The sequence below is a fragment of the Simplicispira sp. GW247-4R2A genome, assembly GCF_059424465.1.
This window is the reverse complement of record NZ_JBWKZM010000028.1, coordinates 1-57053: the sequence shown is the minus strand read 5'-3', so window position 1 is coordinate 57053 and position 57053 is coordinate 1. Positions and strand designations below refer to the sequence as shown.

Here is a 57053-nt window from a genome sequence, read left to right as displayed (position 1 = left end):
CCCGGCCGTGGCGGTGCCACTCTCGCTGATTGGCACCTTGGGCGTGATGTATTTGGCTGGGTTTTCCATCAACAACCTGACTTTGATGGCGCTGACGATTTCGACCGGATTCGTCGTGGACGATGCCATCGTGATGATCGAGAACATTGCCCGTCATCTAGAGCATCCCGAGGCAGTGCCGCTCACCCCGCTTCAAGCCGCTCTCGAAGGCTCGCGCCAGATCGGTTTCACCATCATCTCGCTGACGATTTCGCTCATCGCGGTGCTGATTCCGCTCTTGTTCATGGGCGACGTGGTGGGGCGCCTGTTCCATGAATTCGCCATCACCATGGCGGTGTCCATCGTGATCTCTGCTGGCGTGTCGCTGACGCTCACGCCCATGCTCTGCGCGCGGCTGCTGCGCGCGCCCGAGCCGGAGAAGCACGGCCGGCTGTTCCACGCCACGGGGCGCTTCTTTGACCGCACCGTTGCCGCCTATGGCCGCATGCTCGAAGTGGTGCTGGATCACAGCGTGCTGACCTGGGTGGTGTTCCTGGCCACGTTGGCACTCACGGTACTGCTCTATTTCTGGGTGCCCAAGGGCTTTTTCCCAACGCAGGACACGGGGCTTTTGCAGGCCACCACCGAGGCCGACCAATCCATCTCGTTTGCCGCCATGGCCGAGCGCCAGCAGGCCGTGGCCGAGCGCTTGCTGCAAGACCCGGCGGTGCAAAGCGTCTCCTCGTTCATCGGTGTGGATGGGCAGAACACCACGCTCAACAGCGGCCGCATGCTGATCGACCTGCGCCCACACAGCACGCGCGATGCGGCTCCCGTGGTGCAGCAGCGGTTGCTGGCGGCCGCGCAGGGCCTGCCCGGCATCCGGCTGTTCGTGCAGCCAGTGCAGGATTTGACGATTGAAGACCGCGTGGCGCGCACCCAGTACCAATTGTTGCTCTCGTCTCCCGACGCCGCGGCGCTAGAGACGGCGACCCAGGCGATGCAGGAGCGCCTGCACGCGCTGCCGGGGCTCTCGGACGTGGCCAGCGACTTGCAGGACCAGGGCTTGCAGGCCTACGTTGCCATCGACCGCGCGCAGGCCGGCCGACTGGGTGTCACCGTGGCGGCGATCGATACCGCGCTCTACAACGCCTTTGGCCAGCGCCTGATATCCACCATCTTCACCCAGTCCAACCAGTACCGCGTGGTGCTGGAAGTGGCACCGCGCTTCGCCATCGGCCCGGAGGCACTGGCCGGCATCTACGTGCCGACAACGGGGGTGGTGGGCGGCGCGCCGGTGCCGCTCTCATCCGTGGCGCATATCGAAGAGCGGCACACACCGCTGGCCGTCAACCATGTGGGCCAGTTGCCGGCTGCGACGCTGTCGTTCAACGCTGCGCCTGGGGTGGCGCTGGGCGATGCGGTCGCCCAGGTGCAAAAGGCGCTGGAGCAGGCACGCGCCGACGGCGCTGTCGGCGCCGCAGTCGACGCGAGCTTTCAAGGGGCGGCGCTGGCTTTCCAGGCGTCGCTGTCGAACACGCTGCTGCTGATCCTGGCGGCGGTGGTCACCATGTACATCGTGCTCGGCGTGCTCTACGAGAGCATGGTGCACCCGGTGACGATTCTCTCGACCCTGCCTTCGGCCACGGTGGGGGCGCTGCTGGCGCTCAAGCTGGCAGGGGCCGAGCTCGACATCGTGGCCGTGATCGGCATCGTGCTGCTCATCGGCATCGTCAAGAAGAACGCCATCATGATGATCGACTTCGCGCTCGACGCCCAGCGCGAGCGGGGCCTTACGCCCCGCGCCTCCATCACCGAGGCCTGCCTGCTGCGCTTTCGGCCCATCCTGATGACGACGCTGGCGGCGCTGTTTGGTGCGCTGCCGATGATGCTGGGCAGCGGCGTGGGCAGCGAGCTGCGCTTTCCGCTGGGGGTCACGGTGGTGGGCGGGCTGATCCTGAGCCAGTTGCTGACGCTGTTCACCACGCCGGTGATTTATCTGACGTTTGAGCATGCCGCCGAACGCTGGCGCGCGCGCCGGGCGCGCAAGGAATCGGGCCATGCACCTGCCTGATTTTCTAGGCGAAATCGGCCGCCAGCGCACGTCTTGCTTGCGTGAGGCAGTCGAAAAACATAGCAACTTGAAATTGGGGTCAGATTCCAATTCTTTGCCTGATTGGAGGGCGGAGGCCGGGGTGTGCGCCCGGCGGCGCAGTAACTTTCTTTCGCGTCGCCGAAAGAAAGTCACCAAAGAAAGGGCGACCCTGCTGTCCGTGACCCCCACGCTGCGCGCGGGGGCAACCTGCGATGCTCGTTCACGGGGCGCGCTGCGGAACTCGCTGCGCGCTTTCGCGCTTCGCTCAAACAGCCGCAGCGAGTCAGTCAACGAAGGCGTGTGTCCTTCGGCACACGCCCGCCCCGCGCCCTGCGCTTCTCGGCACGGCCAGAAGGGACCCCGGCAATACGGGCCATCGCTGCGCTCCGCCCCGCTGGGGCAGGCGCTGCGCGCCGCGAAAACAAGGCCGAGCGCAGCGATGGCCCGTGTCGTGCCCAACCCCCTTCTGGATGCGCCTGTGGCGGAGTGCTTGCGGGGTGACATGCGCGTCGGAGCGCGCATGCTTCGTCAACTGACTCGCCGCATTTGTCCGAACGAAGCGCTGCAGGCGCGCAGTGAGTTATGCGGCGCACCCCGCAAGTGCTTCGACGCAGGTTGCCCCGTAGCGCAGCGAAGGGGACGCAGACAGCAGGGTCGCCTTCTCTTTGGTGACTTTCTCTTGGCGACCAAGAGAAAGTTACTGCGCCGCCGGGCGCATACCCCGGCTCCCGCCCTCAAATTAGGCAAAGAATTGGAATCTGACCCCAATTCCACCCTACGCCGCCGGGCGCACACCCCGACCTCCGTCCTCAGCAAAAACAAAAAGTCAAAAAATATAGCTGTCAGCGCAATACCCATAAGCGCTAGCGGCCAAAGACACTATAAATCTTGCAGGAGAAGCCAGCCATGAGCCTCTCCACCCCCTTCATCCACCGCCCGGTGGGCACGCTGCTGCTGACGCTGGCGCTGGTGCTCGCGGGGGGTGTCGCCTACTTTTTGCTGCCCGTGGCGCCGCTGCCGCAGGTGGATTACCCCACCATTTCCGTGTCTGCGAGCCTGCCTGGCGCCAGCCCCGACACCATGGCCGCCACCGTGGCCACGCCGCTTGAGCGTGCGCTGGGCGCGATTGCCGGCGTGACCGAGATGACATCGCGCTCGTCCCAGGGCAGTACCCGCGTCACGCTGCAGTTTGACCTGGGCCGCACGGTCGATGGCGCGGCGCGCGACGTGCAGGCGGCCATTAACGCCTCGCGCAGGCTGCTGCCCAGCGGCATGCCCAGCAACCCGAGTTACCGCAAGGTCAACCCGGCGGATTCGCCCATCCTGATCCTGGCGCTGACATCCGCCACGCTGACACGCGGGCAGATGTACGACGCCGCCTCCACCGTGCTGGCGCAAAAGCTCTCGCAGGTCGAGGGCGTGGGCCAGGCCACGGTGAGCGGCGGCGCGCTGCCGGCCGTGCGCGTCGAGCTCGATCCGACACGCCTGTCCGCCAACGGTATTTCGCTGGAGCAGGTGCGCAGCGCCATCACCAGCAGCAACGGCCGGCGGCCCTTGGGCGTGGTGGAGCGTGAAGACCATTACTGGCAAATTGGTGCCAACGACCAGGCCAGCGTGGCCGCTGACTACGCCCCGCTGGTGCTGCGCTGGAACGCCAACGGCAGCGCCGTGCTGCTGCGCGACGTGGCCGACGTGGTCAACGGCGTGCAGGACGTGCGCAATTACGGCGTGGCCAATGGCAAGCCGGCCATCCTGCTGCAGGTGTACAAGCAGCCGGGGGCGAACATCCTGGACGCGGTGGACCGCGTGCGGGCCTTGTTGCCGCAGCTCGAAGCCTCCATCCCGGCGGCCATCAATGTGCAGATCGTCTCCGACCGCACGCCCACGCTGCGCGCCTCGGTGCGCGAAGTGCAGCGTGCGCTGTTGCTTGCCGTGGCGCTGGTGGTGATGGTGGTGTTCCTGTTTCTGCGCAGTTTTCGCGCCGCACTGGTGCCCAGCGTGGCCGTGCCGGCGTCGCTCATGGGCGCGTTTGGCGTCATGTACCTGGCAGGCTATACGCTGGACAACCTCTCGCTCATGGCACTCACCATTGCCACGGGTTTCGTGGTGGACGACGCCATTGCCGTGCTGGAGAACATCGCCCGCCACATGGAGGGCGGCAAGAGCGCGCTGCAGGCGGCGCTTGCGGGTTCGCGCGAGATGGCCTTCACCGTGCTCTCGATGAGCATTTCGCTGGTGGCGGTGTTCGTGCCCATCATGTTCATGGGCGACGTGGTGGGCCGGTTCTTCCGCGAGTTTGCCGTCGTCATGTCGGCCGCCATTTTGATTTCGATGCTGGTCTCGCTCACCACCACGCCCACCTTGTGCGCTTTGCTGCTGCGCCCGCGGCCCGTGCGCGCTCCTTCGCGCATGGGCCAGGTCATGGACCGGTTTGGGGCGCGCAGCCAGCGCCTGTACCGCCGCAGCCTCGCGTGGTGCCTGCGCCACCCGGCGCTGGTGCTCGGCGCGCTGGTGGGGGTGATTGGGCTCAACGTATTTCTGTACGCCACGATTGAGAAGGGCTTCCTGCCCGAGCAGGACACGGGCCGCATCATGGGGTTTATCCGCGCCGACCAGGCCAGTTCCTACCAGGCGATGGAGCGGCGCATCAAGCGGTTTCTCGCCATTGTGGAGGCCGATCCGGCGGTGGAAAACGTCACAGGCTTCACCGGGGGCGGCCAGAGCAACGCGGGCGCCATGTTCATGACGCTCAAGCGGGGGCAGTCGTCCGACGCGGTGATCGCCCGCCTGCGCAACCAGCTCAAGGACGAGCCCGGCGCGCGCCTGTTCATGGTGCCCCAGCGCGATATCCGCATTGGTGGGCGCCAGAGCAGCGGCTCGTACGACTACACGCTGCAGGCCGACGACGTGGCCGATCTGCGCACCTGGGAGCCACGCATCCGCGAGGCCCTGGCCGCGCTGCCGCAGCTCGAAGACGTCAACAGCGACGTGCAGGACCACGGCGAGCAGACCACGCTGGATATCGACCGCGATGCCCTCGCGCGCCTGGGCCTCACGGTGGCGCAGGTGGACGCGACGCTCAACGACGCCTTCGGCCAGCGCCAGGTCGGCGTCATCTACAACCCGCTCAACCAGTACCGCGTGGTGATGGAGGCGGCGCCGCGTTTCCTGCAAGATCCCAAGGCCCTGGACGGCTTCTTTTTCATCTCGAAAACCGGCCAGCAGGTGCCACTGTCGGCCTTTGCCAAACTGCGCAGCACCATTACGCCGCTGGCCGTGAGCCACGAGGGCGGCACGCCCGCCAGCACCATCAGCTTTGGCCTGGCGCAAAACATGTCGCTGTCGGACGCCACCGACGCCATCGAGCAGGCCGTGGCCAGCCTGGGCGTTCCGGTGTCGGTGCGCGGCAGCTTTGGCGGCAACGCGGGGGCGTTCCAGAAGGCGCTGGCAAGCCAGCCGCTGCTGATTCTTGCGGCCCTGGTGACCATTTACCTGGTACTGGGGGTGTTGTACGAGAGCCTGGTGCACCCGCTCACCATCCTTTCGACCCTGCCGTCGGCCGGGGTCGGCGCGCTGCTGGCGCTGATGCTGTTTCACACCGAGTTTTCCCTCATCGCGCTGATTGGGGTGTTCCTCTTGATCGGCATCGTCAAGAAAAACGCCATCCTGATGATCGACTTCGCCCTGGCGCACCAGCGCGGTGGCCATGCCAGCGCTGCCCAGTCCATCTACCGCGCCGCCTCGCTGCGTCTGCGCCCCATTTTGATGACCACCATGGCCGCCATATTCGGTGCGCTGCCACTGGCGCTCGGCCGGGGCGACGGCGCCGAGCTGCGCCAGCCGCTGGGCATCGCCGTGGTCGGCGGCCTGCTGGTGAGCCAGTTGCTCACGCTGTACACCACGCCTGTGGTGTACATGGTGCTTGAGCGCCTGCGCCAGCGGGTGCAGCGCACGCCGCCCCGCCCTGCAGCCGTACCCCGCCTGGAGACCGTTTGATGTTGGCTTTGCCTCGCCTGTTCCTGTTTGTGCCGTCGCGAATCCCACTGGCTCAGATCGCCCTGGTCTGCCTGCTTGTTGGCTGCGCCGCACCCCCCAGACAGGCATTGCCCGCCGCGCCGGTGCCCGCCGCGTGGAAAGAGGGCGCTGCGGCCCAGGCCGGTTTCTGGCACCTGGCGCAGCCGGGGGAGGGCGTGCAGGCCCAGTGGTGGACGCGCTATGGCGACCCGGTGCTCAACACCCTGCAAGACCAGGCGCAGCGCGGCAACCCGGGCCTGGCGCAAAGTGCTGCGCGTCTGCGCGGCGCGCAGGCCGCCGTGGCCGGTGCGCGTGCGCCGCTGTTGCCGCAACTGGGCCTGGCCGCCAGCAGCCAGCGCGCGCAGGCGACGCCAGGCAGCAGCCCCGCCAACAGCCAGTCGCTGGGCCTGAACGCCAGTTGGGAAGTGGACCTGTGGGGGCGCGTGGCAGGCAGCGTCGATGCCGCCCAGGCCAGTGCCCAGGCCAGCAGCGCCGATCTGGCAGCGGCCCGCTTGTCGCTGCAGGCGCTGGTGGCGCAAAGCTATTTCGCCCTGCGCGCTGCCGAAGCGCAGGAGCAATTGCTGGCCTCCACGCTCGCCGCCTACGACGAAAGCCGCACGCTTACCCGCAACCGTGTGCAGGCCGGGGTGGCCCCGCCGTCCGACGCTGACCAAGCCGAGTCTCAGTACCAGAGCACACGCGCCCAGTGGCTGGACGCGCAGGCCACCCGCGCCCAATGGGGGCACGCCCTGGCCGCGCTGGTGGGCGAGGCGCCCGCCAACTTTGCGCTGGCGCCGTCGGCGCAGCTCCCCCACCCGCCGGCCGTGCCGCTGGCGCTGCCCGCCGAGCTGCTGCAGCGCCGCCCCGATATCGCTGCCGCCCAGTTCAACGTGGCCGCCGCCAATGCCCAGCTCGGCGTGGCGCACAGCGCCTTTTTCCCGGCGCTCACGCTCTCGGCCAGTGCGGGCTACCGTGCCAGCAGCCTGGCATCGCTCATTTCGGCCCCCAACTTGGTGTGGTCGCTGGGGCCGCAAATGGCGCTGGCGTTGTTCGACGGTGGTGCGCGCACGGCGGCGGTGGAGGGCGCCATGGCCAATGTGGACCTGGCGGCAGCCACGTACCGGGGGGCGGTCATTGCCGCGCTGCAAGAGGTGGAAGATGCGCTCAGTACCGGCGCCTCCCTGCAACAGCAGGCACAGGCGCAGCAGCTTGCCATAGCGGCCGCCCAGCGAGCGTTCGCGGTGGCGCAAAACCAGTACCGCGCGGGCACCGTCGGCTACCTGAACGTGCTGTCGGCCCAGGCCACGCTGCTCGCGGGCCAGCGCAGCCTGATCGAGCTGCAGCGCCAGCAACTGGTGGCGGTCAACACCTTGTTGAAAAACCTGGGGGGCGGCTGGCCCGAGCAGGCTTTAACCGATTGAGAACCGTTCCTGCAGGGCCTCGCCAAAGGCTGGGGTGGCGCTCAACGTCAGCGTGAGCGTGCAGCGCCCGCCGCCCAGGGCCGGTGGGCGGTGCTGCAGGCTGGCTGTCTCGATGTCGAAGCGCGCGCTCAGGTCGCCCGCACCCTCCTGCTGGCATTGCAGGTCGAAGTCCCAGTCGGCCGCGGCGTCCCCTTCAACGGGCGCTCCCCATTCGGCGCATGCCCAGGTGAGCACGGCCTGCACCTCGCGCAGCGCCGCGTCCAGGCGCTCGGGCAGCACGCAGGCCATGGCGTCCCAGCTAGCGCTGCCGTGGCCGTCTTCGCTGTAGTCAAAATCGAGGTAGTTCAACACCATGGGGGCATTGTCCCCTCCGCCCGCCATGACCCGCATCGAACCCGCTCTCGTCCTTGAACAGATAGAGGTGCACTGGCCGCACGGTACGCCGTTTCCTGCGCTCGACTGGCGCGTGCCCGCTGGCGCCGCCCTGGTGCAGGGTGGGCCGGGCAGCGGCAAGACCACCGTCTTGCGCCTGCTGGCGGGGGCCTTGCCGGAAGCGCGGGGGCGCATTCTGCTGCACGGCGCCCCCGTGCAGCCTGCCCAGGTGTTCTGGTCCGAGCGCGAAGCCGAGGGCTGCGAAAAGCTGCTGGTGCGCGACTGGTGGCGTGCGCTGGCGGGGCGCTACCCGGCTTGGGACGCTGCGGCACTGGCGCGGCATGTGGATGGCTTTGCACTGGCGCCGCACCAGGACAAAGCCTTCTTCATGCTCTCGACCGGCACGCGCCGCAAGGCCTGGCTGGCGGCCGCGCTGGCCAGTGGCGCGCCGCTGACGCTGATCGACGAGCCGCTGGCCGGGCTGGATCTTGCTTCGGCACGCTACCTGGCAGCCGCCATTGCCGAAGCGGCGCAGCAGCCGAATCGCGTGATCGTGGTGGCGCACGATGCTCCTCTGGCGGATGTGCCCTGGGCGGCCCAGCTGGCGCTGCCGGATGCGGCATAGAGTGCTTCAGAAATAATAGCTGCTCGCGCTTGCTGCTATTGCGCTAGAGGCCAAAAATTCTTGAAATTCTGGCTACATCGCCCGGAACTGCGCCGCATACAAGCGGCTGACGGCAAACGCTTCTGGCCGGCCATGCAGCTGCAGGGTGAGCTTGCCGCTCTCGCTGCGCACCGCGCTGGCGATGGCGCTGGCGCGCACCAGCGTGCCACGGTGGATCTGCCAGAACTGCTGGGTGTCGAGCTGGGCCAGCAGTTCGCGCAGCGGCGTGCGGATCAGGTGCTCGCGCGTGGCGGTGAGCACGCGCACGTATTTGTCGGCCGCCTCGAACACCAGCACCTCATCGACCGGCACCATCTCGATGCGGCTGCCGTGTCCGGCCTGGATGAAGCGCAGCAGGCCGCCTGCGGGGGCGGCGCCCGTCGCAGGGCTGGGCCCGGCCCCCAGCAGGCTGCGCAACTGGGCGAGCGTGGTCTCTGGCAGCGGCACGGCGCTGCTGCGTGCGGCCAGCAGTTGCTGCACGCGCGCCACGGTTTTCTGCAAGCGCCCGGCCTGCAGGGGTTTGAGCAAATAGTCCACCGCCTGTGCCTCGAAAGCCTGTACGGCGTACTGGTCGTAGGCGGTGAGGAAGACCAGTGCCGGGAAGGGGTTGCCGTCCGGCCAGGCGTCCACCAGTTCAACGGCGGCGTCCAGCCCACTCTGGCCCGGCATGCGGATGTCGAAGAACAGCACTTCAGGCTGCAGCGCCAGCGCTTCGCGCACGGCAGACAGGCCGTCGCCCACGCTGGCCAGAATCTGTAGTTCGGGCCAGGCCTGGGCCAGCGCGTGCTGCAGGTCGGCGGCCAGCAGGGGTTCGTCCTCGGCAATCAGGGCGCGGGGTGCAGGGAGGCTCATGGGGTGGGTGAGTTCAAAGGAAAAGTGACTCTAGCGCTTGTTCCGCTTGCGCCACAAGCTATCAATTCGAGAGTTCCGTGCTCGCCGTACAAGGTGCTGAGCCGCTCGCGCACCTGCACCAGCCCAAAGTGGCTGCCGGGGCGGTCCGTGGCGTGCTCGGGCGACGCACGAAGGCCGACGCCGGTATCCGCCACTTCGAGCCGCAGCAGCGTGCCCGCAGGGCCGGGCAGGGTGCTGGCGCGCAGAGCGATGTGGCCACCGCCGACCTGCGGCTCCAGCCCGTGGCGAATGGCGTTCTCCACCAGTGGCTGCAGCAGCAGCGGCGGCACCGGCACATCCCGCAGCGCGTCGGGCAACTCCAGCGTGAAGGCCAGGCGCGGCCCCATGCGCACGGCCATGATTTCCAGGTAGTCGGCCAGGCGCGCAAACTCATCGGCGAGCGGGTGCAGCGCGGAGCGGGCACCGCCCAGGGTGGCGCGCAGGTAGGCGATCAGGTGGTCCAGCATGGCCTGGGCGCGCGGCGGGTCGGTGGCGATCAGCACGCGCAGGTTGGCCAGGGTGTTGAACACCATGTGAGGCTCCAACTGGGCTTCCAGGAGTTTGAGCCGTGTTTCGGTGGCCTGGGCACGGACTTCGCTCATCTGTGCGCGCAGCGTGGCGCGGTGTCCCCGGCTGTAGAAGAAATACGTGCCCACAAGCCCGGCCACCAGCGTGATGGCCACCGAAATACGCAGTTGCGCCCGACCACCCGTATCCCACGATGAAAACCCAAACCACGCGTCGGCCAGCGCCGTGCCGCCCAGGTAGCCCAGCACCATGCCGCACGCAGGCAGCGCAATGCCTGGCACACCGGCGGGCCAGCCCGTCGCGGCACTGGAGGGGAACAGATGGCGCCCGAAATCGATGCAGGCCCAGGTCAGGCTGCCGATGGCCAGCGAATAGACCAGGGGGAATTCGTAGGGCCGCTCGGGCTGGACGGCATATTGAAGGGCCGCGATGGCCAGGCAGAAGGCCAGGGTCTGCAGCAGATGCCGCAGCTTGTCGATCCAGTCGATCCTTTGGGCTTGGGCCGCTTGGGTCGCGGTGTCAGTGTCCATCGCGCTGGCGCTGCAACCGCTCGCGCTCCTTTTGCACCATGCGCTCGCGCAGGCTGCTGCCCGTGCCCAGCACAAACACCGAGATACCGTGCAGCGCCAGCCCCAAACCCCAGCCCAGCAGCGGGAAGACCGACCAGGGCCGGCTGCCGAATCCATGGCGCGACAGGGCGAAGAGCCCCAGATTCACCAGGGTGAACACCAGCGCGTGCAGGTACCAACCGAGCTTGGCGCCGGCACGCCTGCGGGCCAGCTGTTCGATCGTGTCGGGGGAGAGGGGTGTGGGCATGGGGAATTTTAGGCAAGGGCGGGTGCTCGGTCTTGGCGCACCGGGTGCAAAGTCCGCCTTCATTGCGCGCGCTGTTGCAAGGGCTGCAGGTGCGCGGCAAAGAAGGCCACGATGCGTGCATCCACCTGGGGCAATACGCTGCGGTCGAAATCGGGCGGGTCGCCCAGCAGTTCGCGCTCCACGCCATTGAGCAGGCGCAATGGGGGCATCGGCGAGAGCATGGCGCCATGGCCCGCGTTCGGCAGGTGGGCGATGTGCGTGCAGCGATCCTGGCAGGCGGCCAGCACGGCGCTGCTGTGAAAGCGCGGCACCTGGTTGGTGTCTTTCCCGGCGGTGACCAGGCCCAAGGGAATGCGTGGGGTGGCCAGGCTGTCCATGTCGAAGTCGGCGGCAAAGGGCACGCTGGCCACGGCCGCCTGCACGCGCGGGTCGTGGTAGGCGTACAGAGTGTCGTCGCCAAAGCGGTAGCGGATCACGGCCAGCGCCACGGCCTTCTTCAGCCCGTCCAGCAGGTCGCCGTGCAAGCGCGTAATGAAGCCCACGCAGGAAGAGAAGTCCTCTGCGATGTGGGCTTCGCAATGCTGCGCAAAGCGCGCGGGGGACCAGCGGCCCCCGGCGAACACCAGGGCCGTATGGCCGCCGGCCGAGCCGCCGAAAATGCCCACCTTGTCCAGGGCCAGAAGGGGCGCCAGCCGGGCATCCCGTGCCACGGTATCCACCGCGCGGGAGACCTCGGCGGGGCGCCGTTTCCAGCTCTCTGGGCCGGGGCTGGACGGGTCTTTGTAGTTGTCGCCCGCATGTTCGGGCAGCGCCACCACGAATCCGGCCGTGACCAGCGCGCGGGCCAGATCGGTGTGCACCCAGGGGCTGCCGCCGGAGCCATGCGAGATGACAACCAGCCGGCCATTGCCTTGCACGGGGGTGCCTTGCCAGGCCAGTTGCAGCGAGAAGGGGCCGCGCTGAACGGGTTCGTCTGCTTCGCTGGCTGGGTAGAACACGGTGACCGGGCCGTCACCTTGGGCGCCGGGCAGTTCCATCAAACCCACGCCCGCGTGGCCTGCCATGGTGGCAAAGGCCAGGCAAGATGCCATCAGTAGCTGCTTCATGACGGTGTCTCTCAGGAGCGGCGGTCTTGCGCAAAAATGCGATTGCGCTCGGCCTGCACCAGGCGCTCGTGCAGATCGCTGCCGCTGGCCAACAGAAACACGGACACACCATGCACCAGCAGGCCCAGACCCCAGCCGAGCGCCGGGAACACCGCCCAGTGGCGGCCGCTGCTCGCCGACAGCGTGACCAGCAGCAGATTGACCAGGAGGTACACCGAGGCGTGCGCGTACCAGCCCATTTTGGCCCGGGCGCGGCGCTGCGCCAAGCGTTCAAGTGCTTCGGCGCTCAGGGGGGATGTGGTGCGGGCCATGGTGTAGTCTTTCAGGCGATGGCGATGGTTTGTGCGGGGGTGCCGGTTCTTGCCAGGCGCAGCAGCTGCCCGGCGCGGGCCGCAAACACGCCGTTGAAAGCCCCATACAGCATGGCAACCTGGAAGGCAAAGTGGTTGTCGTGTGCCAGTGGCGGCTGTAAGGCCAGCTCCACGCCCACCCCATATTTCACCAAGAAAATCCCCACGATGAGCAGCAGGGGCCAGGCGCTGCCCGGCAGATGAAAGCGCTGGCGCGCGGCGTCGTAGCGTGCGCCCGCGGGTGGCGCGCGGTGCAGCCACAGCGAGACCGCCGCCACGGCGCAGGCGGTGGCCAGCCAGGCGGCCAGAATGCCGGCGATCTGCGATGCGCCGCCAAAGGCCGAAGCCATGCCCCAGGCCGAGAACACCGCCATGGCCATTGGCATCAATAGCACCCGGCGCAGGCCGGCGCTGCGCGCAAAGAGCTGGCTGGCGCCCAGCCAGATCAGGGCGGCAAGCAGCATCCACACCCAGGTGGGAGTGTGCTGGACGATGGCTAGCAGCATGCGGGGCTGCTGGGTGGCGAGGGTCAGAAGCATGGTGAACCTTTGAATATTGGCGAGGAGGCCGTACTCTCGCTGCCACGGCCTTTCCTGGTTACACGATTGCGACAGAATGCGAAATTCCCGCCGCCAAGTGCTTTATCGGTGCGTGAAATGCGCTGCTCTTGTGGGTGTTCCCCCGGTTCCGGCAGCGCACGTGCCTGTGCAAAAGCTGATAAGCTGGTTTCAACAAATGGTTACATCGCTCTAACGAATCTTCATTCGAGAAGGGCTGTCTTGATGCCACGTGCCGCCGCTTGCAGACGGCTCACCGATTTGGACGCCGCTTTCGTCTTCGCATGACAACCGACTGCCCACCACCGCCCCATTCCGCCAGTTCACTTGCACTGGGGCTGCCAGACAGCGCCATCCTGGACGTGATCACGCGCGGCACTGGCGCAACGGTGGCGCTGATCAATCGCGAGTTGCAGGTGGTCTATTGCAACGACGAATACGCACGCTGGTTCGAAACCACGAGCGATCAAATTGTGGGCAAGACCCTCATTGACCTCTATGGCGCTGCAGACAGCCTGCGCTTCATGCCTTTTGTCGAACGGGTGTTGGCTGGTGAGCGCATGGAATACCAGCGCCTGCTGCGCAACCCCTATGGCGCGGAGGATTGGCGCACCATCTGCCTGACGCCGGCGCGCAATGCCAGCGGCGAGATTGCCGGTTTCATCACCTCGGCGCTCGATGTGCACGAGCTGCAGGTGACCATGAGCGCCCTGCGGGCTGCAAACCAGCGCCTCTCCTCGCACATGGACAACAGCCCGTTGGCGGTGCTGGAGATGGACCAGGAGCTGCGCCTGCTGCATTGCTCGGAACGTGCCGTTCAGCTCATGGGCTGGGAGCAGGAGGAGACGCTTGAGGGGCGCTATTTGCCGGATTTGCTTCAGTCGGTGGACGAGCGTCTGAACCAGGCGCTGCAGCGTCTGCAACAAGGGCACGAAGGGCAAAACCGTGCAGAAACCTGTTTGGTGCGCCAAGACGGCACCGAAATCCACGCCGAGTGGTTCAACTCGGCGTTGACGGACACGCATGGCAGTGTCACGTCCATCATGGCGCTGGTGCAGGATGTATCGGACCGGGTGCAGATCGCGCGCCAACAGCAGTATGTGGCGAACCACGATGCGCTCACGGGTTTGTACAACCGCGCCGCGTTTCATGAGCAACTCGGCATCTCGTTGGCGCTGGCCAAGTGCGGTGGCAGCGGCGTGGCGCTGCTGTTCATTGACCTCGATGGTTTCAAGCGCGTCAATGATGAGCAGGGCCACCAGGCGGGCGACGAAGTCCTGCGCATCGTCGCGCAGCGGCTGATGGGTGCGGTGCGCGAGGGCGATACCGTGGCGCGTCTGGGGGGAGATGAGTTCCTCGTCATGCTCGACAGCGACCTCACGCTCCACGAACCCCATGTCATAGGGCACCGCATCATCGAAGCGCTGAATCAGCCCATGGTGGTGGACGGAAACAGCCTGTGCGTGGGCGCCAGCATTGGCGTGGCGGTGCACCCACCCATGGCGGGCGAGATCGACGTGCTAATGGGGGCTGCCGACCAGGCGATGTATGCCGCCAAGCGCGAAGGCAAAGGATGCCTGCGCTACGCCGATATGCCTGCCTGAGCGTTGCCCCCTTGGCCGCCTGGCAGGGCAATGCTTTGTTCGAAGCAAAAGAAATTGCCTGGGTCGTACGCTGCCTTGGCGCGCTGCAGGGTCGGGTAGGCTGGCCCCCAATAGGCGTCGCTGAAATTTTGCAGACGGCTGTCGGGGTAGTTCTGGTACACGTGCCCGTTCAGAAATGGGCGTACCAGTTGCATGAAACGATCGAGCCAGGCCTCCATCTGTACGCGCTCCTGCGGGTTGCGCCAGAACACATCGACCACCAAGTCGGCGTCCACATTGCGGTGAATGAAGGCGCTGTCCTGCACCGGGTAGCGGTTGATGGCGCCACCGTATGGCTCCAGGTAGGCAAGCGACCACGGGTTGGGCGAGGTGGCAAAGAAGTCGACGATGCTTTGCCACTGCGCTTGTGTGAGGGGTTGGCTGATGTAACCGCAGGCTTTGGTTTCGCAAATGCCCTCTGGCAGGGCGTCGGGCAGCGTGTAAGGGTGGTCTTCGAGCCAAACGTTCATGTCCGGATAGGTCCCGGTTTTGCTGACCAGCAACTGCGCGCCGGGGATGGCGAGCAAGGGCGCAATGGCCTGCATGCCCGCCTCGGCCGTGCCGCAGAACATGCCCTGTGCCATGTACACCGGTTGCCCGTTCAGGATGCCCAGGTTCATCATGTAGCCCAGTGCATCCGGCGCTCCTGTGCGCATGTAGTGACGCTGCAGCAGTTCAAGCACCTGCGCAGCGCTGGCAGCATCCCAGCCAATGGACCAGGCCCAGACCTGGTCGAGCGGCAGCATGCGGTAGGTCACCTGCAGCAGCACGCCGAAGTTGCCGCCCGTGCCTCCGCGCATGGCCCACCACAGCAGAGGGTTTTCGCGCTCGCTGGCGGTGACGATACGGCCATCGGCAAGCGCCACGCGCATGGATTCGACCAGATCGCTCTGGATGCCAAACGCGCGTGAGGTGTAGCCATAGCCGCCACCCTGCACAAAGCCGCCGACACACACGCTGCCGCAGGCCCCGGTCGGCACATGCCAGCCGGTGTGGTTCATGGCAGCGTTGAAATGGTCGAAATCAGTGCCGGGCAGCACATGCACCCGGTGGGCCGGGCGGTCGAGCACCACGCCGCGCATTTCGCTCAGATCCACCACCATGCCGTCGTTCACCGAGTAGCCGGCGGTGCTGTGGCCGCCGCAGCGCACGGCCACCCAGAGGTTGTATCGCTGTGCGACGGCCAGGCATTCGAGCACATCGTTCTCACAGATGCAGTACACGATGAGCTGCGGGAATGCCTGGAACGCGGGATTCGACTCTTGCCGGGCGGCGTTGTAGTCGGGGCTCGAAGGCAGCACGATGCGCCCCGCCAGTGCCGCCTCCAGCCGTGCCGCAGCATCCCATGGCAGGGTGGGGGGTGCCGCCTGACTGGCCCCCAACGCTTGAAAATATGCTACGCGGGCGTCTTTGGCGAGGCGGGCGGGACTCTTGCGATGGGCCATGGAAATCTGCTCCAGAGAGAAAAGTCCTCGTGTGTAGCGCAACCTGCCTCACTTGCGCAAGCGAATCAGAAGCATTCTGTTCACAGCCGGTGCCGCCATGCGCTTGGCGGGGCGGGATAATCCACCGCTTTCAGCACGCCCCGAGGGGCCAAAGGACGCACGCGTGGACACTGTTTTGCTGCTCAAGGCGGCCATCATGGGGGTGGTCGAGGGCCTGACCGAGTTTCTGCCCATTTCTTCCACCGGCCACCTCATCCTGGCAGGCGCGCTGCTGGGCTTTGACGACGACAAGGCCAAGGTGTTCGACATTGCCATCCAGACCGGCGCCATCTTTGCTGTCATCCTGGTGTACTGGCAAAAGATCCGCGAAACCGTGGTCGCACTGCCCAGCTCGCGGCAGGCGCAGCGTTTTGCCCTCAACGTGTTCGTTGGCTTCCTGCCTGCGGTCGTGCTCGGCCTGGCGTTTGGCAAGGTGATCAAGGAGCATCTGTTCACGCCGCTGGTGGTGGCCAGCACCTTCATCCTGGGCGGTTTCATCATCCTGTGGGCCGAGCGGCGCGCGCCAGTGGCCACGCGGGTGGCCACGGTGGACGATATGACGCCGCTCGACGCCTTCAAGGTCGGGCTGGCGCAGTGCCTGGCGCTGGTGCCGGGCACCAGCCGCAGCGGTGCCACCATCATTGGCGGCATGCTCATGGGGCTCTCGCGCAAGGCGGCCACCGATTACTCGTTCTTTCTTGCCATGCCCACCTTGATTGGCGCGGGTGTCTACAGCCTGTACAAAGAGCGTGCGCTGCTGTCTGTGGGCGATGTGCCCCTGTTTGTGGTCGGGCTGGTGTTTTCCTTCGTCAGCGCCTGGATCTGTGTGCGCTGGCTGCTGCGCTACATCAGCAGCCACAGCTTCGTGCCCTTTGCCTGGTACCGCATTGCCTTTGGGTGTGTGGTAATGGCCACCTCTTTGGCTGGATGGGTGCGCTGGGACGCGGCATGATGCAGGCCATGCGCCCATTCCTCTTTCCCCATGCCACAGCACTCGCTTTCGTCGCGACGCTTCTGGTTCCTTGCGCAGCATGGGCTGCGCCGGCTGATGCGGCCCAGGCATCGCCCGCCGCAAAAGACCCAGGCTATACTTGGGCGTTGGGGCTGGCGGCGTCCAATGGACCCGACTACGCAGGGAGTAGCAAGCGCGGCAATAGCCTGCGCCCGGTCATCGGCGTGGACATTGGGCGCTACACCCTCAGCAGCGGTGGCGGCGGCTCGCTGCTCGATTTCGACTTGGAGCCGCGCTTCACTGGCTTGAGCGCGCGGCTGTTCGATGCCGAGCGCTTTCACCTGAGTGCAGGCTTGCGCATCGGCGGTGGCCGTACCCCTGACGCCGATTCGCCGATCTACGGCCTGCCCGATGTGCGCCGCACGCTGCTGGCGCGCCTGTCAGCAGCCTGGATGCTGACGCCAGAGTTCAGTCTGCGCAGCTCGCTTAACCAGGACTTGCTGGGTCGCAGGGGTGGAACCACGGTGCAGACGACGCTGCAGTATGGGTGGCAGGTGACGCCGCGCACCGAAATTGGCCTGGCCGCCGGTTTCACCCTGGCCGACGCGATTTACCTGCGCAGCTACTTTGGCGTACCCGCCGACGTGGCCTTGGTGCGTACGCCGTTCCCTGCCTATTCGCCCGGCGCAGGCGTGATGAGCACCGACTTGGGGCTAGAAGTCAAGAGCGCGATTACCGACCGGTGGATCGTGTTTGGCGGCGTGCGCCTGAGCCAACTGCGCAGCGATGCGCGCAACAGCCCGATCGTGGTCAAGCCGAACAACTATGGGGTGACGGTGGGACTTGCCTACCGCTGCTGCCATTAGCGGACCGATCCTGCAGCCACGCTCTCCAGATTGAGCAGCGCCGCTTCCACCGCAGCCGCCGTGATGAGCGGCTGCTCCATGGGAAAGAGGTGGGTGCCGTCCAGCATCGAGATGCGCCCCTCGGTCACGCGCGCCGTCAGCGCCATGCCTACCTGCTGCATTTCGACCGAGGCAAGGCCGCCAACGAAGGCCGCCGGGCAGCGCAGCGGGTGCTTGCGCAAGAGCGCAACCAGGTTGTGCGGCAGTGTGTTGTAGATGGCGGTCTCCACGTCCCGGTCGAAGCGCAGCGCGCGCTGGCCGTCTTCGTCCTGCAGCCCGTGGGTGATGTAGTCGGCGAGCACCTGAGGGTGCCAGCGGGCAAATGCCTTCTTGCGGGCGAAGTGCTGCAGAGCTTCCTCATCGCTGGCCCAGTGCTTGCGGCGGCGGCTGCTGACCCGTCCGGGCGAAACCGTTCCCACCATCTGCGTGCGCTTGGCGACGTTGACCGCGTTGGCGCGCCAGCCGCTGATGAGAGGGGAGTCAAGCATGAGCACTCCGCGCGCGATTTGCGGGTGCAGGGCGGCGGTCATCGCGCTGACGATGCCACCAAGCGAATGCCCGACCAGAAACACCGGCCCGCCGTGCTTGGCCACCGCATCGGCTGCGAAATCCGCCAGCTGCTGCACCAGGTGCGGCCAGTTGCTGGTGACGGGGTAGCGCGGGTCGTGGCCAAAGCGGTCGATGGCGCTCAGCGTGAAGCCGCGCTCACGCAGATGCTGAAAAAGCAGGCTGTAGGTGCCGCCTGGGAAGCTGTTGCCGTGCGAGAAAACGATAGGGGTCATGAGAGGAGGCGCGTTGCGTGGGCGAGCGGGTGCAGTGCGCCATGAGAGCGTGAGGGGCGCAAGTGTAGTGGCCTGTACTTGCGGGTGATGCCTCTATCATGAAGCGGTGTCTGCTCGTTTTCTGGGGTCCACCATGCCTGATGTGAATCCATGCGCACTGCGCGACCGTAGGCCGTACGGCATCCACCACCGCTGGCGCGCAGTCGTCTGCGGCGCAGCGCTCACCGCACTGGTGGCCTGTGGCGGTGGCCACGATGATGGGCCCGTGGCCGTGCAGCCGCCGATCCCGGCCAACCCGGCGGGGCGGGGTGAGCTCAAGGCCAGCAGTCCCTTGGGCAGTATTGCCCCGGCCGCAATCGCCGACGCGCTCGCCCTTGACAAGACGCAGGTGCAGGGTGTCGTGCCGCGCTATGCCGTGGCCTCCTGGCGGCTGGAATACACGACACTGGACGCCGACGGCCACGAGGTGCGTGCCTCCGGCCTCATCAGCGTGCCGCAAAAGCCTGCCGGCAGCACCAGTCCCGTGCTCAGCTACCAGCACGGCACCATTTTTCATGACGCCGAGGCGCCCAGCAACCATGCCGCGCCGAACGAGGTGGCGGTGGTGCTGGCCTCTCTGGGCTACGTGGTGGTGGCGCCCGACTACGTGGGGTTTGGTGTTTCGCGCGGCACGCCGCACCCCTATTTGCTGGCGGCGCCCACGGCAGCGGCGGTCAACGATTTCCTCACGGCGGCAACCTACTGGCGTGCCGCCAATGGGGTGCAGGACAACGGCCAGCTCTTCCTCACCGGCTATTCGGAGGGCGGCTACGCCACCATGGCAGCGCACCGCGACCTGCAGGCCAGCGGCTCGCCGCAGCTGGCCCAGTTGCGTATGGCAGTGCTCGGCGCCGGGCCCTACGACGTGCAGACCACGCTCGATAGCCTGATTGCTGTGGTGAGTGCCAAGCAGCCGCTTCTGGGGGCCCTGATCAACCCGGGTTTTCTGCGCTACCTGGGCAGCAGCGTGCAGAGCGAAGTGCGCCGCGCCGTGCTGAGCCAGCTGATCCCGGGCGATGCCGACGTGGTCTACGACACGCGCTTCCTCGACAGCTTTTTTGCTGACGACTCACGTGCCATTGCCCAGGACAGCAGCGTCTACGACTGGCGCCCGCAGGTGCCGGTGGCGCTGTTCCATGGCCGGGACGACCAGACCGTGCCCTATGCCAGCTCAGTGAACACCCTGCAAGCCATGCAAAAGAGGGGCGCGGGCGATCTGGTGTCGCTGACCGATTGCCAAGCCACTCCGGCTGGCCACATTCCCTGCGTGCCGCCGTTTGTGGAATTCATGCTGGGGCGCGTTGGGGCTGTGGCGCAGGGCCTGTAGCTTTCAGAACGTGTTTACGATCTCCCAGAGGCCGCGCAGCGGTCTTTGCGGGATGGGATGCAAGGCGCGGTGGGCGGCCAATAGCCCCGCTATTGGCAAGCGCCGCAACGCAGCAGACCGCCCGCAAAGACCACTGCCCAAAGGGTTGGAGCGAAATCGGGCGATTGGACGCCCCGGCTGCTTGCATGGGCATGAGCCCATGCGGCGCATCCGAAGCATCCACTCATCCCGATTTCGCTCCAACGCGGCTCCTGCGAGATCGTGAACACGTTCTCAGTTGCTGGCTGCCTGCAAGGCGGCGTCCACCGTCTTTTGTGCCTCGGCCAGAATCTGCGCCAGGTGCTGGGCCCCGCGAAAACTCTCGCCGTAGATTTTGTAGATGTCTTCGGTGCCCGAGGGCCGTGCGGCATACCAGCCGCTAGGGGCACTCACCTTGATGCCGCCGATGGCGGCGCCGTTGCCGGGGGCCTGGGTGCACACGGAGGTGATGGGTTCCCCCGCCAGCGTGGTGGTGGTGATCTGGCTTGCCGAAAGTGCGGCCAGCGCCTGCTTCTGCTGCGCGTTTGCCGGTGCTTCCACGCGGTCTGCGGCAGGCTCACCCAAGTCTTTGGTCAAGGCACCGTACAAGCGGCCAGGGTCGCTGCCGGTGACGGCGGTGATCTCGGCGGCCAGCAGGGCGGCGGCAATGCCGTCCTTGTCTGTCGTCCACGCCGTCCCGTCGCGGCGCAAAAAGGCCGCGCCGGCGCTCTCTTCGCCGGCAAACCCCAGGCGGCCGTCCAGTAAACCTTGCGAGAACCACTTGAAGCCCACGGGCACGTCGAAGACCGCGCGCTTGAGCCGGGCGGCCACGCGCTCGATCAGCGCGGTGGTCACCACCGTCTTGCCCACCGCCGCGTGTGCGCCCCATTTCGGACGGTGGCGAAAGAGGTAGTCGACCACTACGGAGAGGTAATGGTTGGGCGCCAGCAAGCCCGCGCCGGGCGTGACGATGCCGTGCCGGTCGTGGTCGGTGTCGCAGGCAAAACCGACGTCGAACCGGTCTTTGGCGGCAATGAGCCGTTGCATGGCGAAACGCGACGACGGGTCCATGCGGATCTGCCCGTCCCAGTCCAGCGCCATGAAAGCGAACTGTGGGTCCACCACCTCGCTCAGCACGGTGAGATCGAGCCGCCAGCGCTCGGCAATCGCCGGCCAGTAGTGCACGCCGGCACCGCCCAGCGGGTCCACCCCCAAACGCAGCCCCGAGCCGCGAATGGCCTCCATGTCGATGGCGTGGTCGAGGTCGTCCACGTAGTGGCGCAGAAAATCGTGGCGGCGCGTGGTACTGGCCCGCAGCGCCTGTGCAAGCGGCATGCGACGTACGCCTTGCAGGCCTTGCTCCAGATAGCGGTTCGCAGCCGCGCCGATAGCCTGGGTGATGTCCGAACCGGCCGGGCCGCCATGCGGTGGGTTGTACTTGAAGCCCCCGTCCCTTGGCGGGTTGTGCGAGGGTGTAACGACGATGCCATCAGCTTGCCCTGCGCTGGTGTTGGAGTGAGTATTGCGGTTGTGCACAAGGATGGCGTGCGAAACGGCCGGGGTCGGGGTGAACTCTCCACCCGGCGCCAGCATCACGTCCACGCTATTGGCGGCAAGCACTTCGAGCGCGCTGTCGCAGGCGGGCTTGGAGAGCGCGTGGGTGTCGATACCCAGGAACAGCGGCCCGGCAATGCCCTGCGCGCGGCGGTGGTCGCAAATGGCCTGGGTGATGGCCAGAACATGCCATTCGTTGAACGACACGTCGAACGCCGAGCCACGGTGGCCCGAAGTGCCAAACGCCACGCGCTGTGCGGCCACGCTGGGGTCGGGGCGCTCGGAAAAATAGGCCGCCAGCAGCTGGTCCACGTCGATCAGCACGGACGTCGGTGCGCTCTGGCCGGCAAAAGGGCTTTGGTGCGGGTTCATGGCTCAGGCCTTCGCTTGGTGGCGGCGCAGTTGCTCTTGCGCAGCGCGCACCACGTGGGCGGCGTCGAAACCAAAATGGGCCAGTACGTCCTTGCCGGGTGCCGACGTGCCAAACGAGTGCATGGCCAAAATGGCGCCATGGCGGCCCACATAACGCTCCCAGCCCAAGCCGGAGGCAGCTTCTACCGAGACGCGCGCCTGCACCGCGTCGGGCAGCACGCGCTCCTGGTAGGCCGCGTCCTGGCGATCGAACAACTCCCACGACGGCATGCTGACCACCCTGGCGCGAACGCCATCTTTTTTAAGTTGCTCGTACGCAGCGATGCACAGCGCCACTTCGCTGCCGGTGGCCAGCAGCAGCACCTCGGGCGATCCCCCCTCGCAATCGGCCAGCACGTAGGCGCCATGGGCCACGCCTGCTGCGCTGGCGTACTGCGTGCGGTCCAGTGTGGGCAAGGCTTGGCGCGTGAGCACCAGGCTAGTGGGGCCATCGGTGCTCTGCATGGCAATCCGCCAGGCCTCCACCGTCTCGTTGGCGTCGGCCGGGCGCAGCACGCGCATGCCGGGCATCGCGCGCAGCGAGGCGAGCTGCTCGATGGGCTGGTGGGTGGGGCCGTCTTCGCCCAGCGCAATGGAGTCGTGCGTCCAGACGTAGGTGACGGGCAGGCCCATCATGGCGGCCAGACGCATCGCACCGCGTGCGTAGTCGGTGAAAATCAGAAAACCCGCCCCAAACGGCCGCAGCCCGGCGAGCGCCATGCCGCTCACGGCGGCGCACATGGCGTGCTCGCGGATGCCGAAATGGAAGTTGCGTCCGGCAAAACTGCGAGCGTCGGCTTTCGCGCGTTCGCCGTCGTCTGCCAGCGGACCAGGCTCGAAGACACCCGCAAAATCGAAGGTCAGCACGGTTTTGGTGGACGGCGCCAGGTCGGCCGCGCCGCCCAGCACCCAGGGTACCTGCCTGGCGATGGCGTTCTGCACCTTGCCTGCCGCGTCGCGGGTGGAGACCCCCTTGGCACTGGCTTCAAAGCTGGGCAATGGCGCGTCCCAGCCTTCGGGCAGCGTGCCCGCCTGCATGTGGGCAATTTGCTGCGCCAAGTCTGGGTATTGCACCTGGTATTTTTGGTAAAGCGATTCCCAGGTGGCATGCGCCTTTGCTCCACGCTGGCCGAAGTGCGCCTTGAAGTGCTGGGGCACAACGCTGGGCACCAGAAATTTTGCGTCCGGATCCCAACCATAAAACTCCTTGGTCAGCCGCACTTCGTCTTCGCCCAGCGGCTCGCCGTGGGCCTCTTTCTCGTCCTGCTTGTGCGGCGCGCCATAGCCGATGTGGCTTTGCACGACGATCAGCGTCGGCAGGCTCGGCTGCAAGGCAAAGGTCTGGAGATGGGCAGACAGCTGCTCAATGGCGTTGGCATCTGCTACGTGCAGCACGCGCCAGCCATAGGCCTCGAAGCGCGCGCCCACGTCTTCGGTGAACGTGATGCCCGTCGCGCCTTCGATGCTGATGTGGTTGCTGTCGTAGATCCAGCACAGGTTGGCGAGCTGCAGATGGCCGGCCAGCGAAGCCGCCTCGGCGCTGACGCCTTCCATCATGTCGCCGTCGCTTGCCAGGGCATACACCTTGTGGTCGAACAGCGTGAAACCGGGGCGGTTGTAGGTCGCGGCCAGCCAGGCCTCTGCAATCGCCATGCCGACCGACGTGGCTACGCCCTGGCCCAGCGGGCCGGTGGTGGTTTCCACCCCGGTGGCCCAACCGTGCTCGGGGTGGCCGGTGCAGCGGCTGCCCAATTGGCGAAAGCTCTTGATCTCGTCGAGCGTGACCGCTTGGCCCAGCGAACCGCGTGCATCGCCGCCGCTGCCGGGCTTGACGTCGCCCAGGAACAGCAGGCCGTAGAGCAGGGCGCAGGCGTGGCCGCACGAGAGCACGAAGCGGTCGCGGTTGGGCCAGGCCGGCGCGTGCGGATCGTAGTTGAGGAAGCGCTGCCACAGGCAGTAGGCCGTGGGCGCCGCGCCCATGGGCGTGCCGGGGTGGCCGGATTCGGCCTGTTGCACCATGTCGATGGCCAGGGTGCGCAGCGTGTTGATGCACAACTGGTCCAGCTCCGTGGCGGGGGCCGTGGCGGTTGTGGTGTCCATGGTGTCGCGTTCACTCATCCCATCTCCTTGCGCAGTTGGCGGTAACGGCGCATCAGCGCGTTGGTAGAGCTGTCGTGCGCCAGTTGCGGCGCATCAACGGCGGCGAGCTCTTTTGCCGTGGTGCCCGCCAGCACCTTGCCCAGTTCCACGCCCCACTGGTCGAACGGGTCGATGTTCCAGACCACGCCCTGCGTGAACACGCAGTGCTCGTACAGCGCCACCAACGCGCCGAGCGAGTGCGGGCTCAAGCGCTCGGCCAGCAAGCTGCTGCTGGGGCGGTTGCCTTCGAACGTGCGGTGCGGCGCAACGCTGGGGTCTGCGCCTTCGCCGAGTACCTGCTGCAAAGTCTTGCCGAAGGCCAGCGCCTCGGTCTGCGCAAAGAAGTTCGCCATCAGCAGGTTGTGCTGGCTGTCGCTGCCACTGGCGTCTGGCTCCAGCGGGTTGAGCGTCTGGCAAAAACCGATGAAGTCGCAGGGCACGATGGGCGTGCCTTGGTGCAGCAGTTGGTAGAACGAGTGCTGGCCGTTGGTGCCCGGCTCGCCCCACACAATGGCGGAGGTGGCGTAGTTCACCCTCGCACCGGCCAGCGTCATGTGCTTGCCGTTGCTTTCCATCGTGAGCTGCTGCAGGTAAGCCGGGAAACGGCTCAGGTACTGCGCATAAGGCAGCACGGCTTGTGTCTGCGCCCCCAAGAAATTGGTGTTCCACACCGCCAACAGGCCCATCAGCACCGGCAGGTTCTGCGCCAGCGGGGTATTTTTGAAATGCTCGTCCATGGCGCGAAAGCCGGCCAGCATGTCGCCAAACTGCACCGGCCCAATGACCACCATAAGCGAGAGGCCAATGGCCGAATCCATGGAGTAGCGCCCGCCCACCCAGTCCCAGAACCCGAACATGTGTTCCGGCGCAATGCCGAACTTGGCGACCCCCTGGGCGTTGGTGGACACGGCCACGAAGTGCCTGGTCACCGCCGCGTCGCTGCCCAGTTGCGCCACGCACCAGGCACGCGCGGCGTGCGCGTTGGTCAGCGTTTCCAGCGTGGTGAAGGTCTTGGAGCAGACGATGAACAGCGTCTCGCCCGCGTCCAGGTCGCGCGTGGCCTCGACCAGTGCTGTCGCGTCCACATTGGAGACAAAGCGGCATTGCAGATCGCGCTGGCTGTAGTGGCGCAGCGCCTCGTACGCCATCACCGGCCCCAGATCGGAGCCGCCAATGCCGATGTTGATGACGGTGCGAATGCGCTTGCCGCTGTGGCCGCGCCACGCGCCGCTGCGCACGGCGTCGGCAAACGCTGCCATGCGGCGCAGCATGGCGTGCACCTCGGGCACGACATCGACGCCGTCCACCAAAATCTGCGTGCCCGTGGGCGCGCGCAAGGCCGTGTGCAGGGCTGCGCGGTGCTCGGTGGTGTTGATGGCGTCGCCGCGAAACATGGCGGCAATGCGCTCGCTCACGCCGCATTGCTCGGCTAGCTGGAGCAGCAGGCGCAGGGTGTCGTCCGTGATGCGCTGCTTCGAGTAATCAAGGTACCAGCCGGCAGCCTCTGCGCTCAGGCGCTCACCCCGGCCGGGGTCGCTGGCAAACAGCTCGTGCAGGTGCTGCCCGCGGTGCTGCTCGTGGTGGGCGGTGAGGGCCTGCCACGCCGACAAGCTTGTCAGTTTTGGCGGTGTGCGCGGTGCGTTGAAATCGGTCATGGGTCGGTCTTCGCAGAGGAAGGCGTGGCTTTGTTGGCAAGGTTGTCCAGCAGCTTGGCCCAGGACTGCGAAAACGACTCCGCGCCTTCGCGCTGCAATTGCTCAGCCAGCGCGTCGATGTCGATGCCCGCCTCGCGGCATTGGGCGATGGTGGCGTCGCCGCCATTGCCATCGCCCTGCAGGCTTGGCCGCACCTTGCCGTGGTCAGAAAACGCAAACAGCGTTTTTTCTGGCAGGGTATTGATGGTGTCGGGCGCGGCCAGTGCCTCGACGTACAGCGTGTCGGGCGCCGCAGGGTCTTTCGTACCGGTGCTTGCCCACAGCAGGCGCTGCACATGCGCGCCAGCGGCGGCGAGGCGGTGCCAGCGCGGCAAGGCCAGCAGCTCGCGGTAGGCGCGGTAGGTCTGCGCGGCGACCGCGATACCCAGGCGGTTGTGCAGCGCGCCCGGCAGCCGCTTGTTGGCGGCCACGTCCCAGCGGCTGACAAAGAGCGAGGCGACCGAATTCACCTTGGCGTCCAGCCCCGCGGCCACGCGCCGCTCGATGCCGCGCAGATACGCTTCGGCCGCCGCCTGGTACTGCGCCGCCGAAAACAGCAGCGTGACGTTGACCGGCACGCCAGCAAAGATGGATTCTTCTATGGCCACCACGCCCTCGGGCGTGCCGGGAATCTTGATGTACAGGTTCGGCCGGTCGGCCAGCTGGTGCAGGTGCACCGCCGCCGCAACCGTGCCCTTGGCGTTGTGCGCCAGCAGCGGCGAGACCTCCAGCGACACCCAGCCGTCCACACCACCCGTGGCCTCGAACACCGGGCGGAACAGGTCTGCGGCGCGGCGCAGGTCGGCAATGGCCAGGTCGAAGAACAGCGCTTCGCCCGCCTGGCCCTTGGACGTGCCGTGCGCGATGGCCTCGTCGTACGCGTCCGAGGTGCCGATGGCGTGCTCGAAGATGGTCGGGTTCGAGGTCAGCCCGGTAATCGAATATTGCGTGATGTACCGGGCCAGCGCGCCGCTGTCGAGCAGCGGGCGGGTGATGTTGTCGAGCCACAGGCTCTGGCCGAGCGCGTGGAGTTGTTGCGTGGCTTTCATGGGGTGTCCTTTGCGGGAGGGGACAGCACACTGGGGTTGTGCCAGCCGCCGTGCGCTGTCATCAGCGCATCGGCTGCGGCGGGGCCCCAACTGCCTTGTGGGTAGGGTGTGGCGGGCATGTGCTCGGTGAGCACCGGGTCCACCACGCGCCAGGCGGCTTCAATGGCGCCTTCGCTGGCGAACAAGGCGGGGTCGCCCGCCATGGCGTCGCCCAACAGGCGCTCATAGGGGCTTTGCTCGCCGGCGTCTTCTTCGGTCAGTACCAGTTCCTTTTGTTCGCCGGTAAACGCTTTGCCGACGCGTTTGACGCGTGCTGCCAGGGCAATTACCGAATGGGGCGAGAGGCGAAAGCGCAGGTGGTTCACCTCGTCTCCGCCCGCGCCGGCATCGTCAAACAGCCGCACCGGTGGGGGTTCGAGCTGCACCAGCACTTCGCAGGCGGTGGTGGGGAGGCATTTGCCCGAGCGCAGGAACCAGGGCACGCCGGCCCAGCGCCAGGAGTCGATGGACAGGCGCAGCGCGCAGAACGTCTCCACATCGGAGTCGCCCGCCACCTGCGCCTCATCACGGTAGCCCTGGTACTGGCCGCGCACCAGGTCTTCGGGCCGCAAGGGCCGCATGGCGTTCAAAACCTGGAACTTCTCGGCCTCCACCGCGCTGAAGTGCTGGCCGCCCGGCGGCTCCATGGCCAGCAGGGCGACGATTTGCAGCAAATGGTTTTGCACCACGTCGCGCAGGCACCCGGCGCTTTCATAAAAACCGCCCCGGCCCTGCACGCCAAAATCTTCGGCCAGGGTGATCTGCACGCTTTTGACGTGCTGGCGGTTCCACAGCGGCTCCAGGAACGCGTTGGCAAAGCGGAAGTAGAGCAAATTCATGATCGCTTCCTTGCCCAGGAAGTGGTCGATGCGAAAGATGGCGTTGTCGGCAAACACTTCCCGCGCCACCTGGTTGAGCGCGCGCGCCGAAGCCAGATCGCGGCCAAAGGGTTTCTCAATGATGACGCGGGCGTCCTGTGCCAGGCCCGCAGCGCCGAGGCTGCGGATCACCACCGGGAACAGCGCGGGCGGAATGGCGAGGTAGTGCGCCGGCCGCCGGGCGGTGCCCAGGGCTGCTTTCAGCGCGCCGAAGGTGGCGCTGTCCTGGTAGTTGCCGCTGACGTACTGCAACTGCGCGAGGAAGCTGTCGAGCTTGCCACCCGCTGCCGCTGCACCAGAGGCCTGCACGCTGGCGCGTGCGCGCGTGCGAAATTCCTCCTGGCTCCAGGGCGACGAGGCCACGCCGATGACGGGCACGTTCAGGTCGCCCCGCAGGTGCAGTGCATAGAGCGCCGGCAGAACTTTCTTGTGCGCCAGGTCGCCCGTGGCGCCAAACACCACCAGGGCGTCGGAGCGGGCAGGTGGCTGCGTGCCGTTGTGCACCATGTCAACCCCCGCTCGTGGGTGCGGGGCCGGATTTTTCCGCATGCCCGCCAAACTCGTGCCGCATGGCCGATTGCACGCGGTTGGCAAAGTCGGCCTCGCCGCGTGAGCCAAAGCGCGCATAGAGCGCAGCGCTCAGCACGGGGGCCGGCACGGCGGCGTCAATCGCAGCCTGCACCGTCCAGCGGCCTTCGCCGGAATCGGACACGCGGCCGGCAAAGTTGTCGAGCTGGGGGTCGGCGGCCAGCGCCTCGGCGGTCAAATCGAGCAGCCACGAGCCGATCACGCTGCCGCGTCGCCACAGCTCGGTGATCTCGGGAAGGTCCAACTCATACTGGTAGCGCTCGGGGTGGCGCAGCGGCGTGGTTTCGGCATCGACTTCGTGCTGGAGCTTGCCCACATTGGCGTGGTGCAGGATGTTCAGCCCCTCGGCGTAGGCGGCCATGATTCCGTATTCAATGCCGTTGTGCACCATCTTCACAAAGTGCCCCGCGCCGTGCGGGCCGCAGTGCAGCCAGCCGCGCTCTGCGGTGCCGCTGCCCGCCTTGCGGCCGGGGGTAGGGGCCAGCGCACCGGCGCCCGGCGCGAGCGTCTCGAAAATCGGCGCCAATGGGGCGACGGCCTCGTCCTTGCCGCCCACCATCTGGCAGTAGCCGCGCGTGAGGCCCGCCACGCCGCCGCTGGTGCCCACGTCGAGGTAGTGGATGCCCTTGGCCTCCAGCGCGGCGGCGCGGCGCAGGTCGTCGTGGTAGTACGAATTGCCGCCGTCGATGACGGTATCGCCGGGGCTGAGCAGCGGCACCAGACCGTCCAGTACGCCATCGACCACGGCGGCCGGCACCATCAGCCAGATGGCGCGGGGCAGGGTGAGGGCAGCGACGAAATCTTGCAGCGTGGTGCTGCCCGTGGCGCCCAGGGCTACCAGCCGCTGGACGGCGTCGGCACTCTGGTCGTGCACCACCAAGGCGTGCCCGCCGCGCAGCAAACGGGTGCTCATGCTGGCCCCCATGCGTCCCAAACCAATCATTCCCAGTTGCATGCCATCGTCCTGTTCTTCCGCGTCGACTGGTGGTTTTCTGCGCGTTCGCGGCTGTCGTCGGCACGGGAAGGTGGGCAGGCACACGGGCAGCACCCGAGCGTTTCGCGGTCCGGGCGCAGCCACGATGCTAGACCTTGCGCCGGGGCAAGGCTGTCGGCGAAGACCGACAGTGGCGTTTCGCAGGCGCCGTGGGTGCCACGCCGGTCACTGTTCCCAGAACGCTTCGATCAGCGCGCCCTGGGCATCGAGCAGCCACCATTCGATCACCACGCTGCGCGGCCCCAGCCCCAGAATGCCCAGCGCGCCGCGCGGCGCCGAGCGGCGCGGGCAGCGCCAGAGCTGGTCGCCGGGCTGCGCGATGGCGAGCACCGCCTGGCGCACGCTGGCGGGCACTTCGGGGGCGTGCACGTCCACGGGCCGGTCTTCGCCGTCGCCGCTGTTGTTGGGTGTGTCCGGGTGTGGCGGCATGGCATTCCGTTTCTCAATCAGGCGCACGCAGCGGCGCTGCGCGCCAGGTTCAGCGCCAGCAGGCGGCGCAGGATTTCGTCGTCAGGCATGCCGCCCGTGTAGTCGCGCCAGCCATAGGCCGCTGCCACGGCGGCGTCGAGCCAGGCGGGGCGCTGGTTGTAGAGCTGGGTGAGCGTGCGCTTGGCCCGCTCTTTCTCGAACCCCGCCTTGGCCACGGTGCGGTCGGGGTAGGGCGATGCGGCCAGGCCCAGCGGCACCACTTCGGGCACGCGCTCTGTCCATTCGGGCGGGTTCAGCCAGGCTTCGCGCAGGGCGTTCAGGCGCTGCGCGGCCTGGGCGATGGCGGTGGCGTGCTGCCGCAATACTATTGTTTCGATAGCTTGTTGCGCTTGTCCCATATGCGCTAGAGGCCGATCTGGCTCTAAATTTTCACTGCTGGTGTTTACAGGCGCGGCGCCGGGCAAATCGGCTGGAATCAGCGCGCCGCCCGCCACCGCCTCAGTGCGCTGGTGCGCGGTGTCGGCTGGCGTGAGGCCGGCGGGGAAGGGGAATGGACGAAAGCAGACGTTTGTGTTGTAGCCTGGGCGAGTTTCCAGCGTACTTCCCATCGCCAGAGACCAGACGACATGCATGCGGGACGACAAAATCCCGAACGTCGTGTCATCTGCTCTTGCAATCACTACTAGACGATGTTCAGCCCAGGCGCCTGAATGCAGCCAGACAAAAAATCGGTGTTTAGCTCTTTCCACGGTGGCAATGACCCGTGGCAACGATGCGATGGCCTTGCGTAGCCCCGGTCTGCTTTCGCCATGTCTAAACCACCACTTGCTTCGACTTGCCCTATTGTTCAACTGGCGGATAGGCAAGACGGTGGCTTGTACATGAGCAAAAGGCAATTCGTAAAGATCGGCCTCTTCCTCTGTCATCCTATTGCCGAAATCAATGGCCCAACGGTCTACTGATCGCTCGGTGATGTCTTTCCCGTTCCGGATCGGAATCAAAACGTTCGAATTTGGTTGTCCATTTGGGTTGGGCATACGTAACCATTTTCGGGCGTCAGTCGCTGGAATGGTGAAGGGTCCTGCCAAACATAGGCCAAAGAATGACGCATCATCATTCTCTGAAAGTGGTGCCGCCTTTGTGAGATCCAGACTGCCATCTCCATCGGATTGCGGGCGAAGGTTCGCGAATATGCCCCCTACTTCCTGCCCGTCCAAACGAGGTTGTTGTGCCGACCTTCCGAAGCAAACCAGGGAAACGTTCAGATTGGCGCCCTCGTTCACCCAAGGCTCATCGCTCCATGCTTCAAAAATGGGCACTTCCTGCACCAACCGTATAAGCACTTCCCTATTCTTCGACTGACGAATCGAGTTGGTCGCCACCAGCCCGGCGCGCTGCAACTCCCCGGCGGCGATCTGCGCGCGGGCCTTGTCGAACCAGTAGCACACCAGGTCGGCGCCACCGGGCACGCGGCCAGCGTAGGTGGCGCGCAGGGCGGCGGTATAGGCGTCGCCCAGCTCGGCGCGCATCTTCTTGTCGCCCAGAAACGGCGGGTTGCCGATGACCACGTCGGCGCGGGGCCAGGGGGCTTCGTGGGGTTTGGGAGTTGTGCCCTGTGGTCCGGGTTTGGGGTCTGAGCACGAGTTTCGCTGCGCGAAATCGTGATTCGACCCCAAAGCCTGCGCTGTGTGGGTGGCGCTCAAAGCCTGCGCTGCGGGGAAATTGGGGTCAGACCCCGGGGGATCAGCGGGTCACGCGAGCAGGGCGTCGCGGCATTCGATGTGCTCCAGGGTGTCGAGCACCGGGTTGGTCTTGAATTCGTAGCCGTGTGCCAGGCGCCATTGCAGCTCGCCGATCCACACCGTCACGCGGGCGAGTTCGGCGGCGTATTCGTTCAGCTCGATGCCGAGCACGTTGTGCGGGCCGGTGACGAGGTCGGCCTCGCGGTCCAGGCCCAGCTCGGCGGCGCGCAGGTGGCTGCGGTGCTCGATGTCTTTAAGGCACTTCAAGGCCAGGAACAGGAAGTTGCCGCTGCCACAGGCCGGGTCGAGCGCGCGGTAGTGTTTGAGGCGGTCGAGCCAGGTGATGAAAAGCTGGTGCGCGGCGCGGTAGTGCTTGTCGCCTTTTTTGGTGATTTTGGCCGCTAGCGCTTGTATGGCTTGCGCTACCAGCTCCCATTCTTGTAGCAAGGGGCGGCGAATCACCGGGTCGATCAGGCGCTCGATGGTGGCCGGGTCGGTGTAGTGCGCGCCGAGCTGGCTGCGCTTGGCCGGGTCAAGACCGCGCTCGAACAGGGTGCCGAAGATGGAGACGTCGATGGCGCTCCAGTCGAGTTCGGCGGCGCGGCGCAGTTCGGCCAGGTCGGGCGCGCTGAGCTGGGGCACGGCAATGGTCTGGAACAGGCCGCCGTTGAACCAGGGAATATCGTCCACGCCATACAGCCCGCCGCTTTGCATGGCGGCAAAGAGCTGCGAGAGGCCCTGGGTGAGCCGCTCGGGCGTGGCGCCCTTGTTGTTCAGCAGGCGCTCGAACAGGTGGCCGGGCAGCAGGCCCACGTCTTCGGCAAAAAAGCAGAACAGGCACTGCGTGAGGAAGTGGGCGACTTCGTTGGCGCGGTGCTGCTGGCTGGCTGCATGGGCGTCGGGCGCCGCATCGCTTGGCGCGGTATCGGCGGCCGCGCGCCCGCGCTGGCGCAGGCCTTCGGCCAGGGCGGCAAAGCTGCGCGCGGCGGCTTCGGTGATGTCGCGGCTGGTCTGGCGCGGCTGGAAGCTTTGGGGCGCCAGCCAGATGCGGCGGAGCAGGGCCAGGTTTTCGGGCTGGTCCATCTCGGCAATGCGCACTTCGTGCGTCTCGCTCGGGTGGCCGGTAAACTGGGTGTGGATGCGGATGGTGAGCCGGTCGGACACCACCAGAATCGGCGGGTTCGCCAAGGCGAGGCTGTAGGTGAGCAACTGCTTGAGGGCCGCGTCCAGGTTCTTGCCCGGCGCCTTGTTCTCCCAGGCGAACACGCCGCGCATGAACACGTCGGCGTAGCCGGTCTTGCCGCCGATGACCGCGCTTTTTTCCTCGAAGCGGTAGCCCTCGGCGCTGCCGGGCTTGGGCACGCCCAGCAGCTCGCACAGGTCGAGAAAGTGGCTTTGCGCGCCTTGCTCTTCGTTGAGTGCGTAGGCAGGGCCGGGAACGCCGCCGGGCGTGCCCCATTTGGCGATGAAGTCTTGGGGGGTCATGGCGGGGCGTGGAATTCAGTAGCCGTGCAGGGCGTAGTCGAGTGCGTCCCAGATGGCCTGGGCATCGTGGCCGAGATTGGCCAATGGGCTGCGGAGTTCGCCAGGTTCAAAGGAACCGATGGCCAAAGTCTCCAGCACGAAAGCTTGCCCTGCCACCTCCAGCATCGGGTTCAGCACGCTGGCGTGTTGTGGGGTGTCCAGGGGGGCGAGTGGAACGGCCATGACGGCGATAGGGCGCTTGAGGAAATGGCTTTGCACTTGCACCACGTAGGGGTGGGTGGCGCGCAATTCCTCCAACGGGTGCGGGTAAACGTCAAACTGCGCCATCGGTCGCCACTGCCTGCTGCGCTTTGGCCTTGCGCCACTCGTGAATGCGGCGCGCCATGGAGCCAATGTTGGCCATGCGCTGGTTCATGGCATCAATGGCTTCCTTGTTTTCTTCTTCCCATTGGGTGCGTGCTGCATCCACTTCAGCCGGGCTGCGCGCGGCGGCGACGGCGCGGCGGGCCAGGCGCTCGGGGGTGAGCCAGCCGTCGCCTTTGACTGGTGGCGCGGTTTGGTAGCTGGCGGTTTTTTCTTCCACCGTGTGGGGGGCGGGCACTACTTTCACCGGTATGAGGGTGATGGTGCCGTCGGGCGCTTGTTGCACCTTAAACAGCTGCCCCGCATATTTTTTACCCAGCGATATTTGGCCGCTGGCGCCGACTTCTTTGAGCATGGTAGGCTCCTTGCATGTGTTCATGCCATCATGCGGCATGAAATTTCGTCGGTCAACCTCTAGTGTCCTGAGTTAGAAGTTTGTTGACGAAATGAAGAGGTCGAAATCGTCGTCAGGCAAGGCGCAAACCGCAGCGATAGCCGTCGCTATCGCGAGGATTTGCAACGCCGCATGGCGGCGATTCTCGGCATCTTTATGAAACGAACTTCTAACTCAGGACACTAGGCATGGCCGCCTTGAGCTGGTACAGCGCGTCGAGCGCCTCACGCGGGCTGAGCTTGTCGGGGTCGATGGCGGCCAGGGCGGCTTCCACGCGGCTGGGCGCGAGCATTTCGGGCGCGGGTGGTGGGGCGAACAGGTCCACTTGCAGCTTGCCTTCGCCGGCCCGCGCCTCCAGGGCTTCGAGCGCGTGGCGCGCGTGGTTGAGCACGGCGGCGGGCATGCCGGCCAGTTTTGCCACCTGAATGCCGTAGCTGCGGCTGGCCGGGCCGGGGGCGATTTCGTGCAGGAAGACGATGTCGCTGCCCGATTCGGCCGCGCTGACATGCATGTTGACCGCGTGGCGCGCTTTGGCGGGCAGTTCGGTCAGCTCGAAGTAGTGCGTGGCAAACAGCGTGAAGGCGCGGGTCTTGTCGTGCAGTTGGGTGGCGATGCTGCCGGCCAGCGCCAGGCCGTCAAAGGTACTGGTGCCGCGGCCGATTTCGTCCATCAGCACCAGACTGTGCGGCGTGGCGGCGTGCAGGATTTGCGCGGCTTCGAGCATCTCCAGCATGAAGGTCGATTGCGCGTTGGCCAAATCATCCGCCGCGCCAATGCGGGTGTGGATGGCGTCGATGGGGCCCAGGCGGCAACTGGCGGCCGGCACGTGGCTGCCGATGCTGGCGAGCAGCACGATCAGCGCCACCTGGCGCATGTAGGTCGATTTGCCGCCCATGTTCGGGCCGGTGATGACCTGCATGCGCGTGTTGGCGTTGAGCCGCGTGCTGTTGGCGATGAAGGCGCCGCTCGACGTTTCCGCCAGGCGCGCTTCCACCACCGGGTGGCGGCCGGCTTCGATCTCGATGCAGGGCTCGCCCACAAACTGCGGCGCGCACCAGTTCAGCGTGAGCGAGCGCTCGGCCAGGCAGCACAGCACGTCGAGCGTGGCCAGCGCCTCGGCCAGGCGGGTGAGCGCCGGCACGTGGGGCTGGAGCTGCACCAGCACCTGGTCGTAGAGCCATTTCTCACGCGCAAGCGCCCGCTCGGAGGCCGACAGTGCCTTGTCTTCAAACGCCTTGAGTTCGGGGGTGATGAAGCGCTCGGCGTTCTTTAAAGTCTGGCGGCGGCGGTAGTCCTCGGGAACTTTGCCGAGCTGGCTGCTGGTGACTTCGATATAGAAGCCGTGCACCTTGTTGAACTGCACGCGCAGGTTGGCGATGCCGCTGCGTTCGCGCTCGCGCGTTTCCAGGTCAAGCAGGAAGGCGTCGCAGTTGGTCTGGATGGCGCGCAGGTCATCGAGCTCGGCGTCGTAGCCGCTGGCGATGACACCGCCGTCCCGCACCAGCGCGGCGGGCTCGGGGGCGATGGCGCGCGCCAGCAGGGCGGTGCAGTCACTGGGCGGTGTCAGCACAGAAAAAATATGGGTCAAATAGGGCTCTGGCGCATACCCTGATTGCGCTAGCAGCTCTGTTTTTTGTAGTGTCTGACCCAGCGCCAGCAATTCGCGCGGGCGCACCTGGCCGAGGGCCACGCGGGCGGTGATGCGCTCCACATCGCACACGCCCTTGAGCGCGGCGCGCAGGCGCGTCCAGCTGCCGTCGTTGCGCAGCGCAGTGGTGGCCGAGAGGCGTGCGCGGGCCGGGGCGCGGTCGCGCTCGGGCTCCAGCAGCCAGCGGCGCAGCAGGCGGCTGCCCATGCCGGTCATGCAGGTGTCGAGCAAGGAAAACAGCGTGGGCGCGTCGTCGCCGCGCAGCGTCTTGACGAGTTCGAGGTTGCGCCGGGTGCTGGCGGGCAGGTCGATCAGCTCGCTGCCCCGCTGCACGCGCAGGCTGTGGATGTGCGTCAGTGGTCGGCCCTGCGTGTGCTCGGCGTAGTGCAGCAGCGCGGCGGCAGCGGCGTGGGCCTCGTGCAGCTCGTGCGCGCCAAAGGCCTGCAGCGTCGCCACTTGCAGGTGCGCGAGCAGGGTGCGCTCGCCCAGCGCGGCGTCGAACTGCCAGTCCGGGCGCGGCGCCAGCGGGCAGCCAAAAACGCCTTGCTGGTGCAGGGTTTTGAGGTGGTGCTCAAAGCGCTCGGTGGCGCCGGCGCTGTAGATCAGCTCGCTGGGCGCAATGCGGGCCAGCCAGGCGGGCAGTTCGTCCAGTGCGCACTCGGCCAGCAGCACGCAGCCCTGCGTCACGCTCAGCCACGCCAGGCCGCAGCGTGCGCGCTTGCCGGCGTGCACGGCAAGCAGGGTGGATTCGACTTTGTCGGACAGCAGCTCGGTGTCGGTCAGCGTGCCGGGCGTCACCACGCGCACCACCTTGCGCTCCACCGGGCCCTTGGCGGTGGCCACGTCGCCCACCTGCTCGGCAATGGCCACCGATTCGCCCATGCGGATGAGGCGTGCCAGGTAGTTCTCAAGCGCGTGAAAGGGCACGCCCGCCATCACCACGGGCTGGCCGGCCGACTGGCCGCGCTGGGTGAGCGTGATGTCGAGCAGGCGGGCGGCCTTTTCGGCATCGGCAAAAAAGACCTCGTAGAAATCGCCCATGCGGTAGAGCAGCAGCGTGTCGGGATATCCGGCCTTGAGGGCGAGGTACTGCTGCATCATGGGCGTGTGAGGGATGGGCTCCTTTTCTTGCGATGTCAATTTGAAAGTCCGTTTTAAATCAATAAGTTACGATATTTTAATGGAGCCATTCGTGCGGCATAGGCCTACCATCGCCACCATTCGCGTGGGGTTGGCGTGAATGGGCACCTGCCCATTACTTTGTTGCAAGTCGGACTCCGTCAACATCAAGCACCCCCTCGCTTTGCATTCGTCTCAGCGTTCTGTAAAGCGCTTCGTGAGACAGCCCAAGCTCGGCTGCCCACGACTTGCGGGATTGGTTGAGAGTCAAAATACCATCAGCGCCTTCGGATTCAATGTAATGGCTGATGCGGTCGGCCGCGCTGTTGAGGCTCAGGCGCTCGCATTGCGCCCGAAGTTTTCGGATCTCTTTGGTCAACTGCGATTGCCAAGCGCTGCGAAATATGGGGTCCTCTTCCAAGGCGGCGCGAAACGCGGCGACGGGAAGCATCAGGATGGTCGTGGGCTTGGTCGTGATTGCATCGCAGTGGTAAGAGCGGGCTTCAAGACTCGCCTCGGCAAGGAAGCCGCCCCGCGAGCGCTGCAATATCACCTCGCTGCCGTTGCGGGCCAATCGAATCAAACGTGCCTCCCCTGAGACCACCAAATAGACGCAACGGACGGGATCACCAATGTGAAAGAGTGGCTCGTGTGCCTGTGCATCAAGGCGTTTGGCTTGTTGGCGCAGGCCGATCGGGATCAAGCCTGCGGCGGGTTGGGCCTCAATGAGGGAAGGCCAGTCCAGCTTTTCGATGGCGGATTGCATATGATTTGGATCATAACCCTATAGGGCTATGGAACCATAGGATGGGGCAGCGTCACTATCAGAGAAACACCATGTTCAAAACCCTCATCACCTCATGTGCCCTGGCCACTCTCGCATCGGGAGCACAAGCCCAAATGAGGGGTTCCACGGCCATGGACCATTCAAACATGGACGATGCCGCCCATATTACGATGATGGAACAAACTCAGCGCCAGGCCGCTGTCGCCGAGCGCGGCAAGGATGTGATGCCATTCAGCCTTGCGGCGACCACGCACGTCTTCAGCAAGACTGCCGAGGGCGGTGTGCAACAGGTGGTGGCCAAGAGAGCCACCGATGCGGCGCAAGTCCACTTGGCGCGTGGCCATCTGCAAGAGATTCGCGAGCAGTTTTTGAAAGGGGATTTTTCAGGGCCATCGCACATTCACGGCCAGGATATGCCCGGTCTCGCCGAACTCAGAGAGGCGAAGGCAGGCCAGATCTCGATCGACTACCAAGACATCAAGGGCGGCGGCCAGTTGACTTACAGGACGGCGGATGCCTCCCTGGTGGCGGCCCTGCACACATGGTTTGACGCACAGTTTGCCGACCACGGCAAGGATGCCATGGAAGGTCACGCCAACCACGGCGATATGAAGTAGCAAAGAGCGCTACTTCGTCTTTAAAGCGTTGGTGTGCCGCACTTGGGGTTGTGATAGATGCCGATTTCGATCATGCCGATTGGACCTCTGAACGCTCATACCACCCCTTGCTGTTGTTGGCGATGCTCACCACCAGCAACATGGCGGGCACTTCGATCAACACGCCCACCACGGTCGCCAGCGCCGCCCCGGAGTTGAAGCCGAAAAGACTGATCGCAGCGGCCACCGCCAATTCGAAAAAATTGGAGGCACCGATCAATGCGGATGGGCAGGCAATGTTGTGCTTTTCTCCTGCCACGCGATTGAGCCAATAGGCCAGCGCGGAATTGAAAAACACCTGAATCAGGATCGGCACCGCCAGAAGGCCAATCACGAGAGGCTGCTTTAGGATCGCCTCGCCCTGGAAGGCGAACAGCAGCACGAGCGTGGCGAGCAAGGCCGTGATCGACCACGGTCCGATTTTGGCCATCGTGGCGTCGAATGCCGATTGCCCCTTGGACAGCAGAAATTTGCGCAGCAACTGCGCCAGGATCACCGGAATCACGATGTAGAGGGCGACCGAGGTCAACAGGGTGTCCCATGGCACCGTGATGGCGGACAGGCCCAACAGAAACGCCACCAGCGGCGCGAAGGCGATCACCATGATGCTGTCGTTGAGCGCGACTTGCGAGAGCGTGAACAGGGGATCACCGCCAGTGAGTCGGCTCCACACGAAAACCATGGCTGTGCACGGCGCGGCAGCCAGCAAAATCAGTCCGGCAATGTAGCTGTCGAGCTGGTCAGGCGGCAAAAGTGGAGCGAACCAGTGGCGAATGAATAGCCAGCCGAGAAACGCCATCGAGAACGGCTTGACCAGCCAGTTCACAAACAGCGTTACGCCAATGCCCTTGACGTGCTTGCGCACTTCGCCCAGAGCGGAGAAGTCCACCTTGACCAGCATCGGGATGATCATCACCCAGATCAGCAGGCCCACCGGCAGGTTGACCTTCGCGATCTCCATGCGGCCGACCGCTTGAAACACGCTGGGCAGGAGTTGTCCCAGCGCGATGCCAGCGATGATGCATAGGAACACCCATACGGTCAGATACCGCTCGAACACGCTCATGGGGGCGCCGGTCGCCCGTTTTGCTGTTGCTGCACATTGGACGCTCATGTCATTCCTTTGCGAGTTCGCGGGCGGTTGTTTGAAGCAAAGCCTTGTCCAGCTTGCCAGACGGCAGCTTGATCAAAAGGTCAAACCGGCACTTGATCAGGTGAACGGTCTTGCGGAAGGCTTCAAACTTCTGGTCATCGGGCGCGTCGCCTTTGGAAGGATCGTCAAGCATCCATTTGGCGAGCGTGTCAACATGCACATGGAATCGTTTCATGGGGTTTGACTTGGTGGGGTTAGCGAAGTAATCGGCCCGCCCGTGCCGCAAATCGTGCCGAAGAAACACGTGGCGTTGGCCTGCCGAATATGGCATGGTGGAACGCAGCACTGGCAAAGACCGAAGTAGCAATGGTGCACATTGCCCGCGGGTTAGCGTGGTCGTGGGCTGCGTCATCGACATTGGTGAGCTCGTGCCGAGCCGCTTGGGTCCGGCACAGGCATCCCGTTTGAGAGAGTGATCAAGACGACGTACCCGAGCCGGTGCCACGTTCCACTTCTCATGATGGAGGATGCCATGGCTCAACGCAAGCGGCCCACCACCCAGTCGGCCATCACCCTGACTCACCCCAATGCCGCTGGTATCGACATCGGCAGCGTCGCGCACTTCGTGGCCGTGCCGCCAGACCGCGACGATGAACCCGTGCGCGAGTTCGCCAGCTTCACCGCCGATCTGCACCGCCTGGCAGACTGGCTCGACGCCTGCGGCGTGGACACCGTGGCCATGGAGTCCACCGGGGTCTACTGGATTGCCTTGTACGAACTGCTCGAAGCGCGCGGTTTCACTGTGCTGCTGGTCAACGCCCGTCACGTCAAGAACGTCTCGGGCCGCAAGAGCGATGTGCTGGACTGCCAGTGGCTGCAACAACTCATGAGCTTTGGTCTTCTGCGCGGTGCCTTCCGCCCGGCTGATCAGGTCTGCGTGCTGCGCTCGCTCAGCCGCCAGCGCACCATGCTGCTGCGCAGCCAGGGCCGCTTCGTGCAGCACATGCAAAAGGCCCTGACCCAGATGAACATCCAGCTGGCCAATGTCATCTCCGACGTGGCCGGCGAGACGGGCCAGAAGATCCTGGGCGCCATCGTCGCCGGTGAGCGCGATGGCCTGGCTTTGGCCCGCCTGAAGAATTCGCGCATCCGCGCCAGCGAGGACGAGATCGCCAAGAGCCTGCAAGGCAGTTGGCGCGCCGAGCACCTCTTTGCCTTGAAGCAGGCCCTGGACGCGTTTGACTTCTGTGGCACCCAACTGGCTGAGTGCGACGCGCAGGTTCAGGCGCAGTTGCAGGCCCTGCATGTGCGCGAAGACGAACCGGCCCAAGGCAAGAAGCGCGGGCGCGCCCGCAATGCCCCCAAGTTCGATCTGCGCACCCAGCTCTTTCAGATGTGCGGTGCGGACCTCACCCGCATCGACGGCATCGACGTGACCACCGCGCTGGTGGTGGTCTCCGAGGTGGGCGCCGACATGTGCAAGTTCCCCAGCGACAAGCACTTCGCCTCCTGGCTGGGTTTGTGTCCGGGCACCAAGATCACCGGGGGCAAGGTCATGAGTGGCAAAACCAAGCGCTGCGCCAACCGCGCGGCCCAGGCGCTGCGGCTGGCGGCAGCGGCCCTGCGTTCGAGCCAGTCGGCGCTGGGGGCGTACTACCGGCGAATGTGCGCGCGCATGGACAAACCCAAGGCCGTCACGGCCGCTGCCCACAAGCTGGCCCGACTGATCTACGCCATGCTCACCCACGGGCAGGAATACACCGACCGGGGGCAGGATTACTTCGAGGAGCGCTACCGCCAGCGGGTCTTGCACAACCTCGCCCAAAAGGCCAAAGCCATGGGCATGCAGCTCGTGCCCTCCGACAGCACCGCTTGAAAACACCATGAAAATCAATCAGTTATCTGGTGTTTCTTGAGAGCAGCTGCAAGCCGTTGCCGCAGGGCTCAGGCAAGCGGCTCCTTGGCAGCAGTTTTCGGTGAGGTAGCTCAGCAGCTCGTTCATGGTGGCGAACGACGCGCGATAGATCAGGTTGCGCCCTTGGCGCTCTTGGCTGATGAGCCCTGAGTGGGCGAGCTCTTTGAGGTGGAAAGACAGCGTGTTGGGCGCGACATCCAGTTGGTCGGCGAGGATTCCGGGAGTGAGCCCAGCGTCGCCTGCCATGACCAACGCGCGAAAGACTCGCAGGCGCACTTCTTGGGCAAGAGCAGCAAGGGATTTGACAACGTCGATTTCTTTCATTTAGCAACTATACAACTATTATTGAAATATTGCAGAGTGCTTTGACTGGAGCATCGAAAGCCGGCCTGCCAACAGTCAACACCAAGCTTTAAAGGCCGTGCTGCACCATGGGCGTGTGAGCGGAAAGGCCGGTGGCGCAGTGCACTTGGGGACTCCGGTCATGGTGGTGGGGACGCTCTCGGTGCTGGTGGGTGCAATCCATCGAAAGATCCATTGCCCATGACGAAGTCGCTTGTGCGTGCGGTGAGGTCCGTGCCATAAGCTGTCTGATACACAAGGTTTTCATGATGGTTACTTTTTGTAATACCATGCCGCGGCAGGCTTGGCTCCGGCTATTGCTGATCGGGGCATTGCATGGCCTGCTACTAATCACGCGGGAGGGTTTTGTGTGACCGTGAACCCGTCAGTGCGCCTATCCGACTCGGCGGTGCCTGCTGCTCATACGGCGTGGCCGGCTGCGCTGGCGAGCGTGCCCGCCATGCTCGATGCAGTGCCAGTGGCGCTCCTCCATTTTCAAATGGAAGGCGCTGAGTTGCGCTTGCAGTTTGCCAATGCTGCGGCACACCGCCTGCATGGCCTGCGGGCCGTGCGCACGCCTGCGGTGTCGGCTGCCAAGGTGTTTGTGTTGCTCGTGGGCACGCACTTGCTTGAGCAGTTGCACGCTGTGGCGCACTCGGGGGTACCGCTCGATTGCCAGCATGTGTTGCGTGACCAGGGGCAGTTGCGTCTGGCCTGGAAAATTCATGCGGAGTGCACACAGAAAAACCACGTTCTGGTGACGGTGCAGGACATCGCTGAATCCGAGGCCTTGGCGGGCAGTCTGTTGCACGCCCAAAGCACGCTGGCCGAAACCCAGCGCGAACTGCGTGAACAAACCGAGGTGTTTGGGACCATGGAGAGCATGGGGCGCTCGGGCTATTGGCGGCGCATACGCGATGAGGGCGAATCGGTGCTGCTGTGGTCGCCCGGCCTGTGCGACATCGCGGGGCTGGATCGGCAGGAATGGATCAGCACCGAGCGTGCTCTCAGTGGCGTGCTGCCAGAAGATCGACAGGTGTTCGAATCGGCGCACGGAGCCGGCTGCGACAGCGATATCGAATACCGCTGGCGCCGGCCCGATGGGCAGGTACGCTGGATGCGCGCGCGCGTGCGCCTGCCTGCGCAGCAGGACGGTGTGCTGGTGGAAATGGGCGTGGTGCAGGACGTGACCGACGAGCACCGATCGGCAGAACGCATGCGCGATCAACTGGATTTCATTCAGAGCATTGCCAGCCGTGTCCCGGGGTTCATTTACCAATGCCGCGTCCACCGGGATGGCAGCCACAGCTTGCCGTACGTGAGCGAGGCGGTCAATGAAATGATGGGCGTGTCCAACACACTCGTGCGCCAGGACCACCATGCGCTGGAGCGCAACGTCGTCAAAGGCGATATTCCCATGCTGCGCCGTGTGGTGAGGCGTGCCGTGCGCACGCTTGAGCCGTGGCATTGCGAGTACCGCGTGCAGGCACCAGATGGCTCGGTGCGCTGGCACATGACCAGCGCGGCCTTGCAGGCGGAATCCGACGGCTCGGTCCTGATGCATGGCTACACGCAGGACATTACCGACCGCAAGCATGCCGCCCAGGAGATCGAGCGCCTGGCTTTCTACGACCCGCTCACCCAACTGCCCAATCGCCGCTTGCTGCTCGATCGACTCGATCGCCTGGTCCTCGGCAGCCAGCGCAGCCACCAGCACGGGGCCTTGTTGTTCATCGACCTGGACAACTTCAAGGATCTGAACGACACGCTGGGCCATGACATGGGCGATCAACTGCTGATTCAGGTTGCGCAGCGCCTCTTGGGCAGCGTGCGCCAATGCGACACCGTGGCGCGCTTTGGCGGCGATGAATTCGTTATCCTGCTCGACGGTCTTCACCGTGATATGGACGAGGCCGCGCGGCAGACCGAGGCCATCGCGCGAAAATTGCTTTCGGCGCTGAACCAGTCCTTCGAACTGGCGGGCCAGAAGCACTACAGCACGCCCAGTATTGGGCTGACGCTGTTCGGCCAGGAGCGGCTGAGTGTGGAAGAGCTCCTCAAGCGAGCCGACCTGGCGATGTACGAAGCCAAGGCTGCAGGCCGCAACACCCACCGCTTCTTTGACCCAGGCATGCAGCAGGCGCTGCACGAGCGCTCCAGCCTGGAGGCCGATCTGCGCCAGGGCCTGGCGGGCGGCGAGCTCTTTGTGCACTACCAGCCGGTGGTCGATCACAAGGGCCGTGTCATGGGTGCAGAGGCGCTGGCCCGCTGGAGCCACCCGGTGCGCGGCGCCATCAGCCCGCTGGAGTTCATTCCCCTGGCTGAGCAGACCGGCCTGATCCTGCCCTTGGGCAAGCAGGTGATGCGCAGCGCCTGCGAGCAACTGGTGCAGTGGGCCAAACATTCACACACGGCGCACCTGAGCATTGCCGTCAACGTCAGCGCCCGGCAGTTTCGCCAAGCCGATTTTGCTGCCCAGGTGATGCAAATCCTCCAGGAGACGGGCGCGAACCCGTTCAGGCTCACGCTCGAACTGACCGAGAGCCTGCTGCTCGGCGATATCGAGGAGGCGATACAGCGCATGGTGCAGCTCAAGCGCGAAGGCGTAGGCTTTGCTTTGGACGACTTTGGCACAGGCTACTCCAGCCTGAGTTACTTGAAGCGTTTGCCTTTGGACCAAGTGAAGATCGACCGGGGTTTTGTGCGCGATGTGCTGACCGACCCGAACGATGCCGCCATTGTGCGCAGCATCCTGGCGTTGGCGCAAAGTCTCGACCTGGAGGTCGTGGCAGAAGGGGTCGAGACGGCTGGGCAATTGGGCTTTTTGCGCCTGCACGGTTGCGAGAAGTTCCAGGGTTTCCTGTTTGGTCGCCCAGGCCCTGCCGCAGATATCGAGGCACAGGCCCATGGTGAGGTTTGAAGCACCGAAGCATGGCTCCGGCGGCGGGAAGCGCCTGCCATGCTGATGGGCGCTCCTGCGGAGCAGCGCGTGCCCTGGTTCAGGGGGGTTGTGGCCGTGCTGTTGTTTTCGCTTGTGGGCGCTTGGCTCGCGGTGCTGGCGTTGCACGAGCAGCGCTTGGCCGAGCGACAGGTGCTGCGACAAAAAGTGCTCTCACGCGCCAGCAATGTACTGGCCGAGCACTCTACCCACAGTGCTGTGGTGGGCGCTGTGGCGCTCATGGGTCTGAACGAACCCTTGCTGAAAGCCGTGGCGCTAGGGGTGCGAGCGCCCGATGCCCCTGCTGCTCTGGGAGCGCTCGCCGCCGCACGCGAACGCTTTGGACTGGACGGTGCGTACGTGATCAATGCCCACGGAATCGTCGTGGCGCATCAGACGGCAGGTGCCAGCTCCACAGGTCTCGATGTCGGTTTTCGTCCGTATTTTCAACAGGCCATGCGGGGCCAGATCGGCATCTACGCGGCCATTGGCTCCAAGACGAACACCCGTGGTCTCTACATTGCCGCGCCGCTGTATGCGGGCAGCACGGTGCAGACGCCCATCTTGGGTGCGGTGATGTTCAAGCTGCCGTTTGCTGTCGTGGACGCTGCGCTTGCTGGTACGGGCCTGACGGCGCTGCTGCTTTCGCCACAGGGGGTGGTGATGGCCTCCAGCCGCCCTGAATGGTTGTACGCGCTGACCCCACCACTGACGCAGAGCCGCATTGACGCCATTGCGCGCCTGGGTCAGTTGGGCCACTATTTCGATAACGGGGTGGCCTCGGAGCTGCCCTTTTCATTGGGCTTGTCGAAGGTTCTGATCGACGGAGTCCCGCAAGCTGTGGAGCACCAGGAGATGGACTGGGGCGACCCTGGAGGCCCCTGGTCCATGGTGGTACTGGAAGACATCTCACAGGTCATGCCATGGCCGGTGCGCCTGCGCTACGGGGGCATGGCTTTTGTGTTCTTGGCTTTGCTGGGCCTGTTGGTGCTCGAATTGCTGCGCAACCGCGCCCGTATCGCGGCCACGCAGCAGCGCCTGTTCGTGCTGGGCGCGGCGCTGGAGAACAGTCCTCTGGGCGTGGTGGTGACCGATGCCCAGGGGGTGATCGAATGGGTCAATCCTGAATTCGAGCGCAATACCGGCTATTGCCTCGATGAGGTACGGGGCCACAAGCCCTCACTGCTGGCCAGCGGCAAGACACCCATGCAGACCTTCAACGGTATGTGGGCCGCTGTCATGACCGGGCATGCGTGGAAGGGGCATTTCATCAACCGCCGCAAAGATGGCACCGAATACCACGAGGAGGCAACGCTCTCGCCCGTGCGCGATGCGCGTGGGGTCTGCGTCGGCATGGTGGGCCTGCACCAAGAGGTCTCGCAGCGTATGCGCGAGCAGGAAAAATTGCGGCGCAGCGAGCGCAGGCTGAAGGAGTTGCTGGAGCAACAGAACGCCATTTTTGACAATGCGCCGCCCGTGCTGTTGGCATGTGACGGTGCCATGCACCTGTTCAATCCGGCTTTCGTGGCCTTGCTGGGCGGCACCCCCGAGCAGTTGCAGGACCAGCGCGTGAGCATGCTGTTTGGTAGCCCGGAGCAGCATGCCGCGTTTGCCGCACACGTGGCGCCGCAACTGGAGCAGGGCCTGCCGGTGCGCGAGAACTGGGCCGTGCAGCGGCTGGACGGCCGTGTGATAGACGTTCGCATGTCGGGGCGCGCCGTGCATCTGGATGGGTACCCCAATGCCGCCTTGTGGGTCATTGAGGATGTGACCGAGGTGCACCGCGCTGAACGCACCATGCGCGAGACGAGCGAGCGCCTGGAGTTGGTGCAAGAGGCGGGGAAAACGGCCGTTTTCGATGTCGACCTGCGCATCGGGCGCTGTCTCTGGCGCGAGAAGATCGAAGGGGTAGAGGGCATCGCCGAGCGGGTATTTGACGACTGGCGTGCCATCTGGCTTGACCGTCTGTGGCCAGCGGACAGCGCCGCTGCCATGGCGCGCATAGACGCAGCGCTGCAGGGCGATACCTGCAGTTTCCACGATGCCTGGCGCCTGCAGCGTCTTGAAGAGGGAGTGCGCTGGTACGCCTGCACCGCCCATATCCAGCGCGACGGCGAGGGCAAGGCCGAGCGCATCGTCGGCGTTATCGTGGATATCGACGCCTACAAGAAGCTCGAAGAGCAGGTGGCGGCTCAGGTCCAGTTCCAGCAGGTGCTGATGGACACCATCCCGGTGCCCATTTTTTATAAGGACGACCAGGGCCGTTATCTGGGATTCAACCGGGCCTATGAGCAAGCATTTGGAATTCGGCGCGAGGACTTCCTGGGCCGGACGGTGCAAAGCCTGGTGTATTTGTCGCAGGATGCACGCGACCGCTTCGAGGCCGATGCGCAGGCGGCGCTGCAGGGGGGCACGGCCGTGCACCGCGAGATCGTCATGCCCCAGGCAGACGGGCAGCCGCACCACATGCTGTTCTGGTTGCAGGGTTTTCGCCGGCCTGATGGTGCGCCGGGCGGGGTGATTGGTGTCTTTGTGGACATCAGCGACCGCGAACGCGTGCAGCAGGAACTGCGCCATGCCAAGGAGCTTGCCGAAGAAGCCACGGCGCTCAAATCCAACTTCCTGGCCAACATGAGCCACGAAATCCGTACGCCCATGAACGCCATCATCGGGATGTCGCACCTGGCGCTCAGGTCGGGGTTGAACCAGCGACAGCACGATTACGTCAGCAAGATCGGCCAGGCCAGCCAGCACCTGATGGGGGTGATCAACGATATTCTTGATTTTTCGCGCATTGAGGCGGGCAAGCTGCGCATTGAAGCACAGCCTTTCGTGCTCGACCAGGTGCTGGGCGGTGTCGTCGATGTGGTGAGCCACAAGGCCAGTGCACAGGGCTTGGAGCTTATTTGCGATGTGGCGCCCGACGTGCCGCCCAATCTCGTGGGGGACGCCCTGCGCATCGGGCAGATTCTCATCAACTACACCAACAACGCCATCAAGTTCACCGAGCGCGGCGAGGTGGGCATTGTGGTGCGCGTGCAGCAGCGGCAGGGCGAGCAGGTCCTGCTGCGTTTCGAGGTACGGGACACCGGAATTGGTCTCGCCCCCGAGCAGATTGAGCGCCTGTTCCAGAGTTTCCAGCAGGCCGACACCTCCACCACGCGCCGCTATGGCGGCACGGGCCTGGGGTTGGCCATCAGCAAAAGTCTGGCCGAACTCATGGGCGGCGAGGTGGGCGTGCGCAGCCTGCCGGGGCAGGGCTCCACTTTCTGGTTTACCGTGCCGGTGCAGCGCGGCGCACCGGCACGGCCTCTGCTGCCGGCCCCTGATTTGCGCGGCCTGCGGGTGCTGGTGGTGGACGACAACGTGCATGCTGCCACGGTGATCGCCGAGATGCTGCAATCCATGAGCTTTGAAGTCGAGCAGGCCCATTCGGGCGCCGAGGCGCTGCGGGCCTTGCAACGCGCCACGCCGCAGGGGCAGGCCTTTGACCTGGTCGTACTCGACTGGCAGATGCCAGGGATGGATGGCCTGGAGCTCGCGCGGCGCATTGGTGAGCTGCGCCTGCCACGGCTGCCGCGGCGCGTCATGGTGACCGGCTTTGGCCGTGAAGACGTGCTGGGCTCCGCGCGGCGCCAGGGGATTGAAGAGGTGCTCATCAAACCAGTGAGTGCCTCCGTCATGTTCGACACGCTGATGGCCGTCCTGGGTGACCACGGCGAGCTTGCGACGGACTCTGTCGCAGCGGCGCCACTGTCGCCAGCCTGTGGCAGTCCGCAGTTCGCTGCCTTGCGCGGTGCGCGTGTGTTGGTGGTCGAAGACAACGAACTCAACCAGCAGGTGGCGCGTGAAATGCTGGAAGAGGTGGGCGTTGTGGTGGAGGTCGCCAGCAACGGCGAGGAGGGCGTGGCCATGGCGAGCGCGCGGCCCTTTGACCTGGTCCTGATGGACATGCAAATGCCGGTGATGGATGGGCTGGAGGCCACGCGCAAGCTGCGCGCCGAACCCCGCTTGGCGGCGCTGCCTGTGATCGCCATGACCGCCAACGCGCTGGAGGCCGATCGCGAGCGTTGCCTGGATGCCGGCATGAACGACCATCTGGCCAAACCCATGGCCGCGGAAAACTTGTGGAAGACCCTGCAGCGCTGGCTCGCGCCAGCCGCCCGGGGGGCTGTGGACACGCCCGCTACCGCCGACAGGCCCGGAGCGGGTGCGGCCTTGGACGACACCGTGCTGCCAGCGGTTCCGGGCTTGAATCTGGTGCAGGGTTTGCGCAGCACCATGGGCCGGCGCGCGCTTTACGCCGAGACACTGCGGCGCTTTCTCGGGAGCCAGGAGCATGCGCCGGCACGCATCGGCGAAGCATTGGCCGCGGGTCATGGCGAAATTGCGCTGCGCGAGGCCCACACCTTGCGCGGCCTTGCGGGCATGGTCGGGGCCACGGCAGTACAAGACGGTGCTGAGCGGCTTGAAGAGGCGCTTCGCAACGGCCCCCAAGATGATGAAGCCGTGCGGCCTTTGCTGGAGGCGCTGAAGGCGAATGTGGACCAATTGCTGCAATCACTGCAGCCCTGGTGTGGGCGGGTGCAGGGGCCTGCTGGTGGTGCTTTGCCCGGGGCGATTGCAGCAAGTCTGGCAACGGGTGGATCGGCCCGGCAGGACCCTGCTTCGCGCGAGGCAATCAACACCGCGCTGCAGCAATTGCACGAGCTGTTGCAGCGCGACGACCCGGCGGCAGGCGTTTTTGTGCAGAGCCATGCCGCGCTGCTGCAGCAGGCCTTGGGCTCGGCACTGCCCGCGCTCCAGGCCCACCTTGAACAGTTTGACTACGAAAACGCGTTGCGGCTCTTGGACGGGCAGCGCGTGGCGTTGGCACAAGCGCCCGGCTATCCGCCAAGGCACCGCCGCAAAGGGAGTTCCCATGCAACGTGAAAATGGCCTGACCGCCTCGGTTGAATGGCGCGACCGGCACTTGCCCACCGTGCTGGTGGTGGACGATACGCCGGACAACCTGGCATTCATGTCCGAGCTGCTGGGGGAACACTACCGTGTGAAGGTCGCGAGCAGCGGTGCCCGCGCACTCAAGGCCGCCCAGGCCGAGCCTGTTCCCGACCTCGTCCTGCTCGACATCATGATGCCGGACCTGGACGGCTATGAAGTGTGCAGGCAGCTTAAAGCCACAGCCGCCACGCGCGACATTCCGGTTATTTTTTTGACGGCGCTTGCCGACACCGAGGACGAGCGCAAGGGTTTTGCATTGGGCGCGGTGGATTACGTCACCAAACCCGTGAGCCCGCCCATCTTGCTCGCGCGCGTGCAGACGCATCTGGCGCTCAAGGCCACGGCGGATTTTCTGCGCGACAAGAGCGCCTACCTGGAGCGCGAAGTGGCCTTGCGCACGCTGGAAGTGCAGGCGATCCAGGACGTTGCCATGATGGCGCTGGCCTCACTGGCCGAGACGCGCAACGATGAAACCGGCAACCACATCCGGCGCACGCAGCTGTATGTGAAGGCCTTGGCCGAGAGACTGCGCACGCACCCGCGCTTCGAGCCGGTGCTAAGCCGCTACATGATCGATCTGCTCTACAAATCGGCGCCACTGCACGACATTGGCAAGATTGGTGTTTCCGACCTGGTGTTGCTCAAGCCCGGCAAGCTCACCGACGAGGAGTTTGAATTGACCAAGGCGCATGCGCGACTGGGAAGCAAGGCCATCGAGAGCGCCGAACGGCAGCTTGGCATGCGGGTGCGATTTTTGAGTGTGGCCAAGGAAATGGCCCGCAGCCACCATGAGCGCTGGGACGGCACAGGCTACCCTGACGGCCTGGCGGGCGACGCCATTCCCGTGCCGGCACGGCTGATGGCGGTGGCCGACGTTTACGACGCGATCATCAGCGAGCGGGTGTACAAAACCGCTGGCACGCACGAGCAGGCTGGCATCGCCATCGTGAAAGGCCGGGGGACGCAGTTCGATTCGGATGTTGTCGATGCCTTTATCGACATCGCCGAAGAGTTCCACACCATTGCGCTGAACTATCCGGATTGAACGGCTGGCTTAGATCTCCGCGTCGTCTTCCGGCTTGCTGGGGACATTGCTCGGCGTCTCGCTCGCAGAAGCAGCTTCCGACAGCTCCTGCGCCGCCTGGCGCACGGCGGCTTTGTCACCGGCGCCGGCGAACTTGCTGTATTTGCCCAGAATCTGCACCAACTGGCCGTAGATGCGGGGCGTGCCGGCCAGGCATTCGCGTTGCTCCAGAAAATCGGATTCACCGGTGAAGTTGCCGATCAGGCCGCCGGCCTCGGTCACCAGCAGTGAGCCGGCAGCTACGTCCCAGATGGACAGGCCGGTCTCAAAAAAACCTTCGGTGTAGCCGGCGGCCACGTAGGCCAGATCCAGTGCAGCGGCACCGGGCCGGCGCAGGCCGGCGGTGCGCTGCATGACGTCGCCCATCATGTTCAGGTAGCTCTTGAAGTTGTCGCCCGGGCGGAACGGGAAACCCGTGGACAGCAGCGACTCCTTGAGCTGCGTGCGCTTGGAGACGCGGATGCGCCGCTCGTTCAGGAAGGCGCCGCGCCCCTTGGTGGCCGTGAACAGGTCGTTGCGGCTGGGGTCGTAAATGACGGCCTGCTCCATCTTGCCGCGCACCGCCAGCGCAATGCTGACGCAGTACACCGGGAAGCCGTGAATGAAGTTGGTGGTGCCGTCCAGCGGGTCAATGATCCAGACGTATTCCGAATCTTTCGCCCCATGCTCGCTGCCTGACTCTTCCGCAACGATCCCGTGGCCTGGGTAGGCTGTCAGCAGCGTTTCGATGATGGCGCGCTCGCTGGCGTGGTCGACTTCGGTAACGAAGTCGTTGATCTGCTTTTGCGAGATGCGCACCGATTCCACGTCAAGCGCCGCGCGGTTGATGATGGCGCCGGCGGCGCGGGCGGCCTTGATGGCCACGTTGAGCATGGGGTGCAGGTTGGGGGACGACATGGAATTTTTAAGCGGGAGGGCGGCGCGCCAGAGCGGCGCGGCGCACAAGGTGCAAGAACGGAAAATCGCTGACCGGCGATGCGGGCAGCGACAATAAGCCTCCGATTTTACGCGTCTGGCTCTTGAGTTGCCCGCGACCGTCCTATGAAAACCCGCTTCATCCTGATCAACACCAGCCACGCCGGCAATGTGGGCGCCACCGCGCGCGCCATGAAAACCATGGGCTTTGGCGACCTGGTGCTGGTCGCCCCCCGCTGGCCCAACGTGCTGCGGCGCGAGGAAACCATCCAGCGCGCCAGCGGTGCTCTCGACGTGCTGGAGAACGCGCGTATCGTCGCCACGCTCGACGAAGCGCTGGATGGCGTGAACCACCTCTGTGCCACCGCCATGACGCCGCGCGACTTCGGCCCGCCCACGCGGGCGCCGCGTGCGCATTTTGAATTGCTATTGAAAGAAGAGCTGCTTGCGCAGATGGGACAAGCGCTGGAGGCTGAAAACACTTCAAACCTGGTGGTGGAGTCGCCTGCTTCTGCTTCTGCTCCGGGCGCGCAGAGCGCTGAGGCAGGCATCGCCTTCCTGTTTGGCTCGGAACGCTTTGGCATGCGCAACGAAGACGTGTACCGCTGCCACGTCGCGCTCTCGATCCCCACCAACCCCAAGTTCAGCTCGCTCAACCTCGGTGCTGCGGTGCAGCTCATCGCTTACGAATGGCGCCAGGCATTGGGCGGTTTTCCCGTGCACAGCAGCGTGCCTGCGTCGCAGCAGGCCGATGCCCAGCAGGTGGCCGGCATGCTGGCGCACTGGGAGGAGGCCCTGGCCGCCATTGGTTTCCTGGACCCGGCAGCACCCAAAAAACTGATGCCGCGCCTGAACCAGATGTTCAACCGCGCGCAGCCGACACAGGAGGAAATCCACATCCTGCGCGGTGTCGCCAAGGCCATGCTGCGGACCGCAGCCCAGGCAAAGCACTAAACTGGCTGCCTGCCTGCTTCATTCTCTCGTTCCCATGTTCTCCCGCCTGCGCTCCGATATCCAATGCATCCTGGAGCGCGACCCGGCCGCGCGCAGCTCGTTCGAGGTACTGACCTGCTACCCCGGCCTGCACGCCCTGTGGCTGCACCGGCGCGCCCACTGGTGCTGGACGCATGGCCTCAAATGGCTGGGGCGCTTCATCTCGCACTTCGCACGCGGGTTCACCGGCATTGAAATCCACCCCGGCGCCAAGATCGGCGAGCGCGTGTTCTTCGACCATGCCATGGGCGTGGTGGTCGGCGAAACCGCCGAGATCGGCGACGGTTGCACCATCTACCAAGGCGTGACGCTAGGCGGCACTTCGCTCTACAAGGGGGTCAAGCGCCACCCGACGCTGGGAAAGGATGTGGTCGTCAGCGCCGGCGCCAAGGTGCTGGGCGGTTTCGAGATTGGCGATGGCGCAAAAATAGGCAGCAACGCCGTGGTGATCAAGCCCGTGCCCGCAGGCGCCACGGCGGTGGGCATTCCGGCGCGCATCATCCCCTCGAAGGAAGGCCAGAGCGCCGACGTGACCGAGCCACAGGCCCCCAAGTTCACGGCCTACGGCATTACGCAGGAGGACGACCCCCTCTCGCAGGCCATGCGTGGCCTGGTGGAGAGCGCCGGCTCGCAAGAGCACCAGATCGCGCTGCTCTGGCAAGCCATTGAAAAGCTCTCGGCCGGCCAGCATACCCAGGGCTGCGTACCGGGCGACGCGGCGCTGAAAGAGCAGTTCGAGGCGGGCAAGCTCAACGACCTGATCGGTAAATAGCAGCGCGCTTGTGTGCTCTTTTATTGAGAGCTGAAAGCGCTTAGTGTGTAAGCGCTATAGCCAGTTTTCATGATATTTTTCGACGGTGTGGCGCGTGCGCTCAACTTCGCGCGGGCCGCTGCGCCGTCTTGGGCCTGAACGCCTTGCACACGGCCTCGTGGGTCTCCAGGTACGGCCCGCCGATCAGGTCGATGCAATAGGGCACGGCGGCAAAGATGCCGGCCTGGATCAGACTGCCGTCTGCAGCGCGGGCGCCTTCCAGCGTTTCGGCAATCGCCTTGGGCTGGCCGGGCAGGTTGATGATCAGGCTTTGGCTGCGAATCACCGCCACCTGGCGCGACAGGATGGCTGTGGGGACGAAGCGCAGGCTGATACTGCGCATCTGTTCGCCAAAACCCGGCATTTCTTTGTGCGCAATGGCCAGTGTGGCCTCGGGCGTCACGTCGCGCGGGGCGGGGCCGGTGCCGCCCGTGGTCAGCACCAGGCTGCAGCCGGCGTCCACCAGGGCCACCAAAGTGTCGCTGATGGTCTGCTGTTCGTCGGCAATCAGGCGCGGCAGAAACTCGATGGGGTTGTGCAGCGCGCGCGCCAGCCAGTCCTGCAGCGCGGGCAGGCCCTTGTCTTCGTAAACGCCGCTGCTGGCGCGGTCGCTGATGGAAACGATGCCGATTTTCACCGGCTCGGGTGGGGGCAGGCTGGGGTCAGTCATTGGGCTCGTCTTCGTCAGGGGCCTCTGTTGCGTCGTCGGCTTCGCTTGCGCCGCCAAGGGCGGTACGCACCAGCGCAAACAGTTCGCGGTAGGCGCGGCCCTTGCGCGGGGCCAGGCCCGTGGATTCGGCAATCTTGGCGTCGTGGGCGCTCTGCGCGTCCTTGCGCGCCTGGCGGATCAGCGCGCGCAGTTGCTGGATATCGGTGTCGGGGTGGTGGGCAATCCATTCGGCCTGCGCCGCATCTTCGCTGATCAGCCGGTCGCGCCACTGTTCCGCCTGGTGCAGCGCCATCTTCTCTTGTGCCGAGCCGCTGTGCTGCACATCCAGCGCGGCGCGGGCGGCTTCCACCGTGGCCTCGTCGAGCTTGCGCATGAGCTTGCCGACAAACTGCATCTGCCGGCGTTTGCCCTCGAAATTGGTGATACGGCGGGCTTCGGCGAGCGCATCTACCAACTTATCGGGCAGTTTCAGGCCGGCCAGCAAATCGGCCCGCAGCGTGAGCAGATCTTTGCCCAGGTCCTGGAGCGCATCGCTCTCGCGCTTGAGGTCGGTACGGCTCGAATCGGCCGTGCCTTTGAGCTCGGCTTTGAGTTCGAGATCCAATTCGCTGCCTTCGGCAACGAACTGACCGCGCACGTAGTAGCCTTTTTTGGGTTTGCGTGACATGTGAAATGGGGGTTGGGGCAGCACGGGCTGCCCGGGGCGCTCTCCTGATGGAGAAGCCGCAAGTATCATAGCCCTCGCCATGAACCCAACCGACTCCCGCGCCGACACCGGCTTCAGCTATTCCCGCCCGTTTTTTGAAGAACTGGTGGACCAGGCGTTGCAACACGCCAAAAAACTCGGCGCGAGCGATGCCGCCGCCGAAGCCTCCGAGGGCAGCGGCCTGTCGGTAGGCGTTCGCAAGGGCGAGCTCGAGACTGTGGAGCGCAACCGCGACAAGTCGCTCGGCGTCACGGTCTATGTCGGCCAGCGCCGCGGTAACGCCAGCACCTCGGATTTTTCGCGTGCCGCCATCGAGCAGACCGTGCAGGCGGCCTATGACATTGCCCGCTTTACCGCCGCCGACCCCATGGCGGGTCTGCCCGATGAAGGCGATATCGCCCTGCCCGAGACGCATCGCACCGATCTGGAGCTGTTCCACCCCTGGGCCCTGACCAGCGAAGAGGCAGCGCGCATCGCGCTCGAATGCGAGGCCGCAGCCTTTGCCACCAGCCGGCGCATCACCAACAGCGAGGGCGCTGGCGTGTCGGCCCAGCAAAGCCATTTTTTCACCGCCCACACGCGCGGTTTTCGCGGCGGCTACGCCACCTCGCGCCACAGCCTCTCTTGTGCCCCCATCGCCAAAAGCCCCGGCAAGCGCGGCGACATGCAGCGCGACGCCTGGTACAGCTCCATGCGCGATGCGCAGGAGCTGGCCGCACCCGCTGACGTGGGCCGCTACGCCGCCGAGCGTGCGCTCGCGCGCCTGGGCAGCCGCAAGCTCCCCACGACACAATGCCCGGTGCTGTTCGAGTCACCTTTGGCGGCGGGCCTGCTCGGCGCCTTTGTGCAGGCGGTGAGCGGTGGCGCGTTGTACCGAAAAAGCAGTTTTTTGCTCGACTCGCTGGGCAAGCAGGTTTTCCCCAAGCACATTGATATTCTGGAAGACCCGTTCATCGCGCGCGGCAAAGGCAGTTCGCCTTTTGACGAAGAGGGCGTCCGCGTGGCGCCGCGCAAGGTGGTGGACGCCGGTTGTGTGCAGGGGTACTTCCTGAGCAGCTATTCGGCGCGCAAGCTCGGCATGAAAACCACCGGCAACGCCGGCGGCTCGCACAACCTCATCCTGAACTCGCGCCGCACGAAAAAAGGCGACGACCTGGACGCGATGCTGAAGAAACTGGGCACGGGCCTGTTCGTCATCGAGCTGATGGGCCAGGGCGTGAACTACGTCACCGGCGACTATTCGCGCGGCGCCAGCGGCTTTTGGGTGGAGAACGGAGAAATCGCCTACCCAGTGCACGAAATCACCATCGCCGGCAACATGGCCGCCATGCTCAAGGGCATCGAGGCGGTGGGCGCGGACGCGTACAACTACGGCGCCAAGACGATTGGGTCGGTGCTGGTCAATCGGATGAAGGTGGCGGGAAGTTGAGGGGCCTTCATGCGCTTTGGACAAAGCTATTGATCCATGCCGCTCACCGGTGAGCGGCTGCATTCGTTCAGCATGCTCAAACCTGCCTACACGCAGGATCAAAAGAAAAGCCCCCTGACTCTTGCGAATCAGGGGGCTTTGTTGCACAAAGTCGGCCCGCTGGGTTGGTATCTGCGCGAGAAACGCCAATTCGAAGTCACCCTCACCGACCGCAGGGGCGACACCCTCGTTACCACCTACGACCTGTAAGGCAACCAACTCGCGCGCAGCTTCAACGGCAAAACCGTCGCCTCCACCCTGTGGGACGGCGAGTACGGGTACAACGCGGCAGAGCGGTTAACGACATTCAGCGATACGCCCAGCTGAGCCAAATCACGCTGCCCAACAACAGCCAAGTTACCTACCAGAACTACCAATGGATGGTACCCACCAGCATCCAGAGCCCTGGGGCCGTCAAGACACTCACGCTAGACGCCTTGCAGCGCCCCATCAGCATTGCGGTCAAGAACAGCACCAGCCAACAACTACTGGCCAGCCGAAACTACCAATACGACAAGGCCGGCAACATCACCCAAATCAACAGCGACCTGGGGGAGACCCAATACGGCTACGACGGCCTGGACAGATTGACCCAGGCGGCCCCGGACCAGAACCTGCAAAGCCTGGGCTTGCCGGTAGAGCAATACGGCTACGACCCGGTGCACAACCGCATCAGCAGTGCGCACCAGCCGGGGGCCTGGAGCTACAACGCGGACAACCAGCTCACGCAGTACCCGAAGGTGCAGCCGTTTGAGGCAGGGGCTCCGGCGCTGGAGACGCAGGTGACGTACACGCCGCAGGGGCACACCAAGACAGAAACCAACAGCCAGAGCGAGAGGACATACGGCTACAACGCGGCTGAGCGGCTCACAAACTTCACCAGCACGCTCGCAGGACAAGCGAACGCACAAATAGAAGCCAACTACCGGTATGACCCGTTTGGACGGCGGATCAGCAAAGCGGTGAAGGAGGGGGCAACGACTAAGGCGACGTACTTCCTCTACAGCGACACGGGGCTGATGGGGGAGGCCAACGAACAGGGGCAGTTGACCAAGGCTTATGGGTTCAATCCAAGCAGAGCTCAAAAGGGGCTGTGGAGTACCGAGTCCGCCCTGAAGAATCCGCAAGTCATTGATATGGTTGGAAGTTCTTCGGCTTGATGGGCGCGGGATTTGCAAGGTATGGTGTTGGCAGTACCTGTTTTC

The 57053-nt window shown here is 65.2% G+C and carries 46 protein-coding genes (1 of these 46 running past the window's edge); 18 read left to right on the top strand and 28 right to left on the bottom strand.

Translation table 11 applies throughout. From position 1 onward, the window contains the following. The 3 genes from AC07ZH_RS16780 to AC07ZH_RS16770 form a co-directional block, all read left to right on the top strand. Positions 1–2053: the 3' portion of a multidrug efflux RND transporter permease subunit gene (locus AC07ZH_RS16780; protein ID WP_495200636.1), read on the top strand. It extends 1097 nt beyond the left edge of the window; the window shows 2053 of its 3150 coding nt (coding positions 1098–3150); the start codon falls outside the window, past its left edge; its stop codon occupies positions 2051–2053. A 927-nt stretch (positions 2054–2980) separates the two neighbouring features. After that, entirely contained in the window at positions 2981–6070 is a 3090-nt protein-coding gene (locus AC07ZH_RS16775) for an efflux RND transporter permease subunit (protein WP_495200635.1), read from the top strand. Further along, positions 6070–7509: an efflux transporter outer membrane subunit gene (locus AC07ZH_RS16770; protein ID WP_495200634.1), complete on the top strand. Its 1440-nt coding sequence runs from the start codon at positions 6070–6072 to the stop codon at positions 7507–7509. The genes AC07ZH_RS16775 and AC07ZH_RS16770 overlap by 1 nt, the downstream gene beginning before the upstream one ends. On the opposite strand, the gene AC07ZH_RS16765 is transcribed toward AC07ZH_RS16770, so the two are convergent. After that, positions 7498–7863: a hypothetical protein gene (locus AC07ZH_RS16765; RefSeq protein WP_495200633.1), complete on the bottom strand. Its 366-nt coding sequence runs from the start codon at positions 7861–7863 to the stop codon at positions 7498–7500. The two genes, AC07ZH_RS16770 and AC07ZH_RS16765, sit on opposite strands and share 12 nt — an antisense overlap. 25 nt (positions 7864–7888) lie before the next feature. Here AC07ZH_RS16765 and AC07ZH_RS16760 point away from each other — a divergent pair, with 25 nt between their 5' ends. After that, the gene (locus tag AC07ZH_RS16760) at positions 7889–8506 is read left to right on the top strand and encodes an ABC transporter ATP-binding protein (RefSeq protein ID WP_495200632.1); all 618 of its coding nucleotides are present in this window, start codon (positions 7889–7891) and stop codon (positions 8504–8506) included. Positions 8507–8578: 72 nt separating this feature from the next. Here the strand turns inward: AC07ZH_RS16760 and AC07ZH_RS16755 are convergent, their stop codons facing one another. The 6 genes from AC07ZH_RS16755 to AC07ZH_RS16730 are packed head-to-tail and all read right to left on the bottom strand — an operon-like array spanning position 8579 to position 12775. Next, positions 8579–9397 (bottom strand): LytR/AlgR family response regulator transcription factor, encoded by an 819-nt coding sequence (locus tag AC07ZH_RS16755; protein WP_495200631.1) that lies wholly within the window; start codon positions 9395–9397, stop codon positions 8579–8581. Continuing rightward, the gene (locus AC07ZH_RS16750; RefSeq protein ID WP_495200630.1) at positions 9394–10494 is read right to left on the bottom strand and encodes a sensor histidine kinase; all 1101 of its coding nucleotides are present in this window, start codon (positions 10492–10494) and stop codon (positions 9394–9396) included. The genes AC07ZH_RS16755 and AC07ZH_RS16750 overlap by 4 nt, the downstream gene beginning before the upstream one ends. Beyond that, positions 10484–10780 carry a 2TM domain-containing protein gene (locus AC07ZH_RS16745; RefSeq protein WP_495200629.1) on the bottom strand — a complete coding sequence of 99 codons (297 nt, stop codon included), beginning with the start codon at positions 10778–10780 and terminating at the stop codon, positions 10484–10486. Before AC07ZH_RS16745 ends, AC07ZH_RS16750 begins: the two co-directional genes overlap by 11 nt. A 59-nt stretch (positions 10781–10839) precedes the next feature. After that, complete coding sequence (locus AC07ZH_RS16740; RefSeq protein ID WP_495200628.1) at positions 10840–11886, bottom strand: alpha/beta hydrolase family protein; 1047 nt, start codon at positions 11884–11886, stop codon at positions 10840–10842. Positions 11887–11897: 11 nt separating this feature from the next. Beyond that, positions 11898–12197 carry a 2TM domain-containing protein gene (locus AC07ZH_RS16735; RefSeq protein WP_495200627.1) on the bottom strand — a complete coding sequence of 100 codons (300 nt, stop codon included), beginning with the start codon at positions 12195–12197 and terminating at the stop codon, positions 11898–11900. 11 nt (positions 12198–12208) lie between these two features. Next, a complete protein-coding gene (locus AC07ZH_RS16730; RefSeq protein WP_495200626.1) occupies positions 12209–12775 on the bottom strand; it encodes a DUF6622 family protein in 567 nt (188 codons plus the stop codon). A 302-nt stretch (positions 12776–13077) separates the two neighbouring features. Between AC07ZH_RS16730 and AC07ZH_RS16725 the strand changes: the two genes are divergently transcribed. Next, positions 13078–14397 (top strand): diguanylate cyclase domain-containing protein, encoded by a 1320-nt coding sequence (locus AC07ZH_RS16725; protein ID WP_119108659.1) that lies wholly within the window; start codon positions 13078–13080, stop codon positions 14395–14397. Here the strand turns inward: AC07ZH_RS16725 and AC07ZH_RS16720 are convergent. Next, positions 14376–15881, bottom strand: coding sequence for an FAD-binding oxidoreductase (locus AC07ZH_RS16720; RefSeq protein WP_119108658.1), 1506 nt, complete (start codon positions 15879–15881; stop codon positions 14376–14378). The two genes, AC07ZH_RS16725 and AC07ZH_RS16720, sit on opposite strands and share 22 nt — an antisense overlap. Positions 15882–16044: 163 nt before the next feature. Between AC07ZH_RS16720 and AC07ZH_RS16715 the strand changes: the two genes are divergently transcribed. Beyond that, on the top strand, positions 16045–16872 hold the full coding sequence (locus AC07ZH_RS16715; RefSeq protein WP_495200625.1) for an undecaprenyl-diphosphate phosphatase: 828 nt from the start codon (positions 16045–16047) through the stop codon (positions 16870–16872). Positions 16873–16880: 8 nt separating this feature from the next. After that, entirely contained in the window at positions 16881–17738 is an 858-nt protein-coding gene (locus AC07ZH_RS16710; protein WP_495200624.1) for a MipA/OmpV family protein, read from the top strand. Here AC07ZH_RS16710 and AC07ZH_RS16705 read toward each other — a convergent pair. After that, on the bottom strand, positions 17735–18559 hold the full coding sequence (locus tag AC07ZH_RS16705; RefSeq protein WP_495200623.1) for an alpha/beta fold hydrolase: 825 nt from the start codon (positions 18557–18559) through the stop codon (positions 17735–17737). The genes AC07ZH_RS16710 and AC07ZH_RS16705 overlap by 4 nt on opposite strands. A gap of 133 nt (positions 18560–18692) precedes the next feature. Here AC07ZH_RS16705 and AC07ZH_RS16700 point away from each other — a divergent pair, with 133 nt between their 5' ends. After that, on the top strand, positions 18693–19925 hold the full coding sequence (locus AC07ZH_RS16700; protein ID WP_495200622.1) for an alpha/beta hydrolase family protein: 1233 nt from the start codon (positions 18693–18695) through the stop codon (positions 19923–19925). Between the two features lie 273 nt (positions 19926–20198). Here the strand turns inward: AC07ZH_RS16700 and pgm are convergent, their stop codons facing one another. The 13 genes from pgm to AC07ZH_RS16635 all read right to left on the bottom strand — a co-directional run bounded on the left by pgm (position 20199) and on the right by AC07ZH_RS16635 (position 37235). Next, entirely contained in the window at positions 20199–21869 is a 1671-nt protein-coding gene (gene pgm / locus AC07ZH_RS16695) for a phosphoglucomutase (alpha-D-glucose-1,6-bisphosphate-dependent) (RefSeq protein ID WP_495200621.1), read from the bottom strand. A 3-nt stretch (positions 21870–21872) separates the two neighbouring features. After that, positions 21873–24026, bottom strand: a complete 2154-nt coding sequence (gene tkt / locus AC07ZH_RS16690; RefSeq protein WP_495200620.1) for a transketolase — start codon at positions 24024–24026, stop codon at positions 21873–21875. Continuing rightward, on the bottom strand, positions 24023–25702 hold the full coding sequence (gene pgi, locus AC07ZH_RS16685) for a glucose-6-phosphate isomerase (RefSeq protein WP_495200619.1): 1680 nt from the start codon (positions 25700–25702) through the stop codon (positions 24023–24025). Before pgi ends, tkt begins: the two co-directional genes overlap by 4 nt. Continuing rightward, positions 25699–26790 carry a transaldolase gene (gene tal, locus AC07ZH_RS16680; RefSeq protein ID WP_495200618.1) on the bottom strand — a complete coding sequence of 364 codons (1092 nt, stop codon included), beginning with the start codon at positions 26788–26790 and terminating at the stop codon, positions 25699–25701. Before tal ends, pgi begins: the two co-directional genes overlap by 4 nt. Next, on the bottom strand, positions 26787–28214 hold the full coding sequence (zwf, locus tag AC07ZH_RS16675) for a glucose-6-phosphate dehydrogenase (protein ID WP_495200617.1): 1428 nt from the start codon (positions 28212–28214) through the stop codon (positions 26787–26789). Before zwf ends, tal begins: the two co-directional genes overlap by 4 nt. Position 28215: 1 nt before the next feature. Then, positions 28216–29250, bottom strand: coding sequence for a phosphogluconate dehydrogenase (NAD(+)-dependent, decarboxylating) (gene gnd / locus AC07ZH_RS16670; RefSeq protein WP_495200616.1), 1035 nt, complete (start codon positions 29248–29250; stop codon positions 28216–28218). A gap of 204 nt (positions 29251–29454) precedes the next feature. Next, on the bottom strand, positions 29455–29718 hold the full coding sequence (locus AC07ZH_RS16665; protein WP_495200615.1) for a hypothetical protein: 264 nt from the start codon (positions 29716–29718) through the stop codon (positions 29455–29457). A 17-nt stretch (positions 29719–29735) separates the two neighbouring features. Then, on the bottom strand, positions 29736–31286 hold the full coding sequence (locus tag AC07ZH_RS16660) for a type IIL restriction-modification enzyme MmeI (RefSeq protein WP_495200614.1): 1551 nt from the start codon (positions 31284–31286) through the stop codon (positions 29736–29738). 183 nt (positions 31287–31469) lie between these two features. Beyond that, positions 31470–32945 (bottom strand): DNA methyltransferase, encoded by a 1476-nt coding sequence (locus tag AC07ZH_RS16655; protein WP_495200613.1) that lies wholly within the window; start codon positions 32943–32945, stop codon positions 31470–31472. A gap of 15 nt (positions 32946–32960) precedes the next feature. Next, positions 32961–33272, bottom strand: a complete 312-nt coding sequence (locus AC07ZH_RS16650) for a CcdB family protein (RefSeq protein ID WP_495200612.1) — start codon at positions 33270–33272, stop codon at positions 32961–32963. Further along, positions 33259–33663, bottom strand: a complete 405-nt coding sequence (locus AC07ZH_RS16645) for a type II toxin-antitoxin system CcdA family antitoxin (RefSeq protein ID WP_495200611.1) — start codon at positions 33661–33663, stop codon at positions 33259–33261. The genes AC07ZH_RS16650 and AC07ZH_RS16645 overlap by 14 nt, the downstream gene beginning before the upstream one ends. Positions 33664–33871: 208 nt before the next feature. Continuing rightward, a complete protein-coding gene (gene mutS / locus AC07ZH_RS16640) occupies positions 33872–36451 on the bottom strand; it encodes a DNA mismatch repair protein MutS (protein ID WP_495200639.1) in 2580 nt (859 codons plus the stop codon). 154 nt (positions 36452–36605) lie between these two features. After that, positions 36606–37235, bottom strand: coding sequence for a Crp/Fnr family transcriptional regulator (locus AC07ZH_RS16635; protein ID WP_495200610.1), 630 nt, complete (start codon positions 37233–37235; stop codon positions 36606–36608). Positions 37236–37306: 71 nt separating this feature from the next. Here AC07ZH_RS16635 and AC07ZH_RS16630 point away from each other — a divergent pair, with 71 nt between their 5' ends. After that, a complete protein-coding gene (locus AC07ZH_RS16630; protein ID WP_495200609.1) occupies positions 37307–37873 on the top strand; it encodes an aspartate carbamoyltransferase in 567 nt (188 codons plus the stop codon). 70 nt (positions 37874–37943) lie between these two features. On the opposite strand, the gene arsB is transcribed toward AC07ZH_RS16630, so the two are convergent. After that, positions 37944–39026, bottom strand: coding sequence for an ACR3 family arsenite efflux transporter (arsB, locus tag AC07ZH_RS16625; RefSeq protein WP_199665424.1), 1083 nt, complete (start codon positions 39024–39026; stop codon positions 37944–37946). Position 39027: 1 nt separating this feature from the next. Then, a complete protein-coding gene (locus AC07ZH_RS16620) occupies positions 39028–39351 on the bottom strand; it encodes a hypothetical protein (RefSeq protein ID WP_495200608.1) in 324 nt (107 codons plus the stop codon). A 186-nt stretch (positions 39352–39537) separates the two neighbouring features. Between AC07ZH_RS16620 and AC07ZH_RS16615 the strand changes: the two genes are divergently transcribed. Continuing rightward, positions 39538–40881: an IS110 family RNA-guided transposase gene (locus AC07ZH_RS16615; RefSeq protein WP_495200607.1), complete on the top strand. Its 1344-nt coding sequence runs from the start codon at positions 39538–39540 to the stop codon at positions 40879–40881. Between the two features lie 18 nt (positions 40882–40899). Here AC07ZH_RS16615 and AC07ZH_RS16610 read toward each other — a convergent pair whose 3' ends face one another. Then, on the bottom strand, positions 40900–41244 hold the full coding sequence (locus AC07ZH_RS16610) for an ArsR/SmtB family transcription factor (RefSeq protein WP_119110415.1): 345 nt from the start codon (positions 41242–41244) through the stop codon (positions 40900–40902). Positions 41245–41638: 394 nt separating this feature from the next. Here AC07ZH_RS16610 and AC07ZH_RS16605 point away from each other — a divergent pair, with 394 nt between their 5' ends. Genes AC07ZH_RS16605 through AC07ZH_RS16595 form a run of 3 tightly spaced genes read left to right on the top strand, consistent with a single transcriptional unit; the run spans position 41639 to position 50246 of the window. After that, positions 41639–44182 carry a sensor domain-containing protein gene (locus AC07ZH_RS16605; protein WP_495200638.1) on the top strand — a complete coding sequence of 848 codons (2544 nt, stop codon included), beginning with the start codon at positions 41639–41641 and terminating at the stop codon, positions 44180–44182. A 39-nt stretch (positions 44183–44221) separates the two neighbouring features. Next, positions 44222–49132 carry a response regulator gene (locus AC07ZH_RS16600; RefSeq protein ID WP_495200606.1) on the top strand — a complete coding sequence of 1637 codons (4911 nt, stop codon included), beginning with the start codon at positions 44222–44224 and terminating at the stop codon, positions 49130–49132. After that, on the top strand, positions 49122–50246 hold the full coding sequence (locus AC07ZH_RS16595) for a response regulator (RefSeq protein ID WP_495200605.1): 1125 nt from the start codon (positions 49122–49124) through the stop codon (positions 50244–50246). Before AC07ZH_RS16600 ends, AC07ZH_RS16595 begins: the two co-directional genes overlap by 11 nt. A 9-nt stretch (positions 50247–50255) precedes the next feature. On the opposite strand, the gene AC07ZH_RS16590 is transcribed toward AC07ZH_RS16595, so the two are convergent. Next, positions 50256–51182, bottom strand: a complete 927-nt coding sequence (locus AC07ZH_RS16590; RefSeq protein WP_495200604.1) for an inositol monophosphatase family protein — start codon at positions 51180–51182, stop codon at positions 50256–50258. A 144-nt stretch (positions 51183–51326) separates the two neighbouring features. Between AC07ZH_RS16590 and AC07ZH_RS16585 the strand changes: the two genes are divergently transcribed. Both AC07ZH_RS16585 and cysE read left to right on the top strand, forming a co-directional pair. Further along, the gene (locus tag AC07ZH_RS16585; protein ID WP_495200603.1) at positions 51327–52154 is read left to right on the top strand and encodes an RNA methyltransferase; all 828 of its coding nucleotides are present in this window, start codon (positions 51327–51329) and stop codon (positions 52152–52154) included. A 34-nt stretch (positions 52155–52188) separates the two neighbouring features. Beyond that, positions 52189–52965 carry a serine O-acetyltransferase gene (gene cysE / locus AC07ZH_RS16580; RefSeq protein WP_119110420.1) on the top strand — a complete coding sequence of 259 codons (777 nt, stop codon included), beginning with the start codon at positions 52189–52191 and terminating at the stop codon, positions 52963–52965. Positions 52966–53065: 100 nt separating this feature from the next. Here the strand turns inward: cysE and mog are convergent, their stop codons facing one another. Together mog and yjgA are read right to left on the bottom strand one after the other, a co-directional pair. Next, positions 53066–53674, bottom strand: coding sequence for a molybdopterin adenylyltransferase (mog, locus tag AC07ZH_RS16575; RefSeq protein ID WP_495200602.1), 609 nt, complete (start codon positions 53672–53674; stop codon positions 53066–53068). After that, positions 53667–54341 (bottom strand): ribosome biogenesis factor YjgA, encoded by a 675-nt coding sequence (gene yjgA / locus AC07ZH_RS16570; protein WP_495200601.1) that lies wholly within the window; start codon positions 54339–54341, stop codon positions 53667–53669. Before yjgA ends, mog begins: the two co-directional genes overlap by 8 nt. A gap of 79 nt (positions 54342–54420) precedes the next feature. Here yjgA and pmbA point away from each other — a divergent pair, with 79 nt between their 5' ends. From pmbA to AC07ZH_RS16555, 3 genes are all read left to right on the top strand, one after another. Continuing rightward, on the top strand, positions 54421–55809 hold the full coding sequence (pmbA, locus tag AC07ZH_RS16565) for a metalloprotease PmbA (RefSeq protein ID WP_495200600.1): 1389 nt from the start codon (positions 54421–54423) through the stop codon (positions 55807–55809). A 36-nt stretch (positions 55810–55845) separates the two neighbouring features. Further along, positions 55846–56058: a hypothetical protein gene (locus tag AC07ZH_RS16560; RefSeq protein ID WP_495200599.1), complete on the top strand. Its 213-nt coding sequence runs from the start codon at positions 55846–55848 to the stop codon at positions 56056–56058. A 170-nt stretch (positions 56059–56228) separates the two neighbouring features. Further along, the gene (locus AC07ZH_RS16555; protein WP_495200598.1) at positions 56229–57008 is read left to right on the top strand and encodes a hypothetical protein; all 780 of its coding nucleotides are present in this window, start codon (positions 56229–56231) and stop codon (positions 57006–57008) included. The last annotated feature ends 45 nt before the right edge of the window (positions 57009–57053 follow it).

What these genes read in the sequence shown, in the direction of transcription:
- AC07ZH_RS16740 (WP_495200628.1), bottom strand. Translation starts at nt 11,886, where the DNA reads ATGAAGCAGCTACTGATGGCATCTTGCCTGGCCTTTGCCACCATGGCA.
- AC07ZH_RS16750 (WP_495200630.1), bottom strand. Translation starts at nt 10,494, where the DNA reads ATGGACACTGACACCGCGACCCAAGCGGCCCAAGCCCAAAGGATCGAC.
- AC07ZH_RS16765 (WP_495200633.1), bottom strand. Translation starts at nt 7,863, where the DNA reads ATGGTGTTGAACTACCTCGATTTTGACTACAGCGAAGACGGCCACGGC.
- AC07ZH_RS16775 (WP_495200635.1), top strand. Translation starts at nt 2,981, where the DNA reads ATGAGCCTCTCCACCCCCTTCATCCACCGCCCGGTGGGCACGCTGCTG.
- arsB (WP_199665424.1), bottom strand. Translation starts at nt 39,026, where the DNA reads ATGAGCGTCCAATGTGCAGCAACAGCAAAACGGGCGACCGGCGCCCCC.
- AC07ZH_RS16725 (WP_119108659.1), top strand. Translation starts at nt 13,078, where the DNA reads ATGACAACCGACTGCCCACCACCGCCCCATTCCGCCAGTTCACTTGCA.
- pmbA (WP_495200600.1), top strand. Translation starts at nt 54,421, where the DNA reads ATGAACCCAACCGACTCCCGCGCCGACACCGGCTTCAGCTATTCCCGC.
- AC07ZH_RS16665 (WP_495200615.1), bottom strand. Translation starts at nt 29,718, where the DNA reads ATGCCGCCACACCCGGACACACCCAACAACAGCGGCGACGGCGAAGAC.
- AC07ZH_RS16705 (WP_495200623.1), bottom strand. Translation starts at nt 18,559, where the DNA reads ATGACCCCTATCGTTTTCTCGCACGGCAACAGCTTCCCAGGCGGCACC.
- AC07ZH_RS16655 (WP_495200613.1), bottom strand. Translation starts at nt 32,945, where the DNA reads ATGACCCCCCAAGACTTCATCGCCAAATGGGGCACGCCCGGCGGCGTT.
- AC07ZH_RS16770 (WP_495200634.1), top strand. Translation starts at nt 6,070, where the DNA reads ATGTTGGCTTTGCCTCGCCTGTTCCTGTTTGTGCCGTCGCGAATCCCA.
- yjgA (WP_495200601.1), bottom strand. Translation starts at nt 54,341, where the DNA reads ATGTCACGCAAACCCAAAAAAGGCTACTACGTGCGCGGTCAGTTCGTT.
- tkt (WP_495200620.1), bottom strand. Translation starts at nt 24,026, where the DNA reads ATGAGTGAACGCGACACCATGGACACCACAACCGCCACGGCCCCCGCC.
- AC07ZH_RS16595 (WP_495200605.1), top strand. Translation starts at nt 49,122, where the DNA reads ATGCAACGTGAAAATGGCCTGACCGCCTCGGTTGAATGGCGCGACCGG.
- pgm (WP_495200621.1), bottom strand. Translation starts at nt 21,869, where the DNA reads ATGAACCCGCACCAAAGCCCTTTTGCCGGCCAGAGCGCACCGACGTCC.
- AC07ZH_RS16720 (WP_119108658.1), bottom strand. Translation starts at nt 15,881, where the DNA reads ATGGCCCATCGCAAGAGTCCCGCCCGCCTCGCCAAAGACGCCCGCGTA.
- mog (WP_495200602.1), bottom strand. Translation starts at nt 53,674, where the DNA reads ATGACTGACCCCAGCCTGCCCCCACCCGAGCCGGTGAAAATCGGCATC.
- cysE (WP_119110420.1), top strand. Translation starts at nt 52,189, where the DNA reads ATGTTCTCCCGCCTGCGCTCCGATATCCAATGCATCCTGGAGCGCGAC.
- AC07ZH_RS16560 (WP_495200599.1), top strand. Translation starts at nt 55,846, where the DNA reads ATGCCGCTCACCGGTGAGCGGCTGCATTCGTTCAGCATGCTCAAACCT.
- AC07ZH_RS16585 (WP_495200603.1), top strand. Translation starts at nt 51,327, where the DNA reads ATGAAAACCCGCTTCATCCTGATCAACACCAGCCACGCCGGCAATGTG.
- pgi (WP_495200619.1), bottom strand. Translation starts at nt 25,702, where the DNA reads ATGACCGATTTCAACGCACCGCGCACACCGCCAAAACTGACAAGCTTG.
- AC07ZH_RS16650 (WP_495200612.1), bottom strand. Translation starts at nt 33,272, where the DNA reads ATGGCGCAGTTTGACGTTTACCCGCACCCGTTGGAGGAATTGCGCGCC.
- tal (WP_495200618.1), bottom strand. Translation starts at nt 26,790, where the DNA reads ATGAAAGCCACGCAACAACTCCACGCGCTCGGCCAGAGCCTGTGGCTC.
- zwf (WP_495200617.1), bottom strand. Translation starts at nt 28,214, where the DNA reads ATGGTGCACAACGGCACGCAGCCACCTGCCCGCTCCGACGCCCTGGTG.
- AC07ZH_RS16735 (WP_495200627.1), bottom strand. Translation starts at nt 12,197, where the DNA reads ATGGCCCGCACCACATCCCCCCTGAGCGCCGAAGCACTTGAACGCTTG.
- AC07ZH_RS16645 (WP_495200611.1), bottom strand. Translation starts at nt 33,663, where the DNA reads ATGCTCAAAGAAGTCGGCGCCAGCGGCCAAATATCGCTGGGTAAAAAA.
- AC07ZH_RS16590 (WP_495200604.1), bottom strand. Translation starts at nt 51,182, where the DNA reads ATGTCGTCCCCCAACCTGCACCCCATGCTCAACGTGGCCATCAAGGCC.
- AC07ZH_RS16635 (WP_495200610.1), bottom strand. Translation starts at nt 37,235, where the DNA reads ATGCAATCCGCCATCGAAAAGCTGGACTGGCCTTCCCTCATTGAGGCC.
- AC07ZH_RS16730 (WP_495200626.1), bottom strand. Translation starts at nt 12,775, where the DNA reads ATGCTTCTGACCCTCGCCACCCAGCAGCCCCGCATGCTGCTAGCCATC.
- AC07ZH_RS16555 (WP_495200598.1), top strand. Translation starts at nt 56,229, where the DNA reads ATGGTACCCACCAGCATCCAGAGCCCTGGGGCCGTCAAGACACTCACG.
- AC07ZH_RS16615 (WP_495200607.1), top strand. Translation starts at nt 39,538, where the DNA reads ATGGCTCAACGCAAGCGGCCCACCACCCAGTCGGCCATCACCCTGACT.
- AC07ZH_RS16745 (WP_495200629.1), bottom strand. Translation starts at nt 10,780, where the DNA reads ATGCCCACACCCCTCTCCCCCGACACGATCGAACAGCTGGCCCGCAGG.
- AC07ZH_RS16610 (WP_119110415.1), bottom strand. Translation starts at nt 41,244, where the DNA reads ATGAAAGAAATCGACGTTGTCAAATCCCTTGCTGCTCTTGCCCAAGAA.
- AC07ZH_RS16630 (WP_495200609.1), top strand. Translation starts at nt 37,307, where the DNA reads ATGTTCAAAACCCTCATCACCTCATGTGCCCTGGCCACTCTCGCATCG.
- AC07ZH_RS16755 (WP_495200631.1), bottom strand. Translation starts at nt 9,397, where the DNA reads ATGAGCCTCCCTGCACCCCGCGCCCTGATTGCCGAGGACGAACCCCTG.
- AC07ZH_RS16600 (WP_495200606.1), top strand. Translation starts at nt 44,222, where the DNA reads ATGCTGATGGGCGCTCCTGCGGAGCAGCGCGTGCCCTGGTTCAGGGGG.
- AC07ZH_RS16760 (WP_495200632.1), top strand. Translation starts at nt 7,889, where the DNA reads ATGACCCGCATCGAACCCGCTCTCGTCCTTGAACAGATAGAGGTGCAC.
- AC07ZH_RS16710 (WP_495200624.1), top strand. Translation starts at nt 16,881, where the DNA reads ATGCGCCCATTCCTCTTTCCCCATGCCACAGCACTCGCTTTCGTCGCG.
- gnd (WP_495200616.1), bottom strand. Translation starts at nt 29,250, where the DNA reads ATGCAACTGGGAATGATTGGTTTGGGACGCATGGGGGCCAGCATGAGC.
- mutS (WP_495200639.1), bottom strand. Translation starts at nt 36,451, where the DNA reads ATGATGCAGCAGTACCTCGCCCTCAAGGCCGGATATCCCGACACGCTG.
- AC07ZH_RS16700 (WP_495200622.1), top strand. Translation starts at nt 18,693, where the DNA reads ATGCCTGATGTGAATCCATGCGCACTGCGCGACCGTAGGCCGTACGGC.